This window comes from Vibrio sp. 1-2 (7-a), from assembly GCF_013048515.1.
Lineage (GTDB): Bacteria > Pseudomonadota > Gammaproteobacteria > Enterobacterales > Vibrionaceae > Vibrio > Vibrio diabolicus.
This window is the reverse complement of record NZ_VHSQ01000016.1, coordinates 1-57671: the sequence shown is the minus strand read 5'-3', so window position 1 is coordinate 57671 and position 57671 is coordinate 1. Positions and strand designations below refer to the sequence as shown.

49 protein-coding genes, 3 pseudogenes and 1 riboswitch (1 of these 53 running past the window's edge) are annotated in these 57671 nt (G+C 43.6%); of the genes and pseudogenes, 38 read left to right on the top strand and 14 right to left on the bottom strand.

Annotated elements, in window-relative coordinates:
* Positions 1 to 513, top strand: partial view of an organoarsenical effux MFS transporter ArsJ gene (gene arsJ / locus FKN08_RS22015; protein ID WP_005393820.1) — the final stretch only. 705 nt of this gene lie to the left of the window's left edge; only the last 513 of its 1218 coding nucleotides appear in the window; its start codon lies off the left edge, out of view; it ends in the stop codon at positions 511 to 513.
* A 275-nt stretch (positions 514 to 788) separates the two neighbouring features.
* Positions 789 to 1802, top strand: coding sequence for an acyltransferase family protein (locus FKN08_RS22010; RefSeq protein WP_005393819.1), 1014 nt, complete (start codon positions 789 to 791; stop codon positions 1800 to 1802).
* On the opposite strand, the gene FKN08_RS22005 is transcribed toward FKN08_RS22010, so the two are convergent.
* Entirely contained in the window at positions 1799 to 2128 is a 330-nt protein-coding gene (locus FKN08_RS22005) for a DUF2500 domain-containing protein (RefSeq protein ID WP_012841295.1), read from the bottom strand. The genes FKN08_RS22010 and FKN08_RS22005 overlap by 4 nt on opposite strands.
* A 328-nt stretch (positions 2129 to 2456) precedes the next feature.
* Here FKN08_RS22005 and FKN08_RS22000 point away from each other — a divergent pair, with 328 nt between their 5' ends.
* The 4 genes from FKN08_RS22000 (at position 2457) to FKN08_RS21985 (ending at position 5511) form a co-directional block, all read left to right on the top strand.
* Complete coding sequence (locus tag FKN08_RS22000) at positions 2457 to 2825, top strand: hypothetical protein (RefSeq protein WP_005393815.1); 369 nt, start codon at positions 2457 to 2459, stop codon at positions 2823 to 2825.
* A 1082-nt stretch (positions 2826 to 3907) separates the two neighbouring features.
* Positions 3908 to 4528 (top strand): lysoplasmalogenase, encoded by a 621-nt coding sequence (locus FKN08_RS21995; protein ID WP_170892862.1) that lies wholly within the window; start codon positions 3908 to 3910, stop codon positions 4526 to 4528.
* Positions 4529 to 4597: 69 nt separating this feature from the next.
* The gene (locus tag FKN08_RS21990) at positions 4598 to 4819 is read left to right on the top strand and encodes a YecH family metal-binding protein (protein WP_053807604.1); all 222 of its coding nucleotides are present in this window, start codon (positions 4598 to 4600) and stop codon (positions 4817 to 4819) included.
* A gap of 107 nt (positions 4820 to 4926) precedes the next feature.
* Entirely contained in the window at positions 4927 to 5511 is a 585-nt protein-coding gene (locus FKN08_RS21985; protein WP_005393807.1) for a YhgN family NAAT transporter, read from the top strand.
* 57 nt (positions 5512 to 5568) lie between these two features.
* On the opposite strand, the gene FKN08_RS21980 is transcribed toward FKN08_RS21985, so the two are convergent.
* A complete protein-coding gene (locus FKN08_RS21980) occupies positions 5569 to 5835 on the bottom strand; it encodes a DUF1145 domain-containing protein (RefSeq protein ID WP_005378704.1) in 267 nt (88 codons plus the stop codon).
* A gap of 25 nt (positions 5836 to 5860) precedes the next feature.
* Positions 5861 to 6460, bottom strand: coding sequence for a 16S rRNA (guanine(966)-N(2))-methyltransferase RsmD (gene rsmD / locus FKN08_RS21975; protein WP_012841297.1), 600 nt, complete (start codon positions 6458 to 6460; stop codon positions 5861 to 5863).
* Positions 6461 to 6690: 230 nt separating this feature from the next.
* Between rsmD and ftsY the strand changes: the two genes are divergently transcribed.
* The 6 genes from ftsY (at position 6691) to glpG (ending at position 12263) form a co-directional block, all read left to right on the top strand.
* Entirely contained in the window at positions 6691 to 7917 is a 1227-nt protein-coding gene (gene ftsY, locus FKN08_RS21970; protein WP_170892861.1) for a signal recognition particle-docking protein FtsY, read from the top strand.
* A 22-nt stretch (positions 7918 to 7939) separates the two neighbouring features.
* Positions 7940 to 8614 carry a cell division ATP-binding protein FtsE gene (gene ftsE / locus FKN08_RS21965; RefSeq protein ID WP_005393800.1) on the top strand — a complete coding sequence of 225 codons (675 nt, stop codon included), beginning with the start codon at positions 7940 to 7942 and terminating at the stop codon, positions 8612 to 8614.
* Entirely contained in the window at positions 8604 to 9572 is a 969-nt protein-coding gene (ftsX, locus tag FKN08_RS21960) for a permease-like cell division protein FtsX (RefSeq protein WP_005393793.1), read from the top strand. The genes ftsE and ftsX overlap by 11 nt, the downstream gene beginning before the upstream one ends.
* 177 nt (positions 9573 to 9749) lie before the next feature.
* Positions 9750 to 10607, top strand: coding sequence for an RNA polymerase sigma factor RpoH (gene rpoH / locus FKN08_RS21955; RefSeq protein WP_005378693.1), 858 nt, complete (start codon positions 9750 to 9752; stop codon positions 10605 to 10607).
* A 493-nt stretch (positions 10608 to 11100) separates the two neighbouring features.
* Complete coding sequence (glpE, locus tag FKN08_RS21950; RefSeq protein ID WP_005378691.1) at positions 11101 to 11421, top strand: thiosulfate sulfurtransferase GlpE; 321 nt, start codon at positions 11101 to 11103, stop codon at positions 11419 to 11421.
* Positions 11421 to 12263, top strand: coding sequence for a rhomboid family intramembrane serine protease GlpG (glpG, locus tag FKN08_RS21945; RefSeq protein ID WP_005393785.1), 843 nt, complete (start codon positions 11421 to 11423; stop codon positions 12261 to 12263). Before glpE ends, glpG begins: the two co-directional genes overlap by 1 nt.
* 58 nt (positions 12264 to 12321) lie before the next feature.
* Here glpG and FKN08_RS21940 read toward each other — a convergent pair whose 3' ends face one another.
* Positions 12322 to 12732 carry a flagellar basal body-associated protein FliL gene (locus tag FKN08_RS21940; RefSeq protein ID WP_046874381.1) on the bottom strand — a complete coding sequence of 137 codons (411 nt, stop codon included), beginning with the start codon at positions 12730 to 12732 and terminating at the stop codon, positions 12322 to 12324.
* 161 nt (positions 12733 to 12893) lie between these two features.
* Between FKN08_RS21940 and FKN08_RS21935 the strand changes: the two genes are divergently transcribed.
* Both FKN08_RS21935 and ubiA read left to right on the top strand, forming a co-directional pair.
* Entirely contained in the window at positions 12894 to 13433 is a 540-nt protein-coding gene (locus tag FKN08_RS21935; protein ID WP_080955994.1) for a chorismate lyase, read from the top strand.
* On the top strand, positions 13434 to 14288 hold the full coding sequence (gene ubiA, locus FKN08_RS21930; RefSeq protein ID WP_005393780.1) for a 4-hydroxybenzoate octaprenyltransferase: 855 nt from the start codon (positions 13434 to 13436) through the stop codon (positions 14286 to 14288).
* 67 nt (positions 14289 to 14355) lie between these two features.
* Here ubiA and plsB read toward each other — a convergent pair whose 3' ends face one another.
* Positions 14356 to 16782: a glycerol-3-phosphate 1-O-acyltransferase PlsB gene (gene plsB, locus FKN08_RS21925; protein WP_047010238.1), complete on the bottom strand. Its 2427-nt coding sequence runs from the start codon at positions 16780 to 16782 to the stop codon at positions 14356 to 14358.
* Between the two features lie 368 nt (positions 16783 to 17150).
* Here plsB and lexA point away from each other — a divergent pair, with 368 nt between their 5' ends.
* The 3 genes from lexA to dinF all read left to right on the top strand — a co-directional run bounded on the left by lexA (position 17151) and on the right by dinF (position 20168).
* The gene (gene lexA, locus FKN08_RS21920) at positions 17151 to 17774 is read left to right on the top strand and encodes a transcriptional repressor LexA (RefSeq protein WP_005393778.1); all 624 of its coding nucleotides are present in this window, start codon (positions 17151 to 17153) and stop codon (positions 17772 to 17774) included.
* A 194-nt stretch (positions 17775 to 17968) separates the two neighbouring features.
* A complete protein-coding gene (locus tag FKN08_RS21915; protein ID WP_005393777.1) occupies positions 17969 to 18763 on the top strand; it encodes a class I SAM-dependent methyltransferase in 795 nt (264 codons plus the stop codon).
* Between the two features lie 55 nt (positions 18764 to 18818).
* Complete coding sequence (gene dinF / locus FKN08_RS21910; RefSeq protein WP_170892860.1) at positions 18819 to 20168, top strand: MATE family efflux transporter DinF; 1350 nt, start codon at positions 18819 to 18821, stop codon at positions 20166 to 20168.
* A 57-nt stretch (positions 20169 to 20225) separates the two neighbouring features.
* Here the strand turns inward: dinF and sthA are convergent, their stop codons facing one another.
* Entirely contained in the window at positions 20226 to 21656 is a 1431-nt protein-coding gene (gene sthA / locus FKN08_RS21905; RefSeq protein ID WP_005389689.1) for a Si-specific NAD(P)(+) transhydrogenase, read from the bottom strand.
* A gap of 263 nt (positions 21657 to 21919) precedes the next feature.
* Here sthA and fabR point away from each other — a divergent pair, with 263 nt between their 5' ends.
* Positions 21920 to 22561 carry an HTH-type transcriptional repressor FabR gene (gene fabR, locus FKN08_RS21900; RefSeq protein ID WP_005378632.1) on the top strand — a complete coding sequence of 214 codons (642 nt, stop codon included), beginning with the start codon at positions 21920 to 21922 and terminating at the stop codon, positions 22559 to 22561.
* Positions 22561 to 22926, top strand: a complete 366-nt coding sequence (locus FKN08_RS21895; RefSeq protein WP_005378634.1) for a YijD family membrane protein — start codon at positions 22561 to 22563, stop codon at positions 22924 to 22926. The genes fabR and FKN08_RS21895 overlap by 1 nt, the downstream gene beginning before the upstream one ends.
* A gap of 67 nt (positions 22927 to 22993) precedes the next feature.
* Here the strand turns inward: FKN08_RS21895 and trmA are convergent, their stop codons facing one another.
* A complete protein-coding gene (gene trmA, locus FKN08_RS21890) occupies positions 22994 to 24103 on the bottom strand; it encodes a tRNA (uridine(54)-C5)-methyltransferase TrmA (RefSeq protein WP_033907263.1) in 1110 nt (369 codons plus the stop codon).
* A gap of 184 nt (positions 24104 to 24287) precedes the next feature.
* A riboswitch (cobalamin riboswitch) is annotated at positions 24288 to 24488 on the top strand.
* A 55-nt stretch (positions 24489 to 24543) separates the two neighbouring features.
* Between trmA and btuB the strand changes: the two genes are divergently transcribed.
* The 8 genes and pseudogenes from btuB to FKN08_RS21850 all read left to right on the top strand — a co-directional run bounded on the left by btuB (position 24544) and on the right by FKN08_RS21850 (position 35429).
* Positions 24544 to 26379: a TonB-dependent vitamin B12 receptor gene (gene btuB, locus FKN08_RS21885; protein ID WP_170892859.1), complete on the top strand. Its 1836-nt coding sequence runs from the start codon at positions 24544 to 24546 to the stop codon at positions 26377 to 26379.
* A gap of 259 nt (positions 26380 to 26638) precedes the next feature.
* Positions 26639 to 27901, top strand: a complete 1263-nt coding sequence (locus tag FKN08_RS21880) for a site-specific integrase (protein WP_078558207.1) — start codon at positions 26639 to 26641, stop codon at positions 27899 to 27901.
* On the top strand, positions 27891 to 29531 hold the full coding sequence (locus tag FKN08_RS21875) for a hypothetical protein (RefSeq protein WP_078558208.1): 1641 nt from the start codon (positions 27891 to 27893) through the stop codon (positions 29529 to 29531). Before FKN08_RS21880 ends, FKN08_RS21875 begins: the two co-directional genes overlap by 11 nt.
* On the top strand, positions 29528 to 31738 hold the full coding sequence (locus tag FKN08_RS21870; protein WP_078558209.1) for a hypothetical protein: 2211 nt from the start codon (positions 29528 to 29530) through the stop codon (positions 31736 to 31738). Before FKN08_RS21875 ends, FKN08_RS21870 begins: the two co-directional genes overlap by 4 nt.
* Complete coding sequence (locus FKN08_RS21865; RefSeq protein ID WP_078558210.1) at positions 31735 to 32145, top strand: hypothetical protein; 411 nt, start codon at positions 31735 to 31737, stop codon at positions 32143 to 32145. The genes FKN08_RS21870 and FKN08_RS21865 overlap by 4 nt, the downstream gene beginning before the upstream one ends.
* Positions 32146 to 32263: 118 nt before the next feature.
* Positions 32264 to 32491 (top strand): annotated as a pseudogene (locus FKN08_RS21860) (IS481 family transposase); the annotation flags it as partial.
* A gap of 938 nt (positions 32492 to 33429) precedes the next feature.
* On the top strand, positions 33430 to 33681 hold the full coding sequence (locus FKN08_RS21855) for a hypothetical protein (RefSeq protein ID WP_065645813.1): 252 nt from the start codon (positions 33430 to 33432) through the stop codon (positions 33679 to 33681).
* A gap of 671 nt (positions 33682 to 34352) precedes the next feature.
* A complete protein-coding gene (locus tag FKN08_RS21850; RefSeq protein ID WP_170892858.1) occupies positions 34353 to 35429 on the top strand; it encodes an SUMF1/EgtB/PvdO family nonheme iron enzyme in 1077 nt (358 codons plus the stop codon).
* A 23-nt stretch (positions 35430 to 35452) separates the two neighbouring features.
* Here the strand turns inward: FKN08_RS21850 and FKN08_RS21845 are convergent, their stop codons facing one another.
* Genes FKN08_RS21845 through tssI form a run of 3 tightly spaced genes read right to left on the bottom strand, consistent with a single transcriptional unit; the run spans position 35453 to position 40860 of the window.
* The gene (locus FKN08_RS21845) at positions 35453 to 38014 is read right to left on the bottom strand and encodes a LysM domain-containing protein (RefSeq protein WP_170892857.1); all 2562 of its coding nucleotides are present in this window, start codon (positions 38012 to 38014) and stop codon (positions 35453 to 35455) included.
* Between the two features lie 12 nt (positions 38015 to 38026).
* A complete protein-coding gene (locus FKN08_RS21840) occupies positions 38027 to 38620 on the bottom strand; it encodes a DUF4123 domain-containing protein (protein ID WP_114867350.1) in 594 nt (197 codons plus the stop codon).
* The gene (gene tssI / locus FKN08_RS21835) at positions 38602 to 40860 is read right to left on the bottom strand and encodes a type VI secretion system tip protein VgrG (RefSeq protein ID WP_170892856.1); all 2259 of its coding nucleotides are present in this window, start codon (positions 40858 to 40860) and stop codon (positions 38602 to 38604) included. The genes FKN08_RS21840 and tssI overlap by 19 nt, the downstream gene beginning before the upstream one ends.
* A 414-nt stretch (positions 40861 to 41274) precedes the next feature.
* Here tssI and FKN08_RS21830 point away from each other — a divergent pair, with 414 nt between their 5' ends.
* Entirely contained in the window at positions 41275 to 42102 is an 828-nt protein-coding gene (locus FKN08_RS21830) for a restriction endonuclease (protein WP_170892855.1), read from the top strand.
* A 242-nt stretch (positions 42103 to 42344) separates the two neighbouring features.
* Here the strand turns inward: FKN08_RS21830 and FKN08_RS21825 are convergent, their stop codons facing one another.
* Positions 42345 to 42830, bottom strand: a complete 486-nt coding sequence (locus tag FKN08_RS21825; RefSeq protein ID WP_170892854.1) for a hypothetical protein — start codon at positions 42828 to 42830, stop codon at positions 42345 to 42347.
* 125 nt (positions 42831 to 42955) lie between these two features.
* Here FKN08_RS21825 and FKN08_RS21820 point away from each other — a divergent pair, with 125 nt between their 5' ends.
* From FKN08_RS21820 to FKN08_RS21810, 3 genes are all read left to right on the top strand, one after another.
* Positions 42956 to 43225: a helix-turn-helix domain-containing protein gene (locus tag FKN08_RS21820; RefSeq protein ID WP_170892853.1), complete on the top strand. Its 270-nt coding sequence runs from the start codon at positions 42956 to 42958 to the stop codon at positions 43223 to 43225.
* Between the two features lie 1021 nt (positions 43226 to 44246).
* Positions 44247 to 44546 (top strand): hypothetical protein, encoded by a 300-nt coding sequence (locus FKN08_RS21815; RefSeq protein WP_031858044.1) that lies wholly within the window; start codon positions 44247 to 44249, stop codon positions 44544 to 44546.
* Between the two features lie 195 nt (positions 44547 to 44741).
* Positions 44742 to 45173, top strand: a complete 432-nt coding sequence (locus FKN08_RS21810) for a GNAT family N-acetyltransferase (protein ID WP_170892852.1) — start codon at positions 44742 to 44744, stop codon at positions 45171 to 45173.
* Between the two features lie 785 nt (positions 45174 to 45958).
* Here FKN08_RS21810 and FKN08_RS21805 read toward each other — a convergent pair.
* Both FKN08_RS21805 and FKN08_RS21800 read right to left on the bottom strand, forming a co-directional pair.
* The gene (locus FKN08_RS21805) at positions 45959 to 46420 is read right to left on the bottom strand and encodes a hypothetical protein (protein ID WP_064377323.1); all 462 of its coding nucleotides are present in this window, start codon (positions 46418 to 46420) and stop codon (positions 45959 to 45961) included.
* 120 nt (positions 46421 to 46540) lie between these two features.
* Positions 46541 to 46946: pseudogene (locus FKN08_RS21800) on the bottom strand (DDE-type integrase/transposase/recombinase); the annotation flags it as partial.
* A gap of 285 nt (positions 46947 to 47231) precedes the next feature.
* On the opposite strand from FKN08_RS21800, the gene FKN08_RS21795 reads away from it, so the two are divergent.
* The 7 genes and pseudogenes from FKN08_RS21795 (at position 47232) to murI (ending at position 56739) form a co-directional block, all read left to right on the top strand.
* Positions 47232 to 47798, top strand: coding sequence for a hypothetical protein (locus FKN08_RS21795; RefSeq protein ID WP_170892851.1), 567 nt, complete (start codon positions 47232 to 47234; stop codon positions 47796 to 47798).
* A gap of 429 nt (positions 47799 to 48227) precedes the next feature.
* A complete protein-coding gene (locus FKN08_RS21790; RefSeq protein WP_170892850.1) occupies positions 48228 to 48725 on the top strand; it encodes a hypothetical protein in 498 nt (165 codons plus the stop codon).
* Between the two features lie 109 nt (positions 48726 to 48834).
* On the top strand, positions 48835 to 49983 hold the full coding sequence (locus tag FKN08_RS21785; RefSeq protein ID WP_170892849.1) for an ATP-binding protein: 1149 nt from the start codon (positions 48835 to 48837) through the stop codon (positions 49981 to 49983).
* A 232-nt stretch (positions 49984 to 50215) separates the two neighbouring features.
* Positions 50216 to 51019, top strand: coding sequence for a DUF3800 domain-containing protein (locus FKN08_RS21780; RefSeq protein ID WP_170892848.1), 804 nt, complete (start codon positions 50216 to 50218; stop codon positions 51017 to 51019).
* Between the two features lie 370 nt (positions 51020 to 51389).
* Positions 51390 to 54932 (top strand): hypothetical protein, encoded by a 3543-nt coding sequence (locus tag FKN08_RS21775; RefSeq protein WP_170892847.1) that lies wholly within the window; start codon positions 51390 to 51392, stop codon positions 54930 to 54932.
* A gap of 315 nt (positions 54933 to 55247) precedes the next feature.
* Positions 55248 to 55895, top strand: a pseudogene (locus tag FKN08_RS21770) (ATPase); the annotation flags it as partial.
* A 40-nt stretch (positions 55896 to 55935) separates the two neighbouring features.
* Positions 55936 to 56739 (top strand): glutamate racemase, encoded by an 804-nt coding sequence (murI, locus tag FKN08_RS21765; protein ID WP_046874611.1) that lies wholly within the window; start codon positions 55936 to 55938, stop codon positions 56737 to 56739.
* On the opposite strand, the gene FKN08_RS21760 is transcribed toward murI, so the two are convergent.
* The gene (locus tag FKN08_RS21760) at positions 56702 to 57157 is read right to left on the bottom strand and encodes an RNA-binding protein (RefSeq protein WP_170892846.1); all 456 of its coding nucleotides are present in this window, start codon (positions 57155 to 57157) and stop codon (positions 56702 to 56704) included. The two genes, murI and FKN08_RS21760, sit on opposite strands and share 38 nt — an antisense overlap.
* Between the last annotated feature and the right edge of the window lie 514 nt (positions 57158 to 57671).

Sequence of the window (57671 nt, the reverse complement as noted above, 5' to 3'; positions counted from 1 at the left end):
CTGCCTATTTATCTCGGCAGCGTGTTTGGTTGGGATCACTTGTGGGTCGGTGGCTTTTTAGCCGCATGGGTCATTGCTTATGGGTTTGTGCAAGGCTTTGCGCCGCGTATTACTGGTAAAGCGCAAGGTCGCGTGCCTGATGGTAGTGCAGCATTAGTATGGGCAGGAATTCTTGCGTTAATTACGGGCGGTATTGCTTATGGTGTGCAAATCGGTTGGCAGCCTGAGTTGGTGATTGTTGTGGGGTTAATGATTTTTGGCGCTGTGTTTGCCATTAACTCTTCACTTCATTCGTATCTGATTGTGAGCTATGCCAAAGGCGATGGTGTGTCTCTCGATGTTGGCTTCTATTACATGGCTAATGCGATGGGACGTTTGATTGGCACGGTATTATCGGGTTGGATCTACCAAGAGGCTGGTCTTGCGGCGTGCTTATGGGTCTCCTTTGCTTTCTTGGCGCTGACGACGTTGATTTCGATTAAGTTGCCAAAAGCTAACGTTGCTACTGCGTAACTATTCCCAGTATTGCTATCTGTAGATGGTATAAATGGCTCCAAATCGGAGCCATTTTTGTTTCTTATGCGCCGTTGATGTAATCAAACTGTGTGGGTTTGGCATCGAGAGTGAATGCTGATGTTTGGTTCTCGTTAATTGATTAGAGTGGTGATGAAATCCCCGTTGTAGGTCATTGTTGCGTTAAAAATAAGCAAAAACAGATTGTTAACCATTTCACTGGCTGAGATTTACCCTATGCTATAAACGATAAGCGACTCAAAGTAGGGAAAGGTATGAGAGAAAGGGTTCTGTTTTTTGATTTATTGCGCTGCTTTGCTGCGGTGGCAGTGATCGCCATTCACGTCTTGGCCCCTTATCGAAATGAGTTAGGAGTGATCCCGTTTGACCAATGGTTGACGGCGGTAGGCGTTAATAGCGTTACCCGCTGGGCGGTGCCAGTTTTCATTCTGATCACCGGAGCGTTGATGCTCAGTGACACTCGACCATTTGACGGTAAGTATTATATCAAAAGGCGTTTAGGCAAAGTCTTAGTCCCATTTCTTATTTGGTCGATGTTTTATGCATACCTCTCTGGCTGGACGGCTCAAGGGTTTGACTTTGAAACCGTAAAAGAGGTATTGAGCAATAGCCCATTCCACGCGACGTATTACCACCTAGGGTTCTTCTATTACTTTATACCGCTGTATTTTGTGATTCCGTTGTTCCAATGGATGGTACGCAACGTTGATGACAATGTGTTGTATACCTATCTCGCATTTTGGCTTTTCACCAGCACGCTGTTTTTGTTCAAGATTGATGGTCCGTGGAGTAACCAAATGTGGCTCTACATGGGTTACCTTCCTCTGGGTTATGTTCTATTTCAAAAAGTGCCTTTGAACCGCTCTATGGTGACCTTATTTACAGGTTTTGGCCTCGTCGCGTTGGCTGTGACATTTACTATGGTCGTGACGAACAGTTTAGAGGCGGAGAAGTACACGGTTGGACGCTGGCTTTCTTACAAAACACTGAATGTCATTCTAGCGGCTTCGATGATTTTCATGATCGGTCGTTACTTTGGGGAAGGCTTGTCACCAAAAGTACAAAAAGTGGTGAGTGTGATCAGTCAGCACAGCTTGGGGATTTACTTACTTCACCCAATTTTCTTATGGCCGATGAAAGCGTTTGGTTGGTACACCGGACATCCCGCATGGGTGATTCCAGTCTGGATCATTATCAGTGGAGCTGGAGCCTTGGCGATGAGCTATCTCTTTTCTCGCTCTGCCAAGACTCGTTGGTTACTGCCTTAACGTTTGATGGCGAAGTGAAGGAATTTGTTACCACGATAGGTTAGCGTTCCTTTATCTCCAGGGTTGAGTGCATGGTAGTAGTGCACTCCAATTTGGAACTCTCGTTTAGGGCCAATAGAACCGCGTTGGACATAAATCCAATATTCTTGGTCGTCTTGGCCTGGTGGTGCATCTGGGACGTCGATAGCTTGCTTATCTAAAATAGTTACCTGTGCACTTTGTTCTGGAGCGTCTTCGCCCACATAGTGCTTGCTATAGAAACGAAAAAATACCCATGCGCCCAAAGCAATAAGGGCGAACAGGGCGACAATAAGTGAGATTGGCATGTTAACCTCCGATGTTTCATTGAGCTCTATTCTACAGAACTCATTGATGAAACGATGAGTTGAGATAACTTATTCATAATCTAATGAAAGGGACATGAATTTTATTCGGCGCACTTCACGGTTTACCTCAATGGGGGTGCGATGAAATCGTTGCTTCATCTGCAAGCTACGTCACTAAAGCTGAACTAAGCAGCTTTCACTTGTCTGGCTATATGCGCTCAAGGGCACAAATTGAAAGTAAAATTGCACTTAACGGCTCGAAAAAGCTCTAAATTTATAGAAGAATAAAAATAACGAACACGGGAAGGGTCTGGTAAGGAGGGTTACGATGTCAGATATTGAAAAAGTAGTCATGCGTACCCGAACGATCGAAAAACTTTTGCGTACTCAGTACCATGCAGAAGGGAAAGGGTTACACCAACTTATTAATAGTTGTGAAGAACGTTTACCACATGACGTGATAGCGAAGCTTCGTTTTATCGCTACTGTGCGTAATAAAGTGGTTCACGAAGACGATTATAAGCTGGATGATCGGAAAGGCTTTATGGCGGCATGTGACGCTTGTGAAAAAGAGCTAACGCCAAGAAGCTCTCGTTTTATTTGGCGTGCAGCAATTTTGCTAATGACGTTGATTACGCTCGCCGCTCTTGGTTTCTACTATATGCATTGGGATATCTTGTCCAAACACATACAGTAGAAAAACACAGATAAATAAAAAAGGACGCATTTGCGTCCTTTTTTATTTTTAATCAGTAGGTTAGTACATCATTGGCAGTGTCATTAAACCCACAACCACTGCAATCATTACCAGCCCTTGTTTTTGAGAAGATGAAATCATAACACTACCCCTTAATCTTTGATGAACTCGATGAATTTAATATAGCACTGTTTTTGGGGTTTGATCAACATATGCTCGATAATCTTTTCAAAAAATACACTTAACTTGTCTTTTTTTACGTGTTTTTGACTAATGAAACTGTGTTTTTTGTGTTGTATTTAAAATGCTCGTATTGTGTGATTGTTGTTCGTATTTTGTTTAAGTGTATGATTTTAAAGTGTCAATCTTGGTTTGTTGTTGGCTTGGAAATTGTTTTTTGTTTCGGTTGGTATGTTGATTGCCGATTTTGTCTGTGTTTCTCAAAAATTGAGAAAATAAAAAGATGTGCTATGGAGGTGCATCATTGAGTTGAGGTGTGGAAGGGGAATTTTCTTATCTAATGAGAAAATATGGGCTTAAAAAGTGTTTAGTGATTTGATGGTTTATGAAGTCGGTATTTTCGATGGTTATTGAGAATGTGGCTTTATTTATCATTAGCTTACGTTCGTTATTTGATGTTTTTGTTATTGAGTTAAGTTTGATTTTTCATGTTGTTCTAATCTGTTCATCGGTGGTTTCTACTATCTTAGCTCGCTACCAAGACGATTTTCTGTTTTGTGTCTGTTATTTATTCTTGTTGCCTGTGATGTATACAGTCTGATGGTTTAGTCATCAGTTTTTGACGTGATGGGTTACCAAGGCCATTGGGCTGCTTTTTAGTTAAATGGCCTGACTAAGCGCGGGTTATTGTGCCGTGTGATTTGATGAACTTGGCTCATGGGATAGGGCTCTGCCCCATATTTATGGCTGTCATTAAGGCTCATCGACTTAATTGTTGTGCAGACTGAGGGTTACAAAATGTTTCGAATCGCTAGCGAGATCCAACTTTCGCAGATTGTGTCTTTACATCAAAACTGGTCTACCTAGACTAGCGGCGAGTTTAAGTAAAAGGTGTATACGGCATGTGGAGTTGGCTGGCGATAGGGCTATCAGGTGTGTATTCCGTGTTGGGAGTAAAACAAGCTAACCCGACACAATCCCTCGTGTTTAAAATCTTTACTCTGCTACTTCTTCTTGTGTTGGTGTTAACTCAAGGTGCATCCGCAACATATACCTACTGGATTGCGGGTGGGCTTATTGTGTCTATGGTGGCAGATACGCTGCACTCGTTTAAAACTCGCAAGCTAATTTACTTTGCTGCGTACTTACTTGCTCAGGTGTGCTATAGCAAGTCATTTTGGGTGCAGCTTAATGGTGAGATTGTCTGGTGGCTGTTGGCCCTACTGCTCGCAGCGAGTATCGTGGCGTTCTTTTTGTTGCTACCTCAACTCGACTCTCTGGTGTTTCCTGTTGTGATCATGGGGATGATGTTGGTTCAGCTTGCTTGGGCGGCGGGTGAAGTTTGGTTGCAGGCCCCGAGCTATGCCAATGCTATCGGTTTCAGCGGAACCCTAGTTTTGATCTATTCGGCGTTGGCGTATGCGATACACGGTTACCGAAAACCGATGAAACACGCCTATTTGTGGGTAAGTGGTAGCTACTTCTTTGCCCACGCCCTCATTGTTGCCTCTATCATTTACTAATTTAAGTCAAAGCAGCTCCCGAAGATTTCAGTAAACTGGACGTATTGTTCTTGATGACTGGAGTAAATAATGAGTGAAATCCATGCCCACGAGCTGCTAAACCTACTTCGAGAAACGCCAATGGATCGCGAAGCGCTGGCACAGCACTTTGGCAACACCGTTCGCTTTCACACCTGTAAACTGAATGATCTAGACTTAGATACATTGCTAGCATTTTTGCTCAAGCGCGACAAAATCCGTGAGCTTGAAGGTAAGTTTGTGGTCAATATGGCGCGTGTCTGCAATCACTAAGCGGCGGCTATGATACGAGGGTGAATATGCTGTTTTCGCCCTCAGCCATATACTCACGTTGTCAGTTTGCTATACACTGGCCGCCATTTTTTAGGTGAGGCCAGAATATGGACATTCTTTCTGCAGCGACCATGCTGTTTCTAATCATGGACCCTCTCGGTAATTTGCCGATTGTGTTGTCTATTCTCAAGCACATCGATCCTAAGCGTCGCCGTAAGGTATTGATTCGTGAACTACTGTTTGCCTTACTAATCTTGATGTTGTTTCTGTTTGCAGGACAAAGCATCTTAAGTTTTTTGCATGTCCAGCCAGAAACGCTCAGCATTTCAGGTGGCATTATTCTCTTCATTATCGCGATTAAGATGATTTTTCCGAGTGCTGGTAGCATTACTGGACTGGCGGCAGGCGAGGAGCCCTTTATTGTTCCGATGGCCATTCCTATGATCGCGGGCCCTTCAGTGATTGCAGCATTGCTTTTGCTATCTTCACAGCATCCAGAAAAAATGTTGGAAATGTCCGCGTCAGTTGTGATTGCCTGGGGCGCAACATTTTTTATTCTAATGTTTTATGGCTTCTTTAATCGTTTGTTGGGCGAGCGTGGTCTAAAAGCGGTAGAGCGTTTAATGGGCTTGTTGCTGGTGATGATCTCCACTCAAATGTTTTTGGATGGTGTTAAGAGTTATCTTGGGTGACGGAATAAACGCAATAAAAAAGCCGCTCTTAAGAGCGGCTTTTTAGTATTTGGGCGATTACATCATGTGTTTACGACGAATATCGAGCAGGGCAAAAATACCAAAGATCAGGATGGAATATTTTTCCCAACTGCTCATTTTAATTTTGTCGCCAAATGCGCCAATGAAGATGGCCATTTGTAAACCGTGCATGATGAACAAAAAAGCGGTCATGATGTACAGCGCAATCGCGGCATTACCGGGAAACGGCATAAAGATATTGAGGATCAATACTAACCAAACAAAGGCGATAGCCGCTTTGGCCAGCATAATTAGTGCTTTCATTTAAGTATCCTTTTAAATCGAGGCGTTATGCGGAGGTACGTTCATACAGACGATAGCTCACTTGGCCTGCTGTTTTTTCTCGATGTAATTGCCAGTTTTCTGGTAAGTCGGCAATATTGAGTTCTTTTTCTGTTTCAATATAAATCATCGCATCTTCCGCGAGCCAGCCATTTTGTTCTAGCAGAGCCACGGTCTCATCCAATAGACCTTTGCGAAACGGTGGGTCAATAAACACCACATGGTGCGCAGTACCCGGCTGTTTTAAAAAGCTCAGTGCGTCGGTATTCACTACTTGGATGTTGTTCGCGTTAAGAGATGCCACGTTCTTCTGTAATTGCTGGAAAGCTTGTGGGTTCAGCTCAACCATGGTCACTTGCTCTGCTTGGCGCGAAGCCGACTCAAAGCCTAAGCCGCCGGAGCCGGCAAACAAGTCGAGACATTTTGCTTGCGGCACATCTTGAGCCAGCCAGTTAAATAGCGTTTCTTTGACGCGATCGGTCGTTGGGCGTAAGCCTTCAGCATCGTGTACAGGAAGTTTTCTGCCTCTCCATAAGCCACTAATAATGCGAACAAAGCCCGTTGTTGGCTTTTTTTGTGATGAGTTTTGCTGGCGACGTCTTACCATAGATTTTTTGACCGCTAATAAAGTGATACTATATCTAATCGCCCAAGCCGTGAGCTTGGAGCTTGGATACAGCCCAGAATATTCAAGATGACAGAGTGTAACACTAATAAGATTAGAATTACCTAATCGGAAAGTTTTCACAACTTTGTCATTAGCCTTTTTTAGACAGATAATAATCTTGTCAAAAAAGAGTCATTAATAGATAAAAGAACAATCTAGGATAGCCCCAGATGACGGAAAAAAAGAAGCGCGGATTACTTTCGTGGCTAGGTTTTGGTGACGAAGAACAAAGCCCAAAACCAAAAACTGAAGAAACAGTAAAAGAAGAAGCAGTGGAAGCGCCTTCTGAAGAGCAGCAAACCGACGCGGCTGCTGAGCAAGCGGAAGCAACGCCAGAACTTGAAGAAGAATCGAAAAAAGCGGAGGCTGCCCCAGCAGAAGCAGAAGCAGAAGCAGAAGCAGAAGCAGAAGCAGAAGCAGAAGAGCCAGAAGTCGTATCGGCCGCGCCTCGTGTTCAAGAACAAGAAAAGCCAACAGAAAGCTTTTTTGCTCGTCTTAAACGTAGCCTAAGCCGAACAAAAGCAAATATTGGTGCTGGCTTCTTCGGTCTATTCAGCGGTAAGAAAATCGATGAGGACTTATTTGAAGAGCTAGAAGAGCAACTGCTTATTGCTGATGTGGGCATGAATACCACAACAAAAATCATCAACAACCTGACAGAAAAAGCCACACGTGGCGATCTAAAAGACGGCGAAGCCCTTTATGGTTTGTTGAAAGAAGAAATGGCTGAGATTCTTTCTAAAGTCGAGCAGCCACTAGAAATCGATAGCAACAAAACGCCTTACGTTATCTTAATGGTGGGTGTAAATGGCGTGGGTAAAACCACGACCATCGGTAAGCTTGCCAAGCAGTTCCAAACTCAAGGTAAAAAAGTGATGCTTGCAGCGGGCGATACTTTCCGTGCCGCAGCGGTTGAGCAGCTACAAGTGTGGGGTGAACGTAATAATGTTCCTGTGATTGCTCAACATACTGGCGCAGACAGTGCTTCTGTTATCTATGATGCGATTGAAGCGGCAAAAGCACGTGGTGTGGATGTTGTGATTGCTGATACAGCGGGTCGTCTACAGAACAAAGCGAACCTAATGGAAGAGCTGCGTAAGATTGTACGTGTGATGAAGAAAATTGATGACTCAGCACCACACGAGATCATGCTGACGCTAGACGCAGGTACAGGGCAAAATGCCATCAGCCAAGCGAAACTTTTCAGTGATGTTGCCCCTCTAACCGGGATTACCTTGACTAAGCTGGATGGTACAGCGAAAGGCGGCGTAATTTTCGCTATTGCCGATCAGTTTGGTATTCCAATTCGTTACATTGGTGTGGGTGAAGGTATCGAAGACTTGCGTCCATTTGAAACTCAAGAGTTTATTGACGCACTGTTTAGTCGTGAAGAATAAAAAGAGTTAGAGGAAATCAACGGTGATCAAATTTCAGCAAGTGAGCAAAGCTTACCGAGGTGGTCGACAAGCACTGCAAAAAGTCGATTTTCACCTGAGGCGCGGTGAAATGGCGTTTTTAGGCGGGCATTCCGGGGCTGGTAAAAGTACCTTGCTGAAATTGATCTGCGCGATAGAGCGTCCAACCGATGGAAAAATCCATTTTAATGGTCACGATATCACGCGCATTCCAAGCAAAGACATCCCTTTTTTGCGCCGCAATATTGGGATTGTTTTTCAAGATCATCGTCTACTGATGGATCGCAGCGTATACGACAATGTCGCTCTGCCGATGCGCATCGAATCGATTTCTGAAAACGAAATCAAACGCCGCGTTTCTGCGGCGTTAGATAAAACAGGCTTGCTTGATAAGGCTCGTTGCCTGCCGAGCCAACTCTCTGGTGGTGAGCAACAACGCGTCGGTATTGCCCGTGCCGTAGTCAATCGACCAACGTTGCTGGTGGCTGATGAGCCGACAGGTAACCTCGATCCCGAACTATCCAATCGTGTATTGCGGTTGTTCGAAGAGTTTAATCGTGCGGGCGTGACCATCTTACTCGCCACGCACGATGTGGGGTTAGTAAACACTCGCCCACAGTATCGTCATTTTGAATTAAACCAAGGCTTCCTAAGTGAGGTAGAAGACTATGGCAGGTAACAAGCACTCCCAAAAGAAGGGGAAAGGCCGCAGTGCCAAGCGTGCAAATACCGATGGTTTTTTCTCTGTCCACGCAAAACAAGCAAAATCCTCTTTTAGCGCCTTATGGCAACGACCTTTAGGTAATATCCTGACCCTAGCCGTGATTTCAATGGCACTTGCTATGCCGGCTTGTTTGTATCTACTGGGCAAAAACGTCGCGGGTGCCGCGGAAGATGTGGCATCTCCCTCGCAAGTTAGTGCTTACTTAGTAGAAGGCATGCCGGATGCACGTGTGATGGTTCTCAAAGATCAAATTGAAACTTGGCCTTTGGTAAAAGAGGTGGAATATATTTCACCGCAACAAGGTCTATCTGATTTAAGCCAATATGCAGGATTCGATCAGGCTATCAGCCTTTTAAGTGGCTATGCGCTACCCGGTGTGTTGGTGATTACGCCAGCCTCGGAGCTAAAGAGTGATATTCAGTCATTAGCCAAAGACGTTCGAGAGCAACAAGATGTGACCGACGTGAGACTTGACGAAGACTGGCTGGCGCGTCTTGATGCGATCAAAACTCTCGCGAGTATTATTGTCATTACTCTGACAGTGTTGATGCTCGGTGCGGTATTTTTAATCGTTGGCAACACGTTGCGATTTAATGTGCTGGCGAATAAAGAAGAGATTCAAACCATGAAACTGATCGGTGCGACGGACAGTTTTATTCTGCGTCCTTATTTGTACACGGGGATGTGGTTTGGCGTATTAGGTGCCACCATCGCGTGGTTGGTAACGGCTTTAGTGACCATTGTTATGAATAGTGCGGTGGAAGATCTTGCTGCGTTGTACGACAGCCAGTTTCGCCTGATTGGTTTAAGCTGGGATGAATCTTTGCTATTAATCATCATTGGTAGTCTTTTGGGATGCATTGCGGCGCGCTTTTCTGCGCAACGACATTTGAAAGAAATTGAACCAGTTTAAGTGATGAAGGTCTTACTACTTGGATTTTATTAGCACTAGCTAATCTGGATCCCTTGTTTAGACCGAATGTTTATGGATAATTGCTTCCCCTTCTTGAAACTTGTTCATTTTGAGTTCAAGATATCGAAGCTAAATTTGCAATGTAATGCTCCAGATCAGAGATTGATGAGGAATTGAATGACAAAAGAAGCGTATCCGATGGCTCTAGTCACGCAAGATAGCCTTGATAGCTATATTCGCTCAGTAAACAGCTACCCAATGCTGACTGCAGACGAAGAGCGTGAGCTGGCAGAACGATTACACTACAAAGGTGAGATTGAGGCTGCAAAAGGTCTAATTCTTTCGCACCTACGATTCGTTGTTCACGTTGCTCGTGGTTACTCTGGCTACGGTTTGCCAATGGCGGACCTTGTGCAAGAGGGTAACATCGGTCTAATGAAAGCCGTTAAGCGTTTTAACCCAGAAGTAGGGGTTCGCTTGGTGTCTTTTGCTGTCCACTGGATCAAAGCAGAGATCCACGAATACGTGCTACGTAACTGGCGTATCGTGAAAATTGCGACCACTAAAGCGCAACGTAAGTTGTTCTTCAATTTGCGTAAGTCGAAAAAGCGCTTGGGTTGGTTTAACAACGGTGAAGTCGAAACCGTTGCGCGTGAGTTAGGTGTTGAGCCTTCTGAAGTTCGCGAGATGGAATCACGCTTAGCGGCGGTGGATTCAACCTTTGATATGCCAACTGATGAAGACGACAGCTCAAACGCTTACACAGCGCCGATGCTGTACCTAGAAGACAAATCGTCTGATGTGGCTGACAACATCGAAGCTGCAAACTGGGAAATGCACACCAACAACCGCTTGGGTCATGCATTAGCGAGTTTGGATGAGCGTAGTCAGCGCATCGTGCGTTCTCGTTGGTTAGATGATGAGAAAGCAACATTGCAAGACTTAGCTGATGAGTTCGGTGTTTCTGCCGAGCGTATTCGCCAGCTAGAAAAAAACGCAATGAAGAAACTAAAATTGGCCGTGGGTGAATTTTAATTTCCACTGCTAATTGAAAGTAAGATTTTCATAGAAAGCCGAGATCATGTGATCTCGGCTTTTTTATTGTCGATCGAAAATCGATAGCGTTTGCGATCCGGATTTTATGTGCTACCTGTGTATAACTCTGTGAAGTAATTATTTATCAACTGTTCGAAACCCGGACAAAATAAGGGATTCAAGCACTTTTCCATCTGGGGATAGTTATAGATATACACACAGTTAGATCAGGATCATCACTACATATTGTGGATCAAAAGATCCAAATATACTTTATCAACGCAATTCACAGCTTTATCCACAAATGGTTGGAATGTGTACACTTTTTAAAACCCTGATTATCCATGTGTCTAAGTTTGCCGTTGGATAGGTTACAATAGCGGCAGTATACCCAAGCGGCTTCAAATATAGATTTTATGCTGTACCTCGGGTGCTGATTAGTACGTTAGGTTCGAGGTTGCTTGGGTATATTAATAAGACAATGAGAAAGTAAATGGATCAGTTTAAGCATATCGATGTACAAGGTGCGCAAGCGCTGCTCGAGCAGGGTGATGCGAAGCTTGTAGATATCCGTGACCCTCAATCGTTTGCCGTTGCGCATGCGGAGTCCGCGTATCACTTAACCAACGATACGATCGTTGCGTTTATGGATGAAGTGGAGTTCGAACAACCCATTCTGGTGATGTGTTACCACGGCATTAGTAGCCAAGGTGCCGCACAATATTTAGTTAACCAAGGCTTTGAACAGGTGTACAGTGTGGATGGTGGCTTTGAAGCCTGGCACCGAGCAGAACTACCGATAGTGAGAAGTTAATGAAGAGATTGGTAACGTTAAATAATCCACGTATGGCGCAAGCCTTTATTGATTATATGGCCTCTCGCCAAATTGACATCGAAATGATGCCAGAAGGAGACGGGCAATTTGCGCTGTGGCTGACTGATAGCCAGCATGAAATAGAAGCGGAAGCGGAACTTAAGCAGTTCCTCGCTAACCCATCTGATTCAAAATACAGCGCCGCCTCGTGGGACGTTGCCGATACTCGCAAGAGCACCTTTCATTATTCTAGCCCGAGTATCATGAGCATGGTCAAAGCAAAAGCAGGCCCAATGACTTTGCTGATCATGACGGTGTGTACCATCATCTACTTGTTACAAATGTTTGGCTTTGGCAATGGCGTGTTTAAGTTGTTGCACTTCCCGGCTTTTGAGGGGCAACAATGGCAAGTGTGGCGATGGCTAAGTCATGCGTTACTGCACTTTTCAGTGACTCACATCGTGTTCAACTTACTATGGTGGTGGCAGTTGGGGGGCGACATCGAACGTCGTCTCGGTTCCGGTAAGCTATTGCAACTCTTTGTAGTATCAGCAGCGCTTTCTGGGGCTGGCCAATTCTATGTTGAAGGGGCAAACTTCGGTGGCTTGTCTGGCGTGGTCTATGCACTGCTTGGCTATTTGTGGATATTGGGTTACCGCTTGCCACATTTAGGCCTTACGCTACCCAAGCCAATCATCGTTTTTATGTTGGTATGGTTAGTTCTTGGTTTTGTGCAGCCGTTCATGGCGATTGCAAACACCGCTCACTTAGTGGGTTTACTATCGGGGATGGCGATTGCGCTGTTTGATTCAGGCAAGATGAAGTACCAACAGCAAGCCTAAATCTGAAATGAAAAGACCGCTCAAGAGCGGTCTTTTTTATGTTCAAAACGATTTGGGTTTATTGGTAAAGGTATTTTGTAAACAACAAATCGGCAATGATGGTTTTACCTGTTTCGGGCAAAAGTGTTTCGTTGAGGGTCGTCACTAAGGTTTTGCGCAGATCTTCTCGGCCAGAAAGGGACTTAATAGTATCTTCTGTTTGCTTACCCAGTAATTCAATTACTGCATCGCGAATCAAAGGTTGGTGATGCTCAACAATCGATAAATCTTGTTGGCTCATTACCATGATATCGATGCGCACTTGCACATAACCTAACTTTTTGCCTTTGGTGTAAAAGTTAGTAGTGAGATCAGGCTCAAGGGTAAAGTATGCCAACTTAGGTCCAGCTTCTTCCGTTTCAGCCCAACTTGGTGCGGCGAACAGTATGGTTAACGCAAAAATAATTTGGGCTATATAACGTTTGTACATATTTCTAACTTTTCTTTCTCTGGATCGCGATATTCGAATCGCTTCAGTCTTGATACAATGGGCCGTCTATAACAAATAACGGAACTTACGGTTACATACATTACTATGGACGGTAAGTTGTTGCTTTATTGTACGCATAAAGCCTCCAATTGAATACTAGTATGAATCAGCCAACATCACTCTATCTTGCTTCTTTATTGGAAGTAGAGTGGCAAAACCCCGACGAATTCGAATTTCCAAATGAATTTGCCAAGCACTGGCTTGAAGAGCAAGGGTCTTTGTCACGTCGTTTAAAGCAACACTGCCAAGCATTAACGGTAGAATTGCTACAAAATCAGATCGTCACTGCGGCGACGTTAAAACAGGACGAAAGCCAGTTATTGTCCGAACAAGATTGCTTACTGCGAGAGGTAATTTTGTGTGGTGACAATGATAACTGGGTTATCGGACGGACATTGATTCCTCGCTCAACCTTAGTTGATCAGCAGTATGATTTGGCTCAACAAGGGGATATCCCATTAGGACTAACAGTGTTCAGCGCAGACAACGTTGAGCGAGATTCTTTGCAAATGGGATGGGTAGCCGTACCAGAAGGACGTTTGTTAGCGCGACGCTCAAGGTTGTGGATGAACCACAAACCGATGCTGGTCGCCGAGTTATTCTTATCTAATTCACCAGTTTACGCTAAGGAGACAGTGTAAATGTCCGCAGAAAAAGCCAAAGCATATTGGCAACTGATGCGCATGGATCGCCCGATTGGTTCACTGTTACTGATGTGGCCAACGATTTGGGCGCTGATTATCTCAGCCCAAGGGATGCCGAGTTGGGATGTATTTATCGTGTTTGTATTGGGTGTATTCCTAATGCGTAGCGCGGGGTGCGTGATTAATGATTTTGCTGACCGCAAAGTCGACGGCCATGTAAAACGTACCAAACAACGCCCACTGCCATCAGGGAAAGTGACAGCAAAAGAAGCGATTGGATTATTTTTGGTTTTGGGTATCAGCTCATTCTTGTTAGTGCTGACCATGAACCCGTTGACGATTCAGCTATCCTTCGCTGGCATCGTGTTGGCGTTCATCTATCCATTTATGAAGCGTTATACTCATATTCCACAACTCTTTTTAGGCTTAGCTTTTAGCTGGGCAATTCCAATGGCGTGGGCTGCACAAACCGGGGAGCTACCACTGATAGTTTGGTTTGTGTTTCTGATTAACGCTTTATGGACCATTGCTTATGATACTCAGTATGCGATGGTCGATCGCGATGATGATTTAAAGATTGGCATTAAATCGACGGCAATTTTGTTTGGTCGTCATGACAAACTCATCATTGGGGTATTGCAACTGATTACGCTCGCGATGTTGGTTTGGTTAGGGCAGTTCTACCAATTGGGACAAAGTTACTACTGGACCCTTTTGATTGCAGCGTCGTTGTTTGTTTATCAGCAGCACTTAATTCGTCACCGTGAGCGGGAGTTGTGCTTTAAGGCTTTCCTCAACAACAACTATGTTGGCATGGTGATAGCGATAGGGTTATTGGTCGCATTTTGGTAAGCGAAGAAATAGAAAAAAGGCATCCGATTGGATGCCTTTTTTCTTATTTTGGAAGAAGGTAAAACGGTTACGACTGAAGTTGATGAATACTCTCTTCGATCGTCAGTTTCACTTCTGGATAAAGCAGAGTGAACAGTAGTCGTGCAAATTGCTGCGTTTTCTTTGTGTCACAGTTACCATCGTTATCGAGGTATTTTTGCTGTTTGAGCGTATTGAACATAGCAGTAAACACACCTTTATCGAAGAATTCTGGCGCATTAATACCGTGTAAGCGTCCTAAACGTTGAGCAATATCTTGGCTCTTCTGTTCTAGGTCCGATTTACCGAGCTCAGGGTAAGCAACAAGCAAGTTCATCGCGATAGAGTAGCGCTGCAGTGTTTCCGTGATTGTACGACCTAACAGAACCAAAGGCTGGTTGTTCGACTGATTGATCTCCAGCTTATCACCATCGAGGCTAATCATTTTCTGATCGGCAAACTCATGCAGTGTTTTAACGACCAATTCATCCAACTCGTCTTCTTGATAGCTTAAGAACAACTCTTTCTTCAAGAATGGGTAGATTTGCGCCACATTCGCTTGAATCTTTTCTACCGAAAGGTTGCGCTGACGAATGATCATCTGAGCAATTAATGATGGCAGAGCAAACAAGTGGATGATGTTGTTGCGGTAGTAGGTCATCAGGATCGATTGGCTACGATCCAGCGAAATGATGTCACCCATGCTATCGGTTTCAATCACGAACTTATCAAGTGAAATCGCATGATCGACCAACTCCTCGGCACTTTCGGTAGGGATAGTGGAGGTGCTTGAGTACGGGTTGTTTTTGAGTAGCTTTAAGTAACACTCAATCTGGTTGATCAGCGAGTCACGAGAAAGTGCACGTTGACGAGAAGCAAGCAGTGCGGTTGCACACAAGGTCAACGCGTTTGCCGCCGCCGCATCATTGATGTGCGTCATCATCTTATTAGCAAGGTCGTTCACCACAGGATTCATCCACTGTGGTTTGTTACCACCCATGCTGTCGATGTCTTTCGTCCACTCAGGAGCATGCTCGTTCAAGTATTGGTTGAGCTGAATTGGTTCACCGAAGTTCACATAGCCCAAACCAAAGTTACGCAGTTTACGCAGAGTACGTAGTACAAGCCCTGCGTTTTCTTTCTCTTTGCGTTTGCCACGTAGCTCTTTCGCGTAAGTGCCCACTTCCATTACGTGCTCGTAACCGATGTAGACCGGCACTAGTGTTACTGGGCGGTTTAGACCACGTAGCATTGCTTGGATGGTCATAGCCAGCATACCCGTTTTCGCTTGCAGTAATCGACCTGTACGTGAACGGCCACCCTCACTGAAATACTCGACTGAATAGCCTTTGGCAAACAGCTCGGCTAGATACTCACGGAAAATGGTTGAGTACAGCTTGTTGCCTTTAAAACTACGACGAATAAAGAATGCCCCACCGCGACGGAAAAGAGGACCGGCCGGGAAGAAGTTCAGGTTAATGCCTGCCGCAATGTGCGGAGGAACCATGCCTTCATGGTATAAAACATAAGACAATAGTAGGTAGTCCATGTGACTACGGTGACACGGAACGTACACAATTTCGTGGCCGTCTTGCGCTAAACGACGCACAGTCGAGGCGTTATTGATGTGCAACCCTTGGTATAGCTTTGTCCATAGCCAACTCAGGATGCGGTCGCCGTTTTTCACTAGACCGTAGGAGAAGTCGGCGGCGATTTCATCCATGATGTCGTGGGCTTCTTTACGTGCCTTATCAATCGAGATATTTTTGCTCTTGGCTTCGTCAGCGATCGCCAGTTCAATAGCTGGAGATTTTAATAAACGAGCAAACAACACTTGGCGTTGTGGCAGGTTTGGGCCTGAAGCCGCAAGTTTTTGGCGAGAGAAGTGGATACGCGCCACGCGAGCCAATTTGTGCGCAATTGCGCTGTCGGTACCGTGAGAGTCTGCCATATAACGCAGAGATACCACGGGACTAAAGCGAACCAAGCAGTCGCGTCCTGCTGCCATTACCGCTTTCGCCTTTTGCGGGCCATTCATTGGCTGAAGGTAAGGCTTTTGGTTTTCTTCTTTACCTGGTTTACGACCCCAAAGCACGGTTGCAGGGATCATTTGAACATCCAATTCACTGTCCAGTTTATGCAGTTCCAGCAAGTCTGTGAACAGAGAGACAGAGTCGGTTGGGACATCATTATCGTTGTTCATCACAGTTGGACGCGCAGCGATAAAGACGAAACGGTTCAGCGTTTTGCCATTGATTTCCAGCGGACTGAGCGGGTCGGGTAGACCAAGGCTCATGGCTTGTTTTTGCAGTGTCAGCAAATCCACGTTCGAGCGGAACGGTAGGGCATATACAATCGGCTTAGCGAGGTCGATATTCAGATCTTCAATCGGGTTCGACGGGATTGTGGTGCCCTTTACCAGTACCGATAAAGGTAGTTTTAGTAATGAACGTGAAAATGATTGTCCAGAAGACATAAAGTTCACAGCCTCAATAGGTATTCAAACAGGCCTAACCTTATTTCAGTGTCCGCTTTGCATGTCTTCTATAGAAAAAGAAATGAGTACGGCAAAAGAAATAAGCCTAGGCGATAAAATTTAAGCGCAGCAAGGATACCAGAAACTGGTCAAACCTTTTAATTTTATTGGCTGTAAATTAGTCGAACTCCTAAGTTGTTGCTTTACTTTGATTAACTGAAAAGGCGGTGTTTTAAACGCATGAATAATGAACTTAGTCAGCAAACGAAGTGCACTCCACAAATAAATTAAAAAACAACCAATTGGGTTTTCATTTGAGCATTTACTGGATATACTCACAGTTAACTGTATAAAAAGACAGGTGAGACATGAAGCCGTTAACGCCACGCCAACAACAAGTCTTCGATTTGATCAAAAGTAAAATCGATGACACCGGAATGCCACCAACTCGTGCAGAGATTGCGCGTGAGCTTGGCTTCCGCTCTGCGAATGCCGCAGAGGAACACCTAAAAGCGCTTGCTCGTAAGCAAGCAATTGAAATTATTCCAGGTGCATCGCGTGGGATTCGTATCCTACTTGATGACTCTGCCGCTAATGACGAACAGGGCTTGCCTTTGATTGGTCAAGTTGCTGCGGGTGAGCCCATATTGGCTCAGGAACACGTAGAAGCGCACTACCAAGTCGACCCTGCGATGTTCAAGCCGCAAGCGGATTTCTTACTTCGTGTAAATGGCGAAAGTATGAAAGACATCGGGATTATGGATGGCGATTTGCTCGCTGTGCATAAAACCCAAGACGTGAGAGACGGTCAAGTTGTCGTTGCGCGCGTTGATGATGATGTGACAGTAAAGCGTTTAGAGCGCAAAGGCTCAACCATATTACTGCATGCTGAGAATGAAGAGTTTGCCCCAATCCAAGTGGACTTAACGTCTCAGCATCTTACGATTGAAGGCTTAGCCGTTGGTATTATTCGTAATACCGATTGGATGTAAGTGTATTTAAGCAGCCCAGTTCATCTGGGCTGTTTTGTCTTTTCTCTTCTTTTCTCTTTTTCTACTTCCTCCAAAAGCTTGCTTATCATCTTGACCTTGTTTGTTTTGAGCAATTTATAAGCTTGATAATGTAATTGATATTCATTATCATCTATTTCAATGTCTATGTTTTCTCTCTGGCGCAGGAAATGCCCATGTCTCAGTCTAAACATCAAGTTCCTAACCATTTATTAAAGCCACTGTTATTGCGTAGCCGTGAAAGCATGGTCGACAATGGCTTGGTGTACGATCCGATTGCTGCTAAAGCGTGTTTGAGCTGTAAGATGGCGCCGGATTGTTTGAGTGGTGATATTGCGCAGAAGCAATTGCTGCACGTGACGCTGACCCAGCTTTGTGACCAGCAGGTTAGTCACTTCTTACAGCAGTATCCCGATGCTTGGATTATCAATGTCGGAGCTGGGCTGGATACCCGCTTTTATCGTTTGGATAATGGACGCTGCCATTGGATAGAGCTGGATGTGACGGAAAATTTGGTATGGCGTCAGCGCTTGTTCCACAAAAATGAACGTTATGAACATCGCTGTGGCAGTGTGGATGAAATGTCGTGGCTAGAGACGTTAGCCATTCCAGAGCAAGCACCAGTACTCATTTTATGTGAAATGGCACTGCTCGATTGCACAGAGCGTCAAGTCGCGAAATTTATTCAAACCTTGGGTCGACATTTTGTCTCTGCTGAACTGTGTATGGTGCTGGCAGGAGATTTAACGGAAACCAAGTGGGGACAAAAGCTTGGCTCTGATCGCTATGCACATGGCTTTGAAGCGCCCGCAGAACAGATATTGCAATGGTTACCATGGGCACAGTGGGTGAAAGCTTTTTCGCCATTCGATCGATTCTGTTCTCGTTGGAAAGCTTGGCAGCGTTGGCTTAATAAGATTCCAATGTTGAAGCATCGCCTCACGCCAGTCCTCGTTCACATCAAGTGGTAATTGGCTAGTCGTTAAGCGCTCAGGTACACTCGTCGATCTTACTGATGAGGTGCCTGTGACAAATTCAATCTTCTCTCCTTTATCTAACCCAAAAGTTCATCGCCAAGTCTTAGCTTTAGCGATACCTATGGTGCTGTCGAATATTACTGTTCCATTGCTCGGTTTGGTCGATGCTGCGGTGATTGGTCATCTAGACCACGCTTGGTATTTGGGCGGTGTTGCGTTGGGCAGCACCATGATTAGCGTGACGTTTTGGCTGCTTGGTTTTTTGCGTATGTCGACTACTGGGTTGGCGGCGCAGTCCTATGGCGGTGAAGACCGAAAGCAACTTGCCTTGGTGTTTATGCAAGGCTCACTCATGGCGCTACTGTTTGCGTTAGTCTTTCTTATTGCCCATAACCCGATTGCTGATTTGATCTTTGGTTGGAGTGACGCCAGTGCTGAAGTGAAGCACTACGGCATGCAATATTTCTCTATCCGAGTGTGGAGTGCCCCCGCTGCGCTAATGAACTTTGTGTTGTTGGGGTGGCTGCTCGGAACGCAAAATTCCAAAGCACCAATGTGGATGGTGATCATCACTAACGTGACTAATATTGCCCTCGATTTGTTGTTTGTGATTGGTTTGGAGTGGAAAGTAGAAGGCGCTGCGCTGGCATCGGTGATTGCTGACTACTCAGGCATGGGTTTTGGTCTCATGTGTGTCTGGAAAACCTGGCGAGAGAGGCAATTACCATCACCTCAAAAGTTGCTAGCCAGCACTCAACACGGTTTAGGGCGATTCGTGAAATTGAATCGCGATATTTTCTTACGCTCTTTGTGTCTGCAAGCGGCTTTTAGCTTTATGACGTTCCAAGGCGCGAGCTTTGGTGATGAGGTTGTCGCTGCAAATGCGGTTCTGATGAGCTTCCTGATGATTATCTCGTATGGCATGGACGGCTTTGCTTATGCAATGGAGGCCATGGTCGGGAAGGCGATTGGTGCCAAAGATAGGCAACAATTGAGTGCATCGCTTGTCGGCACTTTCTTTTGGAGTTTGGTTATTTGCTTAGGACTGACCGCGCTCTTTGGTTTGGCGGGATCGCAGTTGATCGCCATGATCACTTCAATTGAGGCGGTACAACAGCAAGCAGCTGTGTATCTACCTTGGCTGGTGGTGATGCCACTTGCGTCGATGTGGTGCTTTCTATTGGATGGCATTTTTGTCGGTGCAACCAAAGGCAAAGACATGCGCAATAGTATGTTTGTCGCGACCAGCAGTTTCTTCGTTGTCTTTTACTTATTCGCCGAGTGGGAAAATCACGCGCTGTGGTTTGCAATGACGAGCTTTATGTTGATGCGGGGTATTGGTTTAGGGGTTATCTTTCTCTACCAATGGCACAAGGATACCTTCCTCGCACAATGTTGATATAAAAACAGCAGGTCCAAGCCTGCTGTTTTTCTGTCTGCTATCAAGAAGCATAGATTAGAACAAGCGGTTCAAACCATTCAATGCAGCGACACGATACGCTTCGGCCATTGTTGGATAGTTGAAGGTGGTATTGACGAAATACTCGATGGTATTCGCTGAGCCTTTTTGCTCCATAATAGCTTGACCGATGTGGATAATTTCCGCGGCACGTTCGCCAAAGCAGTGAATCCCTAAAATTTCTTTGGTTTCACGATGGAACAATATCTTCAAGCTGCCGATGTCTTTCCCTGCGATCTGTGCACGAGCTAGATGCTTGAACGAAGAGCGTCCTACTTCATACGGTACTTTCGCAGCTGTTAGCTCTTGCTCGGTTTTACCCACAGAGCTAATCTCAGGGATGGTGTAGATACCCGTTGGAATATCATCAATCAGATAGTTTTCTGCCTGACCTTTCGTAATGGCTTGTGCGACAAATCGCCCTTGGTCATAAGCGGCGCTTGCAAGGCTAGGGTAACCGATGACATCGCCTACAGCATAAATGTGTTCAATATCGGTTTGGTAGTTACGGTTTACTTTTAGTTGTCCGCGAGAGTCCGCTTCCAGACCCACTGCACCTAAATTCAACTTATCGGTGTTACCTGTTCGACCATTTGCATACAACAAGCAGTCCGCCTTCATCTTCTTGCCAGATTGTAGGTGAATAATCACGCCATCTTCTGTGCCTTCGATTTTTTCATAGGTTTCATCATTACGAATTACCACACCGCTGTTCCAGAAGTGGTAAGACAGTGCATCTGACACTTCGTTATCCAAAAACTCCAACAAGCGGTCGCGGGTATTGATAAGGTCTGTCTTCACTCCAAGTCCGCGGAAGATAGAAGCGTATTCACAACCGATAACGCCCGCACCGTAAATGATGATATGGCGAGGATCGTGCTTCAGGCTCAAAATGGAATCACTGTCGTAGATGCGCTCATGCAAGAAATCTACGTCGTTAGGCTGATACGGACGAGAACCCGTCGCGATGACAAACTTATCCGCAGAATAGATTTCTTCTGTACCATCGCTTTGCATCACTGCAATAGAGTAGTTATCGATAAATCGTGCGGTCCCGAACAAAAGTGTGCATGAGTTACGGTCATAAAAGCCCTGACGAAGTCGAGTTTGCTTATCAATGACCGATTTAGCATGACCTAAAATGTCAGAAAATGTTGCATGAACGCTGGTGTTGTTTCGACAAAATAGCGGGTTGCTATTAAATTCGATGATGCGGCTAACGGCATGACGCAGAGCTTTTGATGGAATGGTACCCCAGTGAGTACAACCGCCGCCGACACTGCTTTCTTTCTCGACAATGGCAACATTCAGTCCCGCTTTGGTTAATCCCATTGCAGCCCCTTCTCCGCCAGGGCCACTACCGATTACGATCACGTCATAGTGATTAACATGCGCCATGATGCCTTCCTTGTTATATTTGCTTAACATTGCTTTAGCGCGATTTTAACTCATTTACTCTATTGGTACACGTAATGCCTGTTAGAGAGTGGAAGTGATCACGCAGAATCGACCAAAAGGATGATTTGGTATGTTGTATGTCTATAAATTGCATCGAGAACATTGCAATTAGATGCATGCCAATAGTAACGTTCTCGGCGCTCAGAGCGAGTGAAGTAACATATCTTTCTCCGTAGGAGCAAATTGCGTTATATTGAGGCTCTTGTACCCTACAGAAAAAGAGCAAGTTAAGAATGAAATCGATGGGAATCCGCGCACAGCAAAAAGAGAAGACACGTCGATCATTGATCGATGCGGCATTTAGTCAATTAAGTGCGGATCGCAGCTTTTCCAGCCTTAGCTTGCGAGAAGTCGCCCGAGAGGCAGGGATTGCACCGACTTCTTTTTACCGCCACTTCAAAGATATGGATGAGCTAGGCTTAACTATGGTCGATGAAGGCGGTTTGCTACTACGTCAACTGATGCGTCAGGCGCGTCAACGTATTGTGAAAGAAGGTAGCGTAATTCGTACCTCGGTCGAAACCTTTATGGAATTCATTGAAAGTAGTCCGAACGTCTTTCGTTTGTTGTTGCGTGAGCGCTCCGGCACTTCTGCTGAATTTCGTACCGCTGTTGCTCGAGAAATCCAGCATTTTGCGGCAGAATTAACCGAGTATTTAATGAGCACCGGCGTGACCAGAGAAGAGGCGTATACTCAAGCAGAAGCGTCTGTGACTTTGGTTTTCAGTTCGGGGGCTGAAGCTTTAGATTTAGATCGACGTGAGCGCGATGAACTCGCCGAGCGATTGATCATGCAATTGCGAATGATAGCCAAAGGGGCCTATTGGTATCGCAAAGAACGTGAACGTAACCGATTAAAAGGCGGGATAGAATAATGTCGAATGGAAATAAATCTGAAAAGAAAACGCTGATTTTGGCACTGGTTGCAGGTATGTGTGGTGATGCTTTGTTGTCATGGTTGACCATGAGTGAAGTATCGTTTTCAATCTTCCCATTGATTGCACTCGTACTGGCTGTACAAGCTCTTTACCAAGAGTACCTAAATAATCCGGTATCAGAAGATATCCCATTAGTTGGCTTGGCGTGTTTCTTCGTAGGTGCGTTTGGCCACTCTGCGTTTATTAAAGCGCAATACCCAGAAGCAGGCTCAAACTTCTTTGCGATCATGGTTTCAATGATCTTACTCGCATGGATTGGTAAGAAGTTAGGTTTTGTCAGCAAGAAGACTTCTGCGGAATAAGCAAAACGAATCAAATTAAAAAAAGCGAGCCATTGAGCTCGCTTTTTTTTGTATTTGACGCGGTGGGTTACGCTTTGCGCTCCAATAGCACGCCCGCTTCCATATGGTGGGTATAAGGGAATTGGTCAAACAGAGCAAAACGCGTCACGTTGTGTGTTTCGCATAGAATGTCCAAGTTCTCTTTTAGAGTCTCAGGGTTACAAGAGATGTACATGATGCGCTCGTAACCTTGCACCATTTTACAAGTATCGACATCCATCCCAGCACGTGGTGGGTCGACAAAAATCGTGTTGCAGTTGTAGCTCTTCAGATCCACACCTGCATCTTGTAGACGACGGAATTCACGCTTACCTTCGATCGCTTGAGTAAATTCCTCTGCTGATAGACGTAAGATTTGTACGTTATCAATCTTATTGGCGGCGATGTTGTACTGTGCAGATACCACAGATGGCTTCGCTAGCTCAGTTGCTAGGACGCGGTCGAAATTCTGTGCCAAGGCCAGCGAGAAGTTACCGTTACCACAGTAAAGTTCTAGTAGGTCGCCAGTGCTTTCTTGGGTGCAGTCGACCGCCCATTCCAGCATCTTCTCTGCGACTTTGCCGTTCGGCTGAGTGAAGCTGTTCTCAACTTGTTGGTAGATGTAGCTCTGACCATTTACATCGAGCTTCTCGATCACGTAGTCGCGGTCTAGGACAATCTTCATCTTACGAGCACGACCAATGATGTTTAGGTTGAAGCCTTCATCATTTAAGCGCTGTTTAAGGGCTTTCGCGTTTTCAATCCACTCTTCATCAAGTTGGCGATGGTAAAGGAGTGAAACCAGAATCTCACCACTTAGCGTCGATAGGAAATCCACCTGGAACAGTTTACGACGTAGCGAGTCGTTGTCTTTCATCGCTTCAACCAATAGCGGCATCAAGTCGTTGATCAGACGGCTTGCTGCAGGGAATTGGTCAACTCGGTATTTCTCACGAGTTTCTTGGTTGAACATGATGTAGTAAAGATCTTCGCCTTCATGCCAAACACGGAACTCAGCACGCATGCGGTAGTGCTGCTCTGGTGATTCAAACACTTCCAGTTCTGGCATGTTGTATGGCGCGAACATATCCGTGAGACGTTCGACTTTTTCAGCCAGTTGTTCTTGGTAGCGTTGTGGATTTACATCAAGAGTAGCCATGATCTTACCTTTTATGGTGCATTCAATTTAAGAGCGCAGATTTTATTCAATCTCAATAGGATGTCCAGTTTTGTACTGGAATTGATTTAAAGATAGTGCGTACAGACAGAGTAGAAAGCAAAATCAATCAAAACGTTACAACTTATAAGGGCAATATTGGCTGGACAAATAATCAATAGCTGAATAATATTTGCCTCAAGTTGGTGTTATCTAGCAATCTAGATGGCTGAAATGGGAATCTGGTGTGAATCCAGAACTGACGCGCAGCGGTAAAAGAGAACGAACGCTCATCAGACACTGCATTAGTTTATGTGGGAAGTCGAGCAAGTAGGCGGTACACCCGTGCTCTTGAGTCCGAATACCTGCCAACAACTGAGCCACAGCACTGGACTGTCATGATGACAGGGCTCGGAAGGAATTACGCGATTTAGGACAATACAATGAGAAAATCCGCACTGGCGATCACTTTGGCATCGCTGCTTTCACCTGTCTCTTATCTACAGGCCCAAGAAACCTCCACTGACGAAACCATCGTTGTTACTGCAAACCGTTTTGAGCAAGCCGAAAGCCGTACGTTGGCAGATGTCGAAGTGGTTACTCGACAAGACATTGATCGCATTCAAGCGAAAACCCTACCAGATGTGTTGCGCCGTCTTACGGGGATTCAAGTTTCACAAAATGGTGGTCGTGGTCAGTTAGCGTCTTTATTTGTTCGTGGTACCAGTTCCGACCAAGTTCTAGTACTGGTTGATGGCGTACGTTTTGCGCGTGCAGCGAAGGGCGCTGTGGACTTTAACCAAATCCCACTTACTTACGTTCAACGGATTGAGTACGTGCGTGGTGCGCGTGCGTCACTTTATGGTTCAGAAGCGATTGGTGGCGTGATCAATATCATCACCATTGCGCGTGCTGACGAAGAAGGAACGAAGTTAAGCGCTGGTTTAGGTAGCTTAGATTACCAAGAATTGAGTGTGGCATCTGGCATTAAAGTCACAGAGAGCGGCCAACTGAATATCGCGCTTGGTAGTGAAAGTGATGATGGCTATAACGTTCGTCCTGTACCGGGAGTTAATGACGGCGATCGCCATGGCTTTGATACAAAGAATGGTCTGCTAGGTTACGTGCATAACTTCAATGACCAGTGGTCTGTATTTGGTAACCTACGTGCTTACGAAAATGTTTATCAATATGACAGCAGCTACGGCAGTCGCGGTTATTACGAAGCAGAAAAAGACGACCTTTCTGCCACTCTGGGCGGTAAGTATCAGTCTGGTAACGTGATGTCAGAACTACAAGTAACGGCACAGAAACAGAAGTCTTGGAACTATGAGCAAGCAAAAGGCAAACACTCAGGTACTGAAGATGAACTTGAGCAGCAAAATGTCCAGTGGACCAACAGTTACTTGCTAAACAACAATACGACGTTGGCTGGTGGTATTGATTGGCGTAATGAGTCTTATAAAGACAAGAGTGCGAATAAAACGTTTGATCGTACCAATGGCGCTCTGTTTGGTATGGCAACCACTAGTATTGATAAAGCAATGCTTGAGGGCAGTGCTCGCCTTGATGATAACGAAGAATACGGTAGTGAGTTCACTTACAGTTTAGCGGCTGGTTACCAATTTGTGCCAGAGTTTGGGGTTAAAGCTTCTTTTGGTACTGCGTTTAAGGCTCCAAACCTATATCAACAGTATGACCCAACGTACGGTGAGAAAGATCTTAAGCCGGAAGAGTCAGATGCTTGGGAGCTAGCATTCAGCGGTGATGTCCAAGGCGTTTTTTGGTCCGTAACGGGTTATGACTATAAAATCACGAATCTTATCGATTACCATCCAACCACATATAAATATTTGAATGTCGATGGTGAAACACATATCCAAGGTGTGGAGCTTGTTGCTGAGTTTGATACAGGGGTTGTGCAGCACCAGTTGAGTGCGGATTACAAAGATGCTGAAGACGATAAAGGGCATCAGTTGCAGCGCCGCGCTAAAGAAATGTATAAGTGGAACGCTTTAGTGAGCTTCGATAAAGTGGACTGGTCGGTTAGCTATCAGTACGTCGGTAAGCGTCCAGATGTGGATTACAGCACTTGGCCTTCACAAGATATCACGCTTTCTTCTTACTCGTTGGTTGATACGGCTGTGACTTACTATCCGAATGAGTCGACCTCTATTAGCGCTCGTATCGATAATCTATTTGATGAAGAGTATGAGATGGCAAAAGGTTACCCTGCCGCAGAGCGAGCGTACTATCTCAACGTTGGCTACGAATTCTAATCGTGAATGAACACAAACCGCCTTCGGGCGGTTTTTAATATTTTGTGGTGGAAAATCGAATGACGAAACCTAAGCAAGTGGTGATCAGTTGGTCCAGCGGTAATTAAGTGTAATCTTTAATCTGTAAATACATTATTTATATTAAACTATTAAACATCAGGGTCTTAGTAGGTTAATGATAACTCATATCACTAACTGGTTATTACTGGCTAACTGTACTAGTAGTTAATGTGTATAAACTTTTTTGTAAAGGCAGATTATGCGAGTAAAACTCCACATATACCAAATAGGGGGAAAAACCCGAGTATCCCTTGTTAATAGTAGTTACCTTCCAGATTACTCCCTTTGTAATCATCTGTATCAAAGTTACGGAAATGACGCTATCAACACTCAAATATCAGTCGCACATGATTTAAGATTTTTCTTTGAATGGTTAGATCATGAGGGTATTGATATTGAGCAACGATTCTCAACAGGTGAGATGCTGCAGTCAGAAGAAGTTAGACGCTTTACTCAAAGCTCGAAGTTTACTTTTAAAAGCATAACTGTTCATAAAGAAGTTGCTTCTTTCCGATTATCAAACAAGGCGATTAATAACTTAATTCATTCCACTAAGACGATTTCGTCGCTTGTAGTGCCTCCAACGACAAATAATCGAATTAGAAGGTCTCTTGCTTTTCTCGAATATTTATACCTAGATCACCACAATACTGGAAATGTACCTGCTTATATCGATAAACGCTTTTCTGATATGAAGTCGGTCATGTTACTTGGTATTCGGCGTGATACGGAGCTTCGTACATTGAATGGTGATCCTGAAGTATCCCTCATTCCAGATGAAGCTTTCTACAGGCTATTAGAAATCATTCAACCAAATCATCCTAGTAATCCTTTTAAGCACTCTCAGTGGCGTAATGCGCTGATAGTTCTTCTCCTAGCTCAAGTAGGTGAGAGAAAGGGAGCAATTTTAAAACTGAAAATATCAGATTGTGATTTTACAGGTACATGTACAAGAATTTATGTACGAAGAACACCTAATGATTTGGCTGATCCAAGGAAAGATAAACCTAGTCAGAAGACTCGAGCGCACACAGCATACGTAGCTAAGGAAACGATGTTGGAATTGAAGAGTTACATTGCAAACAAACGGAAAGCATATATTGGTGCAGAACGTCATGAGTTCGTTTTTATCTCAGAGATGGCGACACAAGGAGAAAGTGGGAAGCCGTTGTCAATTTCGTCTGTGAATAATATTTTGAGAAGATTATCAGAGGTCATTGGTTTTCAAATTACGCCTCATAAACTTAGACACAAATGGAATGAATTATTAGATGGTATCAAAGATGGGGACGAGAGTATTTCACCTGATTACCTTGAAAAAGTGCGTAAGTATCAAATGGGGTGGTCAGAAAACAGTCAGATGCCGGCGCTATATAATAGATATCAAATCATTAAAAAAGCACAAGAATATCAGCATCAATTGCAAGAAAAGCTATTGTCGGTAACTAGTCATGACTCTTAATCATTCTCTTGCAATCAATCTAGAAGATTTAAAAAATGAATATGCAAGAGGAGCAGAGTTTACATCCTACGAAAACGTTCCATTCAATATGTTTGATAACTCTTGGGAGCTAGTGATCGGTCGTCATATCTCTCTGAGCTGGGTAGATCAGTTATTTTTGAACGTAGATGATAACTTAGCTATCAGGTATTGCTTAGCTCAAGAAGCCACCTATGGAAAAATATCTACGGTGAGAGGGAAAATGGTAGCTATCAAGAAATTGAATGCAAGCAGCCTAAGAGTAAGTGATGTTGAGTCGGCTTTCTTCAACCTATCGCTAAGTTATAAGAAGCGAGTTAAGAAGATAATAGAAAGGCTAGCTGCTTTCGATAATAAGTATGATCCACTACTAACTATCTTAAAAGAGAAGTCCTTTGGTAATGATTCGCGTAAGGTTTTTGACCCAGACAAAGGAGCTCTTACTGATTACGAGTTTACAGATTTCGCTATCAAAATGAATGAACACTCTAGTTCTATTTTTGATTCGAACTCACACGTCTCTGAACTTTCAGTATTCATTGCCGCTCGTTTTCAACAGCTCTATCAAAAACGCTTATCTCAAGTAGCTTTGTTAAAGGTTGGTGATTTTGAACTTAGAGCTAACGACTTTATTGATGGTGATGAGCTAAGAATCACCATGCCTTTGAAAGTGAATCATAATGACAGTGAACCAGAAATTGCAGTTAGAGTACCGTCAGTAAAACAGCATGAAGACCTTTTTAGGCGCAGTTTTGAAATCAGTTCGATTAGGATAAGTGGCCGATTTCTATTTGAGTTATCCAATTACCTATCAAAGTACCAAAAACTAATAAGAAAGCTCTTTCAGCGACAAGGTTATTCCTTGTCCAAAGAGGAATTCAGTCAAGTGTTTTCATGTTTGCCTTTAATTCCGACAACAGAATTATATAACTTTGATTTTAAAGAGTATATTAAGGAAGATTGTACTCTTATACACTCTTTTTCAATAGATGGTAAGGGCTTTGTGTACGTACCAGAAGCTTTAGAAGGTAGAGTTAGGCGGTTTCTAAAACTACTTAATGTAAGTAGTGATCGTGCTCCACAAGGTTCTTTTTCTTTGGGAAACAATCGCCTAAGGCATACTCGTGCCGTAAAAATGGTAGTTGATGGGTTATCTCGAAATGAGATTGCAGTCACGTTAGGTAACACCCCTAAAGCAGCTTCAGTTTATATTGATATGGCGGATGAAATTCGTGAAAAGATTGACTCACATTTATCTGATTATACTTTTCTTGCTGACGCATTTAGTGGAAAGGTCACTTCATGGATAGGCCAAAATGAGGTTTCAATTGAAAGTGAAAATGGTCGGTTGGGTAAAAGCTCGGAAGCAAATCTCTGTTTAGTCTGTGAAAAGTCACCACCTGCTGGTTGTTATGGTTGTCCTTCTTTTCGTCCCCTTGTTGATGCAGACCATCAGTCTCAACTTTTGTCTGTCCAGGCAAGGTATGACTATCAGATTGCAAACGGTATTTCTCCTAGAGCTTTGACAGCTATATCCCATAGAATTTTGGCGATCAAGGCAACAATTCAAGCTTGTGAATGCGCAAAACTCTCAATTGGAGCGACATCATGATCAATAGATTTGAAAAAAAAGTTAGTAATTTTATATCTGAAAAGAAAGCAATTCCTCTTAGTTTCATGAAAGAACATCACAAAACGTTTTCATGGGATGATGGGTATTTTGTGTTCGAAAATCTGGCGATTGTATTTGTCAATACATTTAAAATTGGTGACCGTCGTATTTATAGGCGTATGAAGTGCAATAATAGTGATTATTTATCTAAATACTACTCAGATTATTTAAAGGCTGTAGCATTACAGTTTGGAATGAGAGAGTTTCAGGCTAAAACAAACTCTAATTGGATGGTTGGTTTCCGAACCGTTCTTTCATTCTTAGAGCTTAACAACCTATTTATATCTGACATAAATACGAAAATAGTCATAGACTTCTTTGAACACAAAGAGATAGAAAAGCTATCAGATAAAACTAAGATCATACTCAAAGGGTGTTTTGATTGGGTAATATCACAGCAGCACTGTTCTCATAGTACAAGGCTTCCTTACATAAACTTCAAACAAGACACAAAAGCGTCATTGAACCATAGTCGTAGTCGATTACCAAGCAAGAAATCCGTAGTGGCAGCTGGTCGAATTTTTAACGAGATAATGCCTGCTGAAGAAGAATCTATTGATTGTTATGATGATATAAGAAGGAAGTTCGTTGCTGGTATGCTTTCCATCAGTTTTTCGTCACCAAACCGAGCCGCTGCCGAACAGCTATATTTAGCTAATCAAAAGTTAAAATCTAAGGAGGTTATAGGACAAAATGGAGATAGAAAAAAAATATATAGCTTAGATTGGCAAGGCTCAAAAGGGTTTTCTAATTGGCAAAAGCATATGTTTAATCAAATGGCTCCAACTTTAGTAAGAACATTGCACTTTTTTGATAAGGCATGTGAACCAGCCAGAATTTTGTGTCGATTCATGGAAAACCCAGAAGAACCATTAAAACGGATCATAGGAAAATATAGAATCAAGGGAAAACCAGTGAACTTAGAGCGAGCAACGACGTTGTGGGAGCTGGGTGATATACTTGGGCTTTATGATCTGTTTACGCAAGAAAATAGGCAAAAGATTCAGGCTATAGATGGTTTTCCTCATCATATAGATCCAGACCGGATATTGAGCTTAGAAGAAAAATTGTCTTTTTTGCAAAGAAAGCTAGGTAAGTACCCGAGCTCCAATACCGCAATAGATAAAATGCTTCCACCTGAGCTTCAAGGTTTGAAAACGGTTATGCAGTTACAGGACTCTTTCATTCAATATGTTAAGAGGAGCGTGCCAAACTTTCCATATCGTTCTCATCAAAATGGAAACTCTGTACGTTTATCGCAAGCTCTCTGTGTTTTTACAGGGGCCCAAGTTTTCTCATCGTCAGGGAAAACTCTTACCAATAGTGCGTTTATGGTGGAACCATATGAGATGAAATCCATGTATGCAACTCATCTTAAAGAGTATTTCACTAAGTCAGGCTATGATGAGAGTTTTAATATGACTCCTCACCAGCCTCGCCATTTTATGAATACAATGTGCCATGAAGTAGGCCTATCAGATGAAATTATTGCGGAGTTTTCTGGGCGTAAAGACGTTACGTCAAATGTAGTTTATAACCACCAAACAGAGGATGAGCGTCATGCACAAGTAGTTGACTTGTATAATGGGCTATCATTTGATGTAAAAGTTATTACTGCTGCCGAATACACTACTTTGGTTGGCCGAGCAGCTACCGATACGGGCGTTGGTCTATGTCTTCAAGATTTAACAGAAAGCCCATGTGCATTTTTTAATGATTTTGAGGAGAATTGCATAGGTTGTTCTAAAAGCGCTTACTGCAAAGGGGACAGGAAATCATTACTAAGGATGCAGCAGGATTTGGAAATACAAGAGGCTAGGCTGTCAGATCCATTATTGAATGAACATCTATCAATAAATCAGATATCTCAACGATGGTTTAAGATTCATTTTGCAAAGGTAGAGCGTTACAAGGCTCTAATTGACTTGATGCAAGATGACGAAATTCCAGATGGTTCATTAATCCGCCCACTAGATTCAACCCCAGGTTTTGCTGTCATTGATTTGAAGAATAAAAACCGTGTGTTGAAGGAAATTGCTCTAAGTGATCCATCTCATAAATTACAAGAAGCGATAAGTTCAGCTGTCGTTGAGCAGACAACACACGAGACAGGGCTACAGCGTTTATTCCACGAGTTTGATTTATGAAGAAAAATATAAACGAAGCTTTAACTAACAAGCAAATAAACGATATTTGTCGCGTCATTGCCTTGTGGGAGAGTAAATTGACATGGCAGAGGTTGGTGGAAGTCATCAAACGCGAGTGCGGCTTTTATATATCAAGACAATCTCTTTCAAGTTATATCAGCATAAAAAAAGAATATGATTTAAAAAAGAAGGAGCTAAGAGGCGTCGTCACGACGCGTTCAAATTTGGTCGATAAAGATCGGGCCGCTCTGATTCATAAAATTGAACGCTTGGAAGTCCAAGTGAGACAGTTGACAGAGGAGCGTGATTTGCAATTGGAAACGCTTGAGCGAATTTTCTTAAATGCATCTGAAATGCCTAACGTTGGCCGGCAGGGTTTACGACAACTCTTGGAACCTAGGGAATAAGCCACTTAGCTGCTCTAAAGCGAGAGTTGTTTTGGTATTTTCACCTAGAAATATGAATCCCCAAGACTATTCTCAACTGTGTGATTGATAGATACCCTTTCAACTATACTAGATGTCTATGGACAGAGAAATTCAACAAAGGCTGCAGTGAGTAAACCGATATGGGCAGGACGGACTCTTAGGCCTGGAAAGTCAAAGCACACGCCCTCGTTCTTCTCCAAACACAAAGTTCACTCCTGAAATAAGAGCGCTGATTCCTGATATGTGTGAGAAACGTAATTTAGGGGCGCGTCGCTTACAAACAGAACTAAGTCGACTTCACTGGGTACACCTAAGTACTACGACTGCTTGAGTATTTTTATTAGTTTTTGGTTCTGCGGTTAGATCCGAGCGATGGTTGACTAAGGAAAAAACATTTTCCCTCATCGTCAATCTAGTAGAAGTAATGAGGCATGGATAGTGTACAAGTATGAATGATGCGATCTTGGTCGCATGTTGACGTTTTGTGATTGCCTTCTAAGCTTGTCTCAATGTTATCCATAAGCCGTAGCTAGGTGATTGCGTATTTACATAAAGGAGATCTGGTTATTGGTTGATCTGCTGGGATGAAAATACGCAGGTGATTGACTTTGGTATAACGCTACAAAGCACAAGCTTTCCATATTCTTAGTTATCCACGGATTACCAATATTTTATTCCCCCAAAACTAATTTTTGTCCAAGAGTGTGCTGTGCATTAATGGCAAACCTTTCTTGATTCCTTCTCCGAGCCAAAAAACGTATCACGCAGGTTGCGTGACGCAACTTGCGTGATACGTTTGCTTTTATTTGTGGAAAAGACCAAGTAATAACTAAGTAAAGATATCGTTCCAATCAATCAGGTTTATATTGTCTTTTTCTCTATTAGGTGCTTCCTCTAGACTAAAGCGCCTCCAACACTTTAGGTGCTAACAGGTTCCTGCATGCACAAAATTGATACAAATTGGTTGAAGGGATATTGCATCCTGCATTTTCTACATGCGATACCAAAACTTATGCATATTTTTGGTATATGTACTAAATTCAACGTTACTTTTGGTATTTGCGCTCAAATACACGACCAGAAAAGTGTGAAATACCAAAACTAGAGTTAAATTTTGGTATTGGTTTTAAACAGTAGTACCTTTGGGAACACCTCAATTAAGATGTATGTACGCTAGACGTGTTGCCTCCTGGCGCTGATAATTAACACCATTAAAATTGATTCAAATATGTATTTGGACGTTAGACCACAAGGAGTGCCTCAATGCGTGACCCTAAACGAATAGAAACAACGCTTTTACTTTTGAAGGAGCTTTGGGGCAACAATGCTGACCTTCGGTTCAATCAGTTGATGTATAACCTTCAACGAGAGTTTTCACTCGAGAACGATGGTAAAGGGCAAATCACGGAAATCTCGCAAGAGGGTATTCAGCATGTTGGTTATGATCTGTTTTACATAGAAGATGACATTTTCATTCAATTTCTAGAGAGAAAGCTAACGCAACAACAGCGCTAGCTTTTGGCTAGATAACAAAACATCATTGAAAGTTGTGAAAGAATTACTAGTGGTTACTACTCTGCATGAACTGCCTTGGTAAATGCAACGCACATCTGTTGTATAACATTACGGTGGACTTTCTGGATATTGCGGGCACGACCCTCACTCACAATAACTCTACTCATCAAGCGAGTAACTGCTTCACGACGCTGTTGGTCGGAAAGGCGAATTCTTTTAGTTTGTTGTGTCATGTCGTATATCTTTAATGCCTAGCCGCGGATTTCATTCGGTAACGATTAGACATTAATATAGCTTTGACCTTGTATCGCGTCTACACTCACCTAAACAGGTTCAATAGATTGGGCTAATTCTTGCCCTTTTATCTGTAAGGGTATGAACCCCTGTTACCGCAAAGAGAGTTACATCCTGAATGATCTTATGAATATCTGTGTTAGAGGGCTCTTTAAAGAGGTCTGGCAGTTCCATCGCAAATTTCCAGTACCAGTAAATGGCACACATATCAAACGTCCAATTAGGACGGTATTTTCTAAGTATCTTATCGCTGGTGACAATCAGCCTCTTTTCTAAAATAGAACACAGTCGTTATAACTAGTCATACAGTGCCTTTGAAACTGTTCTCACCTTTTATTTTTGCGTAAAATATGAACATAAAGTAAAAGGAATACCAAATGAAAAACAGATGGTTAGGTATGGCTTGTGTGCTTCCTTTATTGGTTGCGTGCAATAGCGAAAGTTCAGCAATTAAGGTGTCTAGCGAGACGGTCTCACAAAAGCAAATCGATACGATTGTGTCGAATATCAATGAGCTTTACCCAGAAGCAACTCCAGATCAGAAACAGAAAGCGGCAGAAGTGGTGGTCCGAGCGATCGAGAACATGGTGTTCGTCGAAGGCGGAAGCTTCGATATGGGTGATTTCAAGATGGATTGTGATTTCCCAACAAAAACTGAAAACCGCTTAGATTGGTCTCAAGACGCGCAGTGTTTTAACTTTGCTACTAATCTATCTGGAGCCCAACATTTACATAAAGTTACTCTCGATTCTTATTCGATTTCTAAATATGAAACTAGCTTTTTAGATATGGAATGGATGCGTCAAATAAATGGATTACCGGTAGCCCTCACTAACTTCATTAGTGTAATTCCTTTGAAGACAAAGCCTATGGAGCGGACAGATGAAAAATATAAGAAAGCTATTGAATACAATTTGAAAAACAATGAGGCTGCATATACAAAATCTTGGCAAGAGGCAAAGGATTACTGTCAGTGGTTGGGCAAAGTTTCCACTTTAGAATTTGATATTCCGACAGAAGCGCAATGGGAGTTTGCGGCAAGGAGTCGCGGACAGCATTATTACTATGCAACCAATGATGGTTATCGTTCTCTAACTGAAGGACAATATTTTGATCCAGATATGGGTAAATATATAGATATACTCCCTTCAGAAGTAAATAGTAGTACGAGTAGTGAAGAATATATTGGTCAATGGCCAGCAAATCCTCTGGGGATATATGGGATGAGTAATGGTATTCAGGAGTGGGTTAATGATTGGTATGCAAAAGAGTATTACCTAAACTCACCTGAACACAACCCGCAAGGACCGGAAAATGGTATTCAAAAGGTTGTTCGAGATGGTGGAGGAGTAAAAACCTTTGACCGTTTTGGTAAAGATCCTGTTCTTGACACTTACTCCCCAACCCACAGCTTCCGTTGTACGATTCACGATTCAAAACCGATTTCCAAATAATATTGGCCCGAAAGGGCCAATATTTAAACGTATTGGTTAGGCGTAGAGCCACCGTAGATTGATGCATATTGCTGATTTACATGAGCTAGCTTGCGTGCAAAGGCTTTACCTTTGTAAGGAGCAAATGGAGCATTTGCTACCTCTTTACTCAAGTTCTTCTCAGCTAGTGATGCCACCCACCTATTAAACTCTCGTTGTTGAGACCCATCAAGAATGGCATTTAGACGTTGGATGTTATCAAAAAGAGTATCCTCCCCACGTTCTTTTTCTCCCTTTTCATTCATTCTCGCTAAGATCTCTTCAAACTTGTGCCAACTGTAAGTACTTTGTGACAACAAAGTGCAAATAGCGTCTTCTTGCTTTTCTTCCCAATTTAGAAGAAATGTTCGAGTAAGAGTATCTAGCATTCGGCCTATTGCTTCCGGCGGAAGCTGATCAAACGGTACACCGCTACGTGTCGATGTGTTTAAAATTCTATCGGAAAGAACGGCCGCCTCTTTTTCTAGAGCTAGGTATTTTTTTCTCTCAGCCTTTATAAAATCAATACTAGCTTTCCCGGCAGTAACTGTCATTTTAAGGGCATCATCTGGCGATTTGATAATATCAGCGGCAGCAAATGCAAAATAAGCAGCATCAACCAAGTATTCATACGCTTGGTTATTGATGTTCTTCAGCATCCGGTAATCTACATACTGAAGCCCTTGCCAGATTACTTTCGCTAAATTCCAAATTTCTTGTGCATTGATAGCAACCGCAAAACCGCCGCCACCGCCTGCCCCCCAAACCAACTTCGCAGATAGTTTTAAAAAAAATTGCCCCCCACGAAGGTAAAGCTCGAAATCTGCGTTATAACCACCACCAACGGAAACATTCCCTTCGGTCTGAATTTCAGCCAAAGAGTTAAAGTTTGTAGTTTGATCTATTTCTGGCGCTTTCCATTGAACGCCACCTGCAAACTCACCACTTAACTGGCCACCACCAAAAACACTGGCCTTGATGCCTATTTGACCGCCTCCTGCGTTGCCCATGCTCACATGAGGGTCAAACAATATCCCAACATCATCACCCGTTTCCGGTCTTCTGTTACTGATACCTGCTTTTGCTTGAGCAACTACGCCCACAAAGCAACCCACTTTCATTTTGGCATTAAAGCGAAAACTGCCAAAGGAGTGTAAGGCTGGCTGACCATTCGCATCGGTGTAATTTAGGCATGGCGTATAACCCGCATCGCTAGGTAAGAAGACTTCTGCCGTAATGGCCGCTTCAAAGGCAGAAAAGCCCGCAGAAGCACCTACACCTAAATCTACGTTTCCTTTCGCATTACCGTGCTCATCTTTCTCAAATGGGTTTAACTCAGCATCGACAGCCGCTTGCATTCCCCAGCGACCAAGTTGCGCCTCAGAACTCACCGCAAACATTGTATTGCCTTCATCATCGCGCAAGAGTGTATCCGTCGATTTCCATTCAGCAATTTTTCCGCCGGGCGCCTGCCACTTCGCAAGATTGGCTTTAATATCAGGGCCAAGCTTTTTCTGCTCAAGGTCGCTTTTAATATCGTCAGCGATAGCTTTACCAAATTCTTTGATATTTCCCGTACGTAATGCTCGGTTCGTGTTGTTGGTATTAGAGGTATTTCGCCAACTGTTACGAACGGTAGTTTCCTCTTGAAAGAATGCTTCTCGAACATAGGTGTAAACGCCGCGATTAATCGAGTACAACTCTCTAACCCCAGTATTTGTTACAATGCCATCCAATGCTCTCTCTTTTACCGCCATTTTTTTAGCATCAACAGGCTTGCCAGAAGAGCTCTCTTTGGTTGGTGGAACTTTGGCCATCTTTTCCCACGTCGCAAGCTCTTTCTTAAGGTTTGGTACGACTGTTGCAGTCAAACGCTCTTTTAGCTCAATGGCTGAGTCTTCAGAGCCAAACCAATTTGAGTATTCCTCAATGTAGCGGATACGCTTTTTCAACTCGGTTACTTTAGCGTTAGCCATTCGCTGGTTTTCTAAAGCTTTTTCTCTCTCAACCTTTTCTTTTCGAGACTGTTCTGCTTTGACACTTGCTGGATTCTTACGGCTGGGATCTGGCAATATGCCTGCGTATATCAGGTCGGCGCATAGGGCTTCTCGCTTTTGCGTATGCTTTTCCAACTCAGCCCATGTTTCTTTGCCCGTTGGAGCTTGATGGACTAGGTCACTGTAGCATTGAAATAACTTCGTCGTTTCTTCGATTTCCTTATCAAGCTTTTCCACCGATTCTTTCGTTAGGCAATAGAATCGGTTCGCTGATTCACCCGTGGCAAAAATGATATCTTCAATTTCCTTTGGTTCACACAAAGGCGCCGCGACAATTGTCCCTTTCTCTTTTGGACACATTTTGGCGATTGGCTCTACCGGAAACTCGACAGGGATAGGCTCTTCCTCTTCCTGACTAGGAAGGATTAAGGTATCGCCAACTTGGATTAAATCAGGATTTGGTTGGTACTTGGGGTTTAGCTCTAACAAGATGTTGAAGTTAACACTTTGTTCGATACCGATGCCAATAAGGGTGTCACCGGGTTTAATTACGTAGGTTTTGTTACTCATGAAACGCGTCCATTACCATTGCTGCGCAATGTTTTGCATTGTGCTCAGTTGTTCTTGCGAGAGTGTCCAAGGTTGAATTGACGTAGTAGCCTCACTAGCGTGGGATAAGTTAATACTTAGCCATTGTTTGCTATGCCAATGCAGAGATGAGAGTAAAGGAAACATGTGTCGTCGCTCCTCATCACTTAATGCTGCCATTAAAGGTACTAGAGTTCTGGGCTCATAAAATCGAAACAATGCTTCTCCTTGATTGCGCGACACAAAGAGACGCTGACGCAATGAGGCTGCTACCTCCGAAGAAGAGTGAGTGGGCGAACTCCAAACCAAACAACCACAAGGGGTCTGGCTCATCTTAGCTACGCATGCCTGAAGTGCCTCTTCTGATGACCCGATAGAAACTAAGACAGGCCCCTCGTTAAGGTGTGATAGACGAGTACCAGCCATCAACGGGATAACCTCGAATGACTCAAGATGCGCCTCCAATTTCTTTTTCCATTCAGGCCAAAGAAGAGGTTCGATAATCGCGTACGCTTGTTGGTTCGTAATTAGGTTCGGTTGGGCATTACCTTGAATTCGCCAGTTTGGATTTAGCTGTGTATTTGACATGTTTTACCGCTCCCACAATCACACAGTTCTTGCATTAAGCCACCGTCTTCAACAAACCCTTTATAAGCGGCCGGAGACATAACAGGTGGTGTTTTCTTCGCGATAGACAATCCTTTAGGACGCCTTGTAGAAACGCTGCTGTTGCCGTTTGCCGCGCCGCCCGGATTGATGTCTACTTTTCCACCCGTTGCGGTGACACTACTCGCACCATCAATCGTAATGGAGGTGCCGTTTAAATGGATGTTGCCGCTGCTCTTTAGCACTAAGCTGGATGCGCCAACGAAGAGCTTGATTTCATCCGCTGAGACCACCGCTGTTTCGCCATCAGAGCGGATAGAGGTGTTACCGTTCACTTCGACACTGAGGTTATTGCCGATGCTATATGTGTCGTCAGCCCCTACATCAATTGAGCGCGATGCCATGATTACCGTGTTTTGGTCTTGCCCTACATCCAGAGAATCGTCTTTACCAATCAAAGTTTGACGATTTTCGTCGATGTACAAATCTCGGTTGTTGGCTATTTTCTCGGATTCATTCGCGTTGTAAGTGACGTGAACATCTTCCTCAACTTGCTCCATAAAGGTTTGCTTAGTGATGGAGGTTTTATGCCCATCAATGACTTCTTTACGGTCGCCTAAGATGTTGTTTTCTTGGTTATTGCCGACTTTTAACTCTTCATCATTACCGATATCTCGGTAACGGTTATTGAGCACTTTGGTCTTCATGTCTTTCTGAGCACGGAAATGCAACTCTTCTTGGTCACTCTCATCCTCAAAGTACATTTCGTTGTAACCTTCGGCCTTATGGCTTTGGGTTCTAAACACGGTGCGCGTTTTGTTTTCTGGTAATGGGTATGGCGGCGTGTGTAGACCGTTGTACACTGCGCCCGTCACTAACGGGCGGTCTGGGTCACCCTCTAGGAAGGTCACAATCACTTCATGCCCAATACGAGGTAGATAGACTGCGCCCCAGTTCGGGGCTGCCATTGATTGACTAACACGTAACCAACATGAACTATGTTCATCACTTTGCGCATAGCGGTCCCAATGGAACTGAACTTTGATGCGTCCATATTCATCGGTGTAGATTTCTTCACCCGCAGGACCAACCACAACGGCAGTTTGAGGACCATCAACGACAGGTGACGCCATTTTAGGTGCACGGAATGTCACATCTCGTGGTAGGCAGATAAACTGATTGTGATAAGTCGTAGGCTCATCGCTCGACTCTTCTTCGTGTACACGAGGGTTAAAGCCCGTGTGCATCACCGTCAACATGAGGTAATCACGGTTGATGTTGGAACGAGGGTGCTGGCTGATATCGAAGCTGTAGCCTGAAGTAAGACGCATGATATCGCTCGCAGCTTCAATCTGATGGCTGTCCACTGTGTATTCGGACATCCACTCTGTTACACGCTGCTGACCTAATTCTGGCGTTGTGTAACGACCAAGATAGTCGTAGCGCTGCAAATCAAAGTTTGGGCCTTCATCGGCGCTTGTACCTTGCGGAATTTTCGGCGTGAGATAGTTGTAATCGCTATAGCTCACTAACCCAGTACGAGTTCGATGGATTTGCTCAAGGTCGAAAATATGCTCTCGGTCTGGCGCGCCTCCACCTTGGGCATGATAAATCACAGGTCCTAGGTAAGAAGCATTAGTGGGTGAACTGATGAGCTCAGGTATCGCATCGTTGCTATCGACAATGACCATGGTATGTCCAGCTTCGTTATGCTCGAAATAATACCAAAGGCCATGCTCTGCCATTAATCGCTGAACAAAATGTTGGTCATTCTCACGGTATTGAAGAACGTACTCTTTCGCTTCATATTGCGCTGACAGTTCAAAGCGGTAATCGCTCATGCCTGCATCATCAAAGACCTGACGAATGATGTCGGGAGCCGCTTGCATCTGGAAGATACGACAATCTTGACGCTGAGTGAGAAACCAAAGGTGTGGAACCAAGGTAATATGATAGCGCGAGAAGCGGCGACCAGAGCCTAAATAGCGAAGCTCAGAGATACTGCCGTTAAACTGACGAGCCGCTCCCACACCTTGGCCAAACAAGCTTAGGACACCCATTTTTCGGCTTAACATATCAAATGTAATGGCATCATCGTCAGACAATACCGTTAGATTCATTTCAAAGGGAGAAGAGACTGTTTCCGTGATCCGGAAGCTTTCGACTTTAAATGCACCAGAGAACCCGGAAACATCAAAGGTGAAATTTACATCATTAACCATACCATTCGGCTCTTATGACAACGAGGAAGTAAGCGGAAAAGGTTCACCGCCACACGTTAAATAGTCGAACTGTATCAAGCTCTATGACACTCATCACCGTGGTGATTTGACGGGAAATTTGAGCATTCAATAGTGCATTTGGTTGAGTAGGTAGCGAGATTAAACGTTCCAATCTGAAAGTTCACACTTTGCATAGTGATATAGGCGGATTTAGAGCGCCTCTAACAGTTCAGTTTTGTGATGTTGGTGAGCAAAAATATTTGAGAGTGACACGATACTTTAAGGAAGTTGCCCTAGAAGAAGATAAAAATTGGAGCCCGTAACGAATTGTTTTATGGATTAATGCTCATCATGATTTGCCTGCCAGCTAAACTATGATTAAATGCACTTTGGTGCATATTTAAGGAAAGGTTAATGGCAAGGAAAAGTGATGGCATCATCTGGCATTTGATGGATGCACCGTGGTGGTTAAGTGTGATTTTATCGATAGGTGTGTACGTCGCCCTTTCATACGTATTACCAGAGCTTGCTGCCAGCAGTAACAACTTTGTTTTTAATGCTGTCGCCCCAAATCTTTCCATGTTCGCACCGTATTTTGCGTTGCTGTTTTTCATTCCCGCGCCGATTGCTTTTTTTAAACAATTTCAGAGAAGGCAGAGGTATCGGACGACCACTTCACATATTCGCTCGAGACGAGTAACCACGCCATTTCACCAATTAAGCTGGCTAGAGTTTGAATCCTATGTCGGCGAGTACTTTAAGCATCAAGGCTATACGGTGAAGCAGTCTTTTTCACAAAAGCCTGACGGCGGCATTGATATTTGGTTGACGAAAGATGGAGAGCTAAGCCTAGTGCAATGTAAGCACTGGAAGGCCAAGAAAGTTGGCATTCAGGTACTTCGAGAAATGTATGGTGTCATGATAGAGCACCACGCAAGCAAAATGATTATCGTCACGTCAGGAGACTTTACATCAGAAGCCATTGCTTACGCACAAGATAAACGCCTGTGGTTGGTCAACGGCTCAGAGTTGGTTCATATGATTGAGGATGGACGGAGCTTTGAAAATAAACCACCAAAACCAACGAGCGACGCGAAACCGGTACCGAAAGTATGCCCAAACTGTCAGTCTGTCCTTGTAAAACGAGTGGCGAAACGAGGAGCAAATAAAGGGAAAGCATTCTATGGTTGCACTTCGTTTCCAACGTGTCGATACACGATTGATTACTCAAAGCCTAATTAGCGTGTTTTGCTAAAAAAAATAAAAATGGGGTAAATGCAACCTGTGGGCGGCTTTTCACATCCTTGTACGTCCCTATAGCTGTACTCAATGCTCTCACTTTAACCCACAGCTCGAAAAGCCGCATCGCTAGTTTAAGAGGCTTCTAGAGCACCAACAAGTGGGGATTGTCGTCATACTTTTAAAGTTATAGCGAGCCTCCCAAAACAGGGATAGGCTACTGATAATTCGAGGGATAACGTTTGCTACCTTGGTTTGGCTATTTTGTTACTTTCGGTCGCTTGCCGCAATACTTGCCAAATGTCGGGTAAGCGGTGACCTAGCCTTTGTAACGTCATCACAATTTGAGACTGGTGATGCTCATCCGTTGGAGCGCCATGACCAAAGCGTAACTCTTTACAACGCTGAGCTTGTTCTAGATGGTCAAAATCAGCCGTCAACTCTAACAAGGCTTTTTCTACTTGCCGGTAGTTAAAGCAACCGGTCGACAAGGTTTGAGCGATGATGCTCAGCCCTAAGTGCATCGACATCATTTTTTTTAGCTCGCGCTGAATATCGGCACTATCATCAATGCGGTACTGCTCGTAGAAGGGTACTAAGTGCGGATATATGTGCGATGGCTTTAGATTTGACATTAGACGCTGGCGCACGACTAAGGACGAGGCATTAGGATGGCGCTCTAAAATATGTTCGATGCGATGCTGCAATTGTGCATCATTGAGTTTTCCCATCTCTTCCCAACGTTCAGCATTCAGATAACGTCATTTTGCCATATTGCGTCTCAAGCTTGATCAAGTATTTTGAGAGTTGTGTCGTATAATGAGGGCATTCATCGTCATAACACAGCACTACCATCATGCCTTGTAAACCTATTGATAATAAACTCTTTCTAGAGCACCTCACTGAGCTTCTTTCACACACTCGTGACAGCCGAACCGCTACGCCGGATGTGTCCGCTCTTTTGCCATTTGTTCGAGACGTTGTGCTTGAGGAAGTCGTCATACACTGTCGAGGCAATCAAGCGAAAGCCTCAAGAATACTAGGCTTGAATCGAGGTACGCTACGCACCCACATGAGTCGAATAAATAAACAAAACGTAACGATGGCGCACAATGACAGCGTTTGAGTACCTCTACTGACCGCAGGACTAAACCACTCTTTGATTTCGAATTGGAATGCTTTATTGAGCAAACGACACAGCTCTTTTTTCGCTCTCTCAGATACGACAAAGCCACAGGCAGAACCTGTGGCTTTGTATAACAGCGACAGAATGTTTTTCATTCAATTTGAAGAGGGAACGCATTCTGTGTGCAGCGCTGGGCGTTTTATCACCACAATAGGGAGGGAAAACACCTAAGCTTATCGGATGTCCTCGGTGGGCTGCTTTGCAATTATGCCAAGTTCAAATCGATACCATTACTTCTGGCCAGATAGTAAATAGTAACTCAAAGAAAAAGCAGGAATACCCGAGGCTCTCGAGCATAGTCTAAAATTGAGCGTTGAAAATCGCAAGTTTACCAGATGTCAAAATGAAGATAGTTGACGGTATTTTCCCTAAAAGAGTCCTGAAATGAACTTCTAGCAGCAAGTCATCATAAGAATAAATTGTCCAACAGGTTGTTGGACAATTTCTCGTACCCAATTATGCAAGAGGCTCTTGCAAAATTGCGAAACAAGTTATTTCGTAAATCTTTTACTCGACACATCGCTTTGGCAGTAGGACTAATATGGGCATTGCTTATCAATCAACTACCCAGTATTCCTTCTTTCCAGTGGATTCGGGAACTGTTGCAAAATGTGCAATAGTTGCCTGAGAGGTGAAAAACTTCAGTTGTTGCAAAATCAGCAACTACTGTCATCGCCCCCAATTGTGCAACAGCCTGTTGCACAAATTAGCCTGAATCAAAAATGCCCCATTCTGTGCCAGCGTCAATTGAGCCTGTTCCCTTTTGCTCTGCCTCATGACTTAGTTTTTACTAATACGTTTAACGTGTCTACATAAGAAGGATACTTCGCTGAGTAACAATGAAAATTCAGCGACTTTGTTAATTGTTCAGTTGCCTATAGGACAGCTATAATTTCAGCTACTACTTAGTTGTTATTTGGTACTAAGTAATGATTAATCTTATCAGCGACAGGAGTTCACAATGAAAGTTTATGGACAAAAAACGATAGAGGTCGTTGTTGATCGATGTTGTGATATCTGTGGTACTAGTGTGATGGTCGTCGATTCAAATGGCGTTAAGTTAGAAGAGGTTGGTGAACTGACTGCTAACTGGGGATTTGGGTCAAAAATGGACGGTATTACCCACCACCTCGATATGTGTGAAAGTTGTTTTCAAGTTGCATTATCTGCTCTAAAGGAGCATCGTAGAAGCATTGTGATGTTCGATGATGAGCAAGACCTTCCCGATGAAAAATTTGGTCAACAACCTGTTGGTGGCTAAAATCAGACTCGCTTGTTAGTGAAAAAAGCCGTTTCCCAATTGTGCAACAGCCTGTTGCACAAATCAGCCAAAATCAAAAATGCCCCATTCCAAGCCAGAACCCTTTGCTTACATCATTAGACTACTTAATTATTTTCGGATAAAATACGCACTCGCGGCTGCACATGAATTTCAGTCAACTTTATAGAGAATACGATGATTGTAGAAAATGTGCTTCCTGAAGATTACGCAGAAATGCTGAATGTTTGGGAAAACTCAGTCCGAGCAACTCATGACTTCATAACAGAAGAAGATATTGAGTTTTTTAAACCAATTATCATTGAGCAGGCTTTTCCTGCTGTCACGTTAAGATGTATTAAAAGTAATGATGGCTCAATTCTAGGCTTCGTGGGTATCCATGATTCTAAGGTTGAAATGCTGTTCATTTTAAACGAGGCAAGAGGGCAAGGTATTGGTAAGGTGCTACTGCAATACGCAATAGAGCAGTTAGGTGCAACCAAAGTCGATGTAAACGAACAAAACCCGCAAGCAGTAGGCTTCTACGAGCATATGGGTTTTAAAGTAGTTTCTCGTTCACCACTTGATGATATGGGAAAACCTTTTCCAATTCTGCATATGACACTTTAAAGCTCGGTTTGTCGTAACCAAGTTTGTTAGAAGAAACGCCCAAAGCTAATAACTTTGGGCGTTTCCGTATACGGTGAAAAATCCAATATAAATGTTTAAGGTTTCAAGATACTTTTTCTCACCTGAACTGTGCCACTTAGTCATTTGGGCTAAGAAGGTTTTGTCCATCTTCGAGCTAGCTGATGTGGCTAGCTCAGATCTGCCCCTTTCCTTGTTTCAGAGCTAATTTCTAGCTGCTCACTATGCTATAAATTATCTAATGTCATTTTTGAATCGAGAAGTAAGTCATGAGTAAAAAACTGTTGCCAGAAAAAGACCCTTTAGAAGGATTAACAAGTCATACTGCGCACACCGATGAATTCGTGACTACAAGTAAAAAAGATTAGGGGGCTTACTCGGAAGGTGCGGATAAGGCGGATATTGACTTTCTAGTTGAACGACGTGATGTTTTTGACTCTTCCCGAATTGAATTTGAGGAAGATGAAAAAGACCGAGAACTAGTTAAGCAAAGAGAAAACTCCCCAGAAATTGACGTTGATATTGATGAGTTGTGAACCAGTATGTTTGTGTTTCGGATTTAATCACCAGAATCAAAAATGCCCCAAGTGTATCAACTTCTCATTTGTTTGAATTGCCACCCGACCGAAAAATAACAAAAGTTAGATTTAGCGATGATATGAGCGTAAAAGCTACGCTTTAGTCACTTAAATTGGATCATTTAGGGCTGGATCTATACGAACGAGCTAAAGAGCAGAGTAAATATTTAATAGTAACTAAGAATATGCCTAACTCTTCTTTGAGAGATCCAGAGCTATGGTAGATTGATAGAACGGAGCTGAGTAATCCTGAAAGATATGGTTGAATTGCTCACGGCTATCAAGCACAAAAGCAACTCGAACGTGGTCTAGGTTGTATGTCGTCAAAATAGAGCGTAACCAACCCGCCAACGAACTCTCCAAAAGCGCTCTACAGCCTACGAACCACACCCATGTTTGCTGATCACTTCGAATAACATCTAAGATTTCTGACTTGTATCGATAACCATCTCCCATTGAAGTTAGGTCGATGTACACAACATTAGCTCCCAGTCCATGGTTAATGCGATTGTACGTATCTTGAAGTTCTTTACCGCATTCACTATCAAATGTGTGAAACCTCATTACGCCCAACTCCCAATAGCCGTGTATTAAGCGTTCTGGTGTACCTACAGGCCAGCTATCAAAGGTGTATAAGTTATCTTTACGCATCTACGAAACTTATTGTTATGAACGGATTAGAGAAGTGAAGCCCAATGGCTGGACACATAAGCCAATATCTTAAGTGATTGAACCAGCTCATACAGCGTAGCTCTGTCTGTCAAAGTAGACTTAATCAGGGTGAGGTCATTGAGTACCTGGTGTTTACGCTCCTCATTATAAAACACCATGTAGTGCCCGATTTCAAGCTCTGCTTCACGGGGTGTGCTGTAATCTTTTAAGCAAATCTCCTCGTATTACAAACTTCTCAATAGTCGCTCAATAAAAAGATTGTCAATCCAGCGACCTTTTCCGTCCATGTTGATCCATATCCCCCTGATTGAGCAACCTCTGTGTGAACTCAGTGCTAGTAAACTCGCAGCCCTGATCGGATAAAGATATCGGTGGTCCGTAGTATTGGAGCACCTCTTCGAGAGCCACGATACATAAAACTTGTACCCTTGGTGTTCGATAACCGCGAGGACAACACCTTACAGTTATACCAGTCGATAATGACAACCAAGAACAGGAACCCTTTTGTTGATAGTTCGTTCATTTACAAGAAAGTTTGTCACTTTTTTCTCTGTCGGTTTAACTTGACAGAGGTGATATGAACTGCCTATAGCAAACACGCCTTTGCCCCAAAAATCAGTTAGCCACACAAGTTAGATAAGTTTCTTTTGGCGGTCCTTGATCTACTTTTGCTAATGGCTGATTATGTGCTTAGTTTGGTATGTTAGACATGTGCTGTCTGACAGGATTCTACAGACAAAGTTTAGTTAATAAATACTGTTAAATAACATACTATTTTCGGAGATTCTTGATGATTGACTATTCTTTATTGAATGAAAGTGATAAGAAAAATGTTCAAGAAGCTATATCCAATAAACAACCATTTTTTGGTTATATTCCAGAGTATGGTTTCGAATTCATTTTAAACAATTATAAGTTTTTGGCTAAAGCTGGTGTTCTAGAAGAAAGTTGGATGCAGGCATATATACATTCGACTGATTTTTCAAAAGTTACTATGGCTCAACTCAAAGAAGTATTTGAAGCCTGTTTAAAAAGCAAACTACAAGAAGCATATCCTATCCCTGAAGGACACAAGTTTTCTGGTGGCAAACGATTTAGTTTGTTTAGAGGTTGTGCGGGGCCAATCCATAACCTTGGGATGTCTTGGTGTGATTCGTTAGATAAAGCGATTTGGTATGCTTCTTCTCATTCTGAAAGGTGCAATTTAAGTAATCTAGCAGTTTACGCAACAACAGTGTCAAAAGACGAAATATACTGTGTAGGTGACCACTATGATTATGACTTCATAGTCCTACCTAAAGTTGCATGGCGTATTGATGTCCCACAGCAGGAATTCCGACTCAATAGACCACGGTAAGAGTACCTAAAATATTGCAATGGATATAGGAGAATTTGGCATATGTGCCATTGAATGAAACATTACATGGTAGAAAGCAGTGAGCAATCGAGTATTTGAGTACGAGAGTGTAGAAATTCCCAACAGTAGTGTATTGGATTCGGCTGATCAGTTTTATGATGGGGCTGAAGTTTTAAGACAGCTACCACCTTTGTCTGGTGTTTTACTTCCGATGATAACGAATGCAGCTCTAGCAATGGAGTTGTATATAAAGTCTCTATGTGTGCGTTCAGTTATTCAAGACTACAAGCACTTTGGTAACAGAGTATATGGAGGTAGGATGACAGAGTTGCCTCTGAAAAGCGGATATACCTTAAGCAACCTTTTGGACAGTGTTATCGATGCCTCAATACTTAACAGGGCTAGCTGTTTTTACATATTGGAGTTCGTATGATTAGTTCTCAAGAGATTTCTGAAATAGTAGAAAATGGGCGCGTGATTTTAGATAGAATGCCCCCTATACATGGTGGGTGTTTGTACATCAGCGCTTTGTTGGTAGCTATGATAAATGATCATACGGAACTAAACGCAAAATTAGTGACTGGAAGTTTGGTAGTAGAAGACACAACTATATTTAGCCATTCAAATATTGCAGGAACTTTTGTAACTGATAATGATGTTCTATCCAACTGGAATGGCCATGCTTGGGTTTCTATTTCAGGCATCATTTTCGACTTTTCAATATTTAGAACCATATATTCTGGTCAAACTCCTAAAGCTATATCTGATATGTTTTTGAGAATATTTGGCGATCTATCCTATTTAGTCGGTCAACCAAAGAAGCTTAGTGAAATGGGTGTGGTTTACGAGCAACGTGAAGAGTTAACCGATGCCAATGTAACAGCCCTAATACAAAGCGCAGATAGGCTCGGATTAATAAACAGCTAACAAACTGCTTAAGACGGACTGTCACTTTCGGTACTTTTAGGTTAAAGATGAAGTTGGATGTTAGCGTTGTTCACCATTTTACGCGGTATTACATGCATCATGAGGAAACATGGAAAAACTCTTAGATAATCTACTTTCGTTAAAAAGTGAGGGTTTGTGGTGGGATTTCAAGCAGAAATTTCATGATAACCTCTTTGACTTACTCCATGATATTACATGTTTGGCAAACGTAATTCATGATGGCGACCGATTTTTGATATTTGGCATAAATGATGCCTTTGAGGTTGTTGGCTTAGATATAGAGGAGTGCCGTTTCTCGCAAGCTGATATTATTAGTTATCTAAGACAGCAGCCATACGCTGAAAATAACATCCCGACTATTGATATTAAATTCGTGAAGTATGCTGAAAAGACCGTCGCTGTTTTGAGCATAAAAAATGAAAGACTGAAGCCTTTTTACTTTACGAAAGAACTTAAGCATCGTAATAAAATTCTAAGAGCTGGCGCTGTATATGCACGAACACGGGATACAAATACGCCAAAAGATTCTTGTGCAAACCCTCAAGATACAAAAGCGATGTGGTTGGAGCGTTTTGGGCTAGACTTGCCCGCAATAACTCGCTTTCAGTTACTTTTAGAGGATACCGATAACTGGATTTATAATGGAATAAACGGTGCGTTTTATGCATTAGACCCAGACTTTACTATATCCATTTCTGAAGAAGATTATCGAGGCGGTAATTTTTGGTGGCAAAATACTCTAATTGAAGAGCCTGTAAAGTATGATTATTTGCTCAAGTACAAAAATGCAGTAATACATGAATTACCCGTCGTTCATTTCCAGAATGAAGGCTTATGTGTCCCATTCCCTAATGTCGAGTATGTTACTCACCCTGAAAAGGGAGATGGGCTTAATGCAAAATTTTATTGTGATCTCTTTTTCTATACGAAAGGCACATTATCGTATGTATTATTCAAGCATTTGCGTAAAATCTATAATGACAAACCAGACTTGAATACGCCTATTGTTACTCAAGCAAAGCCACCAATAATAAAACTTCCGTTTTTTATTCTGGATAAGAACGAACAAATTGACGAACTTCGTAATTCCTATCTGCTTACATATAAAAAGTTTGTTGAAAACCAAGATGACATTGTCGCGAATAGTATTTATCAAGGAAATGAAATGGATCGGTACAAACTTGAAAGGGTGTTTTCGGAGTGGGCGTTTTGTGAGCTAACTGGAAAATGCATATAACAATTGTTGAGATACTTTTTCTAATCCAATCTACCTCAGACGTTCCATATATCTAAATCAGTTTTGTCCAAAGGTTTGCTTCGGGGCATCAAAACCGAAAATGCCCCAAAGTTTGTTAGGCAAAGACTGAAGTCATATTTATGTCATCATAAATTGACCTATTTTTACTAATGACTCAGTATGTACTTAGTTTGGTATGTAAATTTGGTGTATAAAAGAGTAAGGAGGGCAAGTGCATATTGCTATAGATGACACATATGGACCAAATGTGTCGACAAATTCTAAGTTTGTTACTGGAAATAGAAGAACGAATGTTGGGATTGTCTTTCCAGATGATGAAGTTGATTATATCCGTGCTCAAATTAAAAACTGCCTTAAATTAATTAAAGAAGAGTTTTCTGTCGAGTCTGAAGAGTTTCATTTTGTCGAGATCTATAATAGAAAAAGTCCGTGGGATAAGTTGCCAGGTCACGCAAATCTTAGGATATTGGAAGCTTTCGCTGAAATCTATACCAAATATAAGTGGAAAGTATTTATACAGACTATTGATGACCGAACATTAAGAGATCACGGGATAGTTACTGTAAAGGGAAAAGTGAATCAATTCGACTTAGAAAAACCTTCTGATTTATCATTATTTTGGTTACTAATAAAAATCAAAAAATTCTATTTTAACAAAAATGAAAAGTTGACTGTTTTTGTTGACGAGGGACTAGGTAAACCGGATGCTGATGTCGGTAACGAAGTTTTTCATGACTACCCAAATGAATACTTTGGAAAGTTCCAGTCATCTTCTAGTGAACCTTTACTACAATTAGCTGACTTTGTTGCATTTATAGTAAACAGATCTACGCATCTTTATATGAAGGAAAATAGAACTGATACAGACAATTGGTTTTTAGAACTGTTTAACTATATAGACATAAATAGTGATGATCTCGCTAAATGTACTGCTGATGTTGACGATTACAGAAACTTTACCATTTCAGATTTCGATGAACTTCACTCCGAAGATCGTAGAAAAAAAGGCTTATAACCCTAGTAAAATATCCCATATTAGCCCCCTAAATTGAAGTCTCTATATTTAGTTTGCTCGGTAATTAAAGACATGGCGCCAAAACTTGATACAGTGGACGTTAGATAAGGTCATAAGAACCGCATATAGAGACCATTATCAATTTCGTTCGCATCTCGAAATTTGCTCCAAAGTTTGCTAGAACTTGTTTGGGCAATCGCAAACGATCGAATGAGTTTCCATACAAACGTTTAAAGACGGATTAGCAACGCTCTGTGGCTCCAGTTCAAAGTTTTAGTCCGATGTTTATGGCACTATGTTTCAAGCTTGGTGGGGCGTTGCTCACCATTAAGTACTGCGTTAGGCATAAACAATCAGGTCGTGGGTATAGATGGTAAAAAATAAGAAACTAAGCAATCCGTTTTCCACAGGCGGTGGTGGTGTTCATTTTGAAGCGCATGTCCAAGCGTCATTTGTCGCGCTGATGCTTACTGGCGGGCACGCTCCCTGTCTTCCCTGCTGGCCCATTGCAGAAATCAAACTTCAGGGCAAGATTGACGGCTTTGATACAGATGACCTCATTGTTGTCGTGGAAGACGTGAACAGCAAGGAGCGGCGGAAACTTCTCGGGCAGGTCAAGCATTCAATTGTCATCACGCAGGGCAGCACCCTGTTTGGAGAGGTGGTGCAGGCCGCTTGGAATGATTTCAAAAACCCCAAGGTGTTCACGCGAGATAAGGATATTATAGCGCTGATCACAGGACCGCTCAGCGCAACCGATGCACACAACGTACAATGGTTGCTGAAGCAGGCGAGGCACACCAAAAACGTTGATGAATTCTTCAGAAACGTCCAGCAAGCGAATTTCAGCCCACCCAAGAGTGTCGAGAAACTGGAAGTCATTCAGCACCACCTGAAGGCATCAAACGGTGGCAACGATGTTTCAAGAGACGAATTCTATGACTTCCTGAACCACTTCCATCTGCTCGGTTACGATCTTGGTAACGAGTTCGGTGTTGTCCTGTCTCTGCTACATTCCCACATTTCCCAATTCCAACAACAGTATCCACAGTGGGTCTGGTCACGGGTTGTCGATGTTGTACAAACATGGAATCAAGATGCTGGTACGATCACGCCCGGCAAGCTGCCGGATGACCTTCTAGAAGCATTTAAACAAAAGGCCGTGGCGGAAATGCCCGAGGAATTCAAGGCGGTGCAGGAGAAGCCTAAAACCGATTGGGCTCAGCACGCGGACGCCACCTATCTGGCCTTGGCAGTTCTGATTGGCGCTTGGCAAGACGAAAGTCAATGCGACCTTGAGGCGATAACCAAACTGCTTGGCATCCGTTATGACGAGTGGTTAAAGAAGGCACGGGAAATATTAAACTGCCCTGACAGCCCGTTGTCTCTCAAAAACGGCGTCTGGAAAGTTGTTGATCGAGTCGAGCTTTGGAGCTTGCTGGGATCACGCATCCTTGATCAGAACCTCGATACGTTTAGGTCGCTTGCTGTTTCCGTACTGAAGGAGCCAGACCCTACTTTTGAACTACCCGCCGAAGAGCGATACGCGGCAAGTCTTCATGGCAAGGTGTTGAAATGTTCACACGTGTTGCGAAAAGGCATTGCCGAGGGTTTGGCCATTCTGGGCAGCCACCCGGAGTCGTGCGCTAACTGCTCGCAAGGTAAAGCTGAAGCAACCTGCGTATTGGTGATACGTGAACTTCTGACCGATGCTGACTGGGTTTTGTGGGGCAGCCTGAACGGTTTGCTGCCCACTATGGCCGAAGCCGCCCCGGGTGAGTTTCTTGATGCGGTCGAGAAGGCGATGCGTATGAGGCCCTGTCCTTTTGATGAGCTTTTTTCCCAGGAAGGCAACGGCATCACCGGCGGCAACTATCTAACTGGCCTGCTCTGGGCGTTGGAAGGGCTAGCCTGGGACGAACAATCTTTGGTTCGAGTCTGTGTTGCGCTTGGTGAACTTGCCAGCCATGACTCTGGCGGCCAGTGGGCTAATCGTCCATCCAATTCTCTTGCAACTATTTTGCTGCCTTGGCTGCCGCAAACGCTGGCATCTGTTGACAAACGCAAGGTGGCTGTGCGGACGCTCCTGAGTGAATGGCCGGAAATCGCCTGGAATCTGATCATTCAGCTTCTGCCTGGTCAGCACCAGACCTCATCTGGATCGCACAAACCAAGCTGGCGCAAGACTATCCCCGATGATTGGGAAAAAGGGGTTACGAATAAGGAATACTGGCAGCAGGCATCTTTTTACGCGGAACTTGCGGTGGCTGCCGCAGGCCAAGATACCTCCCGGCTTTCCACATTGATTGATCATTTCGATAACCTGCCTGACCCCGCTTTTGATCAACTTCTTCAGGCTCTTGCCTCCCAGCCTATTTCAGAACTCCCTGAAGAGCAGCGACTTTCGATTTGGGACCATCTAACGAAATTCACAAACAAACACCGGCGGTTCTCTGATGCGAAATGGGCATTGCCCGACGAACTGATTACCCGCATTGAACAAGTTGCCGAGCAACTCGCGCCCACCAATCCGTTCAATTTATATCAGCACCTTTTTACCGATCGTGACTTTGATCTCTACGAAGGGAATGGCAATTGGGAGGAGCAGCGCAACAAACTCGAAACGCGACGAGAAACGGCCATTTCAGAAATCTTTCAGCAAGATGGTGCCGAGGGTGTCATCCGATTTGCTGAATCCGTTTCTTCCCCCGACCAGGTAGGGCACGCGCTTGGCGCTATTGCCAACCCAGTCATTGAGCGAACCCTTTTGCCTCATTTCCTAGATTCAGCAGACAAGAGGCGCAAGGCATTGGTGAGCGGCTTTATCTGGCGGCGTTACTACCTCAAAGGTTGGAAGTGGTGCGACGACATCAATAAATCTGATTGGTCGCCGGAGCAAGTAGGACAATTCCTGGCTTGTTTGCCGTTTACCAAAAAAGCATGGGATCGCGCTTCTGAATGGCTGCAGGCCCAGGAGAGTGAATATTGGACGCGCACAGGCGCGAATGCCTATCAGGCCGATGGCGATCTTGCCATTGCCATTGAGAAATTGATTGAGCATAACAGACCACATGCGGCAATCAACGGCCTGGATAGAATGCGCCATGACAAGCAGCTAATCGATAGTAAGCAATGTGTTCGAGCGTTGCTCGCAGCGCTTTCCTCTAGTGAGCCTAGCTACGCCATGGACGGGTACCACATCGTCGAACTAATCAAGTTTCTTCAGACAGAGCCTTCGGTTGACCAGGACGATCTCTTTAGAGTCGAGTGGGCATATGTTCCCTTGCTCGACCGTCATAGAGGAGCCGCGCCCCAACTACTTGAAAGCAGACTGGCCAATGACCCCAATTTTTTTTCCGAGGTAATCCGACTGATCTACCGATCCAAGAAAGAAGAACAGTCTCCGAAGGAACCCACCGAGGACTCAAAGGCAATCGCAACAAATGCCTGGCGGTTGCTCCATGAGTGGAAGACACCGCCGGGGTCACAAGAAGATGGAACGTTTAGCGATGAGCGTTTCACTGAATGGCTCCGAAGGGTGAAGGAAGTCTGTACGGAATCTGGCCACCTGGAAGTTGCATTCATTAGTATTGGCGAAGTATTGATTCACACCCCACCCGATCCAGACGGCTTATGGATACACCGCGCTGCCGCTGCCGCACTGAATGACCGTGAAGCTGATGACATGCGTAATGGCTTTAGAACAGGGACATACAACTCACGCGGTGCTCATTGGGTTGACCCAACCGGCAAACCGGAGAGAGAACTGGCTGAACAGTTCCGGAATAAAGCCGAGGAAATAGAGAACGCCGGGTTTCAGCGATTTGCAGTTACCTTGAGAGGTTTGGCGGACGACTATGACCGCGAAGCTGAACGAATTGTTAACGATCACAAAGACCGGGAAGATGAGTAACCTCAATACCTAACAATCGTATCAACGCGGACTGTCAATTTCGCTGCGCTTCATTGCCAGCCGGTTATGTGGAATGTGAATCCATAGAAGTTCTAATTCGAAATTCACTAATCCGAGCTAAAAGCCTAACTCGGAAATGTCCAGAAACGTGTCAGAAATTGTTAAGGCAGTAGTTAGTTACTGTGAGGTTTATGGTTAATACTGCATTGTATTAACATTTCTTATAATTATTGTAAGGGCGATGTTGTCATGAAAGCCTTCCAGTATTAGTTCGGAAACTAATGTTTTGTCTGATGAAAATTAAAGCTTGTACATAATGGCAAAGATTCGACATTAACGCTTGAGCGCCTTAACGAGAATCCAAATTATCAAGTTGTCGGTTTGTACACGACTTACGTAGGGAAAGAAGTCCCTTTCCAAGCAACTCCGCTTGAGGTTGTACAAATGCAAGCAGACTTACTTGCGCTTCCGCTCATTACTATCGAACTGCCTGAAGTCTTTCCGAGTAACGACATTTATCAATCGACCATCGTTAATGCATTACAAAGTAGTGGTCTGAATATAGAAGCTGTCGCATTTGGCGATATGTTTTGCAATGGCATTGCCGAGTACCGACGCAGCTATATTGAACCTGCTGGCTGGGAGTGCGTCTTTCCGCTATTAGGGGAGAGCAGCGACAAACTAGCGATGGAAATCATAGAGCGTGGTATTCAAACGATGTTGATCACCATCGACGGAAGTGTTCTCCCTCCAGAGTGGTGTGGTCGCTGGTATGACAAAGTCCTAATAGAGTCATTACCAAGTCAAATTGATCCCTGTGGGGAAAATGGTGAATTTCACACACTGGTCACGTCTTCGCCGTCTTTTCAAGGGCATATCGAGCTAACGAAGCGAGATGTAGAATCTGGAGATAGATTCAGCCATCAAAGATACCATGCTAAAGCATTGCCAAAACAAATCTAAGCAGTATGATCGCAACGTTTCTGTTCTTTAGGTAAGGCTCGTGCGAGTAGCAAGTAAGAAAAAAGTCCTAGTTTTTGACTCCGGTGTTGGTGGTCTTTCTGTATTCCAAGAGATACATCGCCTATTGCCGCATCTTGACTACTTATACTTATTCGATAATCAGGCTTACCCTTATGGTGAACTCGATCAGGCGGTACTCATTTCACGAGTTAACCAACTGGTCTCTTCATTAGTCGAAGAACACCAAGTCGACATTGTTGTCATTGCTTGTAATACGGCAAGCACCATAGTGCTTCCTTCCTTACGTGAAAATCTATCGATTCCCGTTGTTGGTGTTGTCCCTGCGATTAAACCCGCATCGCTTTTGGCATCAAAAGGGGTAGGGCTGATCGCCACTCCGGCGACAGTAACACGCCAATATACTCACGAGTTAATACGAGACTTTGCGCAAGGCAAACCAGTTGAGCTGTTGGGATCAACTCGCTTGGTGGATATGGCCGAAGAGAAGTTGCGAGGCAACAGCGTTTCTCTAGACGAACTGACAAAAATCCTGCTTCCGCTTCGCGATAAAGTAGACGTTGCGGTGCTCGGTTGTACTCACTTCCCTTTAATCAAAGAGGAAATTCATCAAGCTTTGGGTGGGGACGTTACTTTAATTGATTCGGGTGCAGCCATTGCACGTCGAGTAAAAGCATTACTATTAAGTGATGAAATTGAGGATACGGAAGAGGGAAGTAAGTCGATTTATGCCAGTGCAACTCCTTGGCAGGAAGATGCACTGAACATTTGTTTAAAGAAGCTAGGTTTTAATCCCGTTCTGGTTTACCACCATCCGGGTGTTTAGGATCGTTCGCAATTCTCACTTTTAGCGTTCTCTCCATATATTCCTTTTCATTCAGTTTAGCGATAGCTGGCTTGGCATCTGCCGCAGCCATCACGACAAAACCAAACCCTCTTCTTTTTCCAGTGCGCTTATCTTTCATTAAGCGTACTGCATAGACCTGTCCATATTCAGCAAACAAATCGCGAACGTGACTCTCATTGGCCTTATAAGGAAGGTTGCCGACATACAGAGTTTTAGTTGATGGATCCGAGTCTGTTGATTGAATAGAAGGTGTCTGGCTAGAAAATGAAAATAAAAAAGCAGTAGCGATAACACCAATGAGAAAACTCAAGGCTGGTGGGATGGTGACTTGAGAGAAGACGATTCCCCCAACGACGGCCAGCCCAGCACATAAAATCAGATTTTTTTTAGACGTCATTTTAATTACTACACATAGTGATAAAGAGATCGATTGTCCATTAACAGAATAGACACATGAATCTTACGTATATGGTTGGTGTTTTTCCAACCAATTGCTGTGATATGTCTCAAATGTGACGAAGAAATATGCAAATATCACGCTTTTGGCTAACTAATGACCTGTTGAAAGTTTTTTTGCAAAAAACGCTTGTACTAATTTCTCAACTCCCTATACTGCGCATCCACCGACACGGAGTGAGACGAAAGTCACACAGCGAATCGGAAGTGAGAGAAAAAGAAATTTGAAAAAATGCTTGACTCTCTCACGGTGCGGAGTAAGATACGCACCCCTAACGACGAGCAACTAAGTTGCTGGGTAAGTTAGAAAAGCTCTTTAAAAATATAAACCTATCAATCTGTGTGGGCACTCGTTGATGATAATCCAATTAGAAGCTTCGGCTTCAAATTAGGTTTCAATGAAACGAAGTGACCATTGAATCTTCGGATTCAGCACAGTCAATTCAAACATTACT

Coding starts and splice junctions, on each gene's coding strand:
- FKN08_RS21840 (WP_114867350.1), bottom strand. CDS start 38,620: ATGTCAAATACACAGCTAAATCCAAACTGGCGAATTCAAGGTAATGCC.
- FKN08_RS21785 (WP_170892849.1), top strand. CDS start 48,835: ATGGAAAAACTCTTAGATAATCTACTTTCGTTAAAAAGTGAGGGTTTG.
- FKN08_RS21895 (WP_005378634.1), top strand. CDS start 22,561: ATGTCGAATGGAAATAAATCTGAAAAGAAAACGCTGATTTTGGCACTG.
- FKN08_RS21985 (WP_005393807.1), top strand. CDS start 4,927: ATGGACATTCTTTCTGCAGCGACCATGCTGTTTCTAATCATGGACCCT.
- plsB (WP_047010238.1), bottom strand. CDS start 16,782: ATGTCTTCTGGACAATCATTTTCACGTTCATTACTAAAACTACCTTTA.
- btuB (WP_170892859.1), top strand. CDS start 24,544: ATGAGAAAATCCGCACTGGCGATCACTTTGGCATCGCTGCTTTCACCT.
- glpG (WP_005393785.1), top strand. CDS start 11,421: ATGAAGAGATTGGTAACGTTAAATAATCCACGTATGGCGCAAGCCTTT.
- FKN08_RS22005 (WP_012841295.1), bottom strand. CDS start 2,128: ATGCCAATCTCACTTATTGTCGCCCTGTTCGCCCTTATTGCTTTGGGC.
- ftsX (WP_005393793.1), top strand. CDS start 8,604: ATGGCAGGTAACAAGCACTCCCAAAAGAAGGGGAAAGGCCGCAGTGCC.
- ubiA (WP_005393780.1), top strand. CDS start 13,434: ATGTCCGCAGAAAAAGCCAAAGCATATTGGCAACTGATGCGCATGGAT.
- FKN08_RS21760 (WP_170892846.1), bottom strand. CDS start 57,157: ATGACGTCTAAAAAAAATCTGATTTTATGTGCTGGGCTGGCCGTCGTT.
- FKN08_RS21830 (WP_170892855.1), top strand. CDS start 41,275: ATGGCAAGGAAAAGTGATGGCATCATCTGGCATTTGATGGATGCACCG.
- FKN08_RS21855 (WP_065645813.1), top strand. CDS start 33,430: ATGCGTGACCCTAAACGAATAGAAACAACGCTTTTACTTTTGAAGGAG.
- FKN08_RS21825 (WP_170892854.1), bottom strand. CDS start 42,830: ATGGGAAAACTCAATGATGCACAATTGCAGCATCGCATCGAACATATT.
- FKN08_RS21980 (WP_005378704.1), bottom strand. CDS start 5,835: ATGAAAGCACTAATTATGCTGGCCAAAGCGGCTATCGCCTTTGTTTGG.
- FKN08_RS21870 (WP_078558209.1), top strand. CDS start 29,528: ATGATCAATAGATTTGAAAAAAAAGTTAGTAATTTTATATCTGAAAAG.
- FKN08_RS21850 (WP_170892858.1), top strand. CDS start 34,353: ATGAAAAACAGATGGTTAGGTATGGCTTGTGTGCTTCCTTTATTGGTT.
- rpoH (WP_005378693.1), top strand. CDS start 9,750: ATGACAAAAGAAGCGTATCCGATGGCTCTAGTCACGCAAGATAGCCTT.
- trmA (WP_033907263.1), bottom strand. CDS start 24,103: ATGGCTACTCTTGATGTAAATCCACAACGCTACCAAGAACAACTGGCT.
- FKN08_RS21875 (WP_078558208.1), top strand. CDS start 27,891: ATGACTCTTAATCATTCTCTTGCAATCAATCTAGAAGATTTAAAAAAT.
- FKN08_RS21995 (WP_170892862.1), top strand. CDS start 3,908: ATGTGGAGTTGGCTGGCGATAGGGCTATCAGGTGTGTATTCCGTGTTG.
- FKN08_RS21790 (WP_170892850.1), top strand. CDS start 48,228: ATGATTAGTTCTCAAGAGATTTCTGAAATAGTAGAAAATGGGCGCGTG.
- FKN08_RS21940 (WP_046874381.1), bottom strand. CDS start 12,732: ATGTACAAACGTTATATAGCCCAAATTATTTTTGCGTTAACCATACTG.
- FKN08_RS21810 (WP_170892852.1), top strand. CDS start 44,742: ATGATTGTAGAAAATGTGCTTCCTGAAGATTACGCAGAAATGCTGAAT.
- FKN08_RS22000 (WP_005393815.1), top strand. CDS start 2,457: ATGTCAGATATTGAAAAAGTAGTCATGCGTACCCGAACGATCGAAAAA.
- FKN08_RS21845 (WP_170892857.1), bottom strand. CDS start 38,014: ATGAGTAACAAAACCTACGTAATTAAACCCGGTGACACCCTTATTGGC.
- FKN08_RS21775 (WP_170892847.1), top strand. CDS start 51,390: ATGGTAAAAAATAAGAAACTAAGCAATCCGTTTTCCACAGGCGGTGGT.
- FKN08_RS22010 (WP_005393819.1), top strand. CDS start 789: ATGAGAGAAAGGGTTCTGTTTTTTGATTTATTGCGCTGCTTTGCTGCG.
- lexA (WP_005393778.1), top strand. CDS start 17,151: ATGAAGCCGTTAACGCCACGCCAACAACAAGTCTTCGATTTGATCAAA.
- rsmD (WP_012841297.1), bottom strand. CDS start 6,460: ATGGTAAGACGTCGCCAGCAAAACTCATCACAAAAAAAGCCAACAACG.
- sthA (WP_005389689.1), bottom strand. CDS start 21,656: ATGTTAAGCAAATATAACAAGGAAGGCATCATGGCGCATGTTAATCAC.
- FKN08_RS21815 (WP_031858044.1), top strand. CDS start 44,247: ATGAAAGTTTATGGACAAAAAACGATAGAGGTCGTTGTTGATCGATGT.
- FKN08_RS21820 (WP_170892853.1), top strand. CDS start 42,956: ATGCCTTGTAAACCTATTGATAATAAACTCTTTCTAGAGCACCTCACT.
- FKN08_RS21880 (WP_078558207.1), top strand. CDS start 26,639: ATGCGAGTAAAACTCCACATATACCAAATAGGGGGAAAAACCCGAGTA.
- tssI (WP_170892856.1), bottom strand. CDS start 40,860: ATGGTTAATGATGTAAATTTCACCTTTGATGTTTCCGGGTTCTCTGGT.
- FKN08_RS21865 (WP_078558210.1), top strand. CDS start 31,735: ATGAAGAAAAATATAAACGAAGCTTTAACTAACAAGCAAATAAACGAT.
- ftsY (WP_170892861.1), top strand. CDS start 6,691: ATGACGGAAAAAAAGAAGCGCGGATTACTTTCGTGGCTAGGTTTTGGT.
- FKN08_RS21915 (WP_005393777.1), top strand. CDS start 17,969: ATGTCTCAGTCTAAACATCAAGTTCCTAACCATTTATTAAAGCCACTG.
- glpE (WP_005378691.1), top strand. CDS start 11,101: ATGGATCAGTTTAAGCATATCGATGTACAAGGTGCGCAAGCGCTGCTC.
- FKN08_RS21990 (WP_053807604.1), top strand. CDS start 4,598: ATGAGTGAAATCCATGCCCACGAGCTGCTAAACCTACTTCGAGAAACG.
- FKN08_RS21805 (WP_064377323.1), bottom strand. CDS start 46,420: ATGCGTAAAGATAACTTATACACCTTTGATAGCTGGCCTGTAGGTACA.
- FKN08_RS21795 (WP_170892851.1), top strand. CDS start 47,232: ATGATTGACTATTCTTTATTGAATGAAAGTGATAAGAAAAATGTTCAA.
- FKN08_RS21935 (WP_080955994.1), top strand. CDS start 12,894: ATGAATCAGCCAACATCACTCTATCTTGCTTCTTTATTGGAAGTAGAG.
- fabR (WP_005378632.1), top strand. CDS start 21,920: ATGAAATCGATGGGAATCCGCGCACAGCAAAAAGAGAAGACACGTCGA.